At 73.3% G+C, this 55,823-nt stretch carries 53 protein-coding genes and 2 pseudogenes (1 of these 55 running past the window's edge); 28 read left to right on the top strand and 27 right to left on the bottom strand.

Annotated features, from left to right (window positions below; genetic code table 11):
* The 7 genes from AB0G16_RS27965 to AB0G16_RS27935 all read right to left on the bottom strand — a co-directional run.
* Positions 1-518, bottom strand: partial view of a hemerythrin domain-containing protein gene (locus AB0G16_RS27965; protein WP_362811146.1) — the 5' portion only. Its footprint begins 22 nt before the window's first position; 518 of the gene's 540 nt are visible here — the first part of the coding sequence; its start codon is at positions 516-518; its stop codon lies off the left edge, out of view.
* A gap of 75 nt (positions 519-593) precedes the next feature.
* The gene (locus AB0G16_RS27960) at positions 594-3,035 is read right to left on the bottom strand and encodes a PEP/pyruvate-binding domain-containing protein (RefSeq protein ID WP_362811144.1); all 2,442 of its coding nucleotides are present in this window, start codon (positions 3,033-3,035) and stop codon (positions 594-596) included.
* 231 nt (positions 3,036-3,266) lie between these two features.
* The gene (locus AB0G16_RS27955) at positions 3,267-3,683 is read right to left on the bottom strand and encodes a VOC family protein (RefSeq protein ID WP_362811141.1); all 417 of its coding nucleotides are present in this window, start codon (positions 3,681-3,683) and stop codon (positions 3,267-3,269) included.
* Between the two features lie 5 nt (positions 3,684-3,688).
* Entirely contained in the window at positions 3,689-4,069 is a 381-nt protein-coding gene (locus tag AB0G16_RS27950; RefSeq protein ID WP_362811155.1) for a helix-turn-helix transcriptional regulator, read from the bottom strand.
* A 187-nt stretch (positions 4,070-4,256) separates the two neighbouring features.
* On the bottom strand, positions 4,257-5,204 hold the full coding sequence (locus AB0G16_RS27945) for a zinc-binding dehydrogenase (protein WP_362811138.1): 948 nt from the start codon (positions 5,202-5,204) through the stop codon (positions 4,257-4,259).
* A gap of 64 nt (positions 5,205-5,268) precedes the next feature.
* Positions 5,269-6,618, bottom strand: coding sequence for an MFS transporter (locus tag AB0G16_RS27940; protein ID WP_362811135.1), 1,350 nt, complete (start codon positions 6,616-6,618; stop codon positions 5,269-5,271).
* A gap of 116 nt (positions 6,619-6,734) precedes the next feature.
* On the bottom strand, positions 6,735-6,911 hold the full coding sequence (locus AB0G16_RS27935) for a maltose acetyltransferase domain-containing protein (RefSeq protein ID WP_362811132.1): 177 nt from the start codon (positions 6,909-6,911) through the stop codon (positions 6,735-6,737).
* Between the two features lie 101 nt (positions 6,912-7,012).
* Between AB0G16_RS27935 and AB0G16_RS27930 the strand changes: the two genes are divergently transcribed.
* On the top strand, positions 7,013-7,780 hold the full coding sequence (locus AB0G16_RS27930) for a GNAT family N-acetyltransferase (RefSeq protein ID WP_362811129.1): 768 nt from the start codon (positions 7,013-7,015) through the stop codon (positions 7,778-7,780).
* 84 nt (positions 7,781-7,864) lie between these two features.
* Here AB0G16_RS27930 and AB0G16_RS27925 read toward each other — a convergent pair whose 3' ends face one another.
* Positions 7,865-8,464 (bottom strand): TetR/AcrR family transcriptional regulator, encoded by a 600-nt coding sequence (locus AB0G16_RS27925; RefSeq protein ID WP_362811126.1) that lies wholly within the window; start codon positions 8,462-8,464, stop codon positions 7,865-7,867.
* A 290-nt stretch (positions 8,465-8,754) separates the two neighbouring features.
* On the opposite strand from AB0G16_RS27925, the gene AB0G16_RS27920 reads away from it, so the two are divergent.
* The 3 genes from AB0G16_RS27920 to AB0G16_RS27910 all read left to right on the top strand — a co-directional run bounded on the left by AB0G16_RS27920 (position 8,755) and on the right by AB0G16_RS27910 (position 11,471).
* Complete coding sequence (locus AB0G16_RS27920) at positions 8,755-9,429, top strand: ATP-binding cassette domain-containing protein (RefSeq protein ID WP_362811123.1); 675 nt, start codon at positions 8,755-8,757, stop codon at positions 9,427-9,429.
* Positions 9,426-10,211, top strand: a complete 786-nt coding sequence (gene fetB, locus AB0G16_RS27915; RefSeq protein WP_362811120.1) for an iron export ABC transporter permease subunit FetB — start codon at positions 9,426-9,428, stop codon at positions 10,209-10,211. The genes AB0G16_RS27920 and fetB overlap by 4 nt, the downstream gene beginning before the upstream one ends.
* Before the next feature lie 252 nt (positions 10,212-10,463).
* Positions 10,464-11,471: an RNA polymerase subunit sigma-70 gene (locus AB0G16_RS27910; RefSeq protein ID WP_362811117.1), complete on the top strand. Its 1,008-nt coding sequence runs from the start codon at positions 10,464-10,466 to the stop codon at positions 11,469-11,471.
* A gap of 236 nt (positions 11,472-11,707) precedes the next feature.
* Here the strand turns inward: AB0G16_RS27910 and AB0G16_RS27905 are convergent, their stop codons facing one another.
* Positions 11,708-12,292 (bottom strand): dihydrofolate reductase family protein, encoded by a 585-nt coding sequence (locus AB0G16_RS27905; protein ID WP_362811114.1) that lies wholly within the window; start codon positions 12,290-12,292, stop codon positions 11,708-11,710.
* Between the two features lie 207 nt (positions 12,293-12,499).
* Complete coding sequence (locus tag AB0G16_RS27900) at positions 12,500-14,074, bottom strand: hypothetical protein (RefSeq protein WP_362811111.1); 1,575 nt, start codon at positions 14,072-14,074, stop codon at positions 12,500-12,502.
* Between the two features lie 151 nt (positions 14,075-14,225).
* On the opposite strand from AB0G16_RS27900, the gene AB0G16_RS27895 reads away from it, so the two are divergent.
* The 4 genes from AB0G16_RS27895 to AB0G16_RS27880 all read left to right on the top strand — a co-directional run bounded on the left by AB0G16_RS27895 (position 14,226) and on the right by AB0G16_RS27880 (position 18,629).
* Positions 14,226-14,888, top strand: a complete 663-nt coding sequence (locus tag AB0G16_RS27895) for a response regulator transcription factor (RefSeq protein ID WP_362811107.1) — start codon at positions 14,226-14,228, stop codon at positions 14,886-14,888.
* Complete coding sequence (locus tag AB0G16_RS27890) at positions 14,885-16,000, top strand: HAMP domain-containing sensor histidine kinase (protein WP_362811104.1); 1,116 nt, start codon at positions 14,885-14,887, stop codon at positions 15,998-16,000. The genes AB0G16_RS27895 and AB0G16_RS27890 overlap by 4 nt, the downstream gene beginning before the upstream one ends.
* A 473-nt stretch (positions 16,001-16,473) precedes the next feature.
* Positions 16,474-17,649: an erythromycin esterase family protein gene (locus tag AB0G16_RS27885; RefSeq protein WP_362811101.1), complete on the top strand. Its 1,176-nt coding sequence runs from the start codon at positions 16,474-16,476 to the stop codon at positions 17,647-17,649.
* Positions 17,650-17,900: 251 nt separating this feature from the next.
* Positions 17,901-18,629 (top strand): VOC family protein, encoded by a 729-nt coding sequence (locus tag AB0G16_RS27880; RefSeq protein WP_362811098.1) that lies wholly within the window; start codon positions 17,901-17,903, stop codon positions 18,627-18,629.
* 227 nt (positions 18,630-18,856) lie between these two features.
* Here AB0G16_RS27880 and AB0G16_RS27875 read toward each other — a convergent pair whose 3' ends face one another.
* Positions 18,857-18,991, bottom strand: a complete 135-nt coding sequence (locus AB0G16_RS27875; RefSeq protein WP_362811095.1) for a hypothetical protein — start codon at positions 18,989-18,991, stop codon at positions 18,857-18,859.
* Complete coding sequence (locus AB0G16_RS27870) at positions 18,988-20,022, bottom strand: zinc-dependent alcohol dehydrogenase family protein (protein ID WP_362811091.1); 1,035 nt, start codon at positions 20,020-20,022, stop codon at positions 18,988-18,990. Before AB0G16_RS27870 ends, AB0G16_RS27875 begins: the two co-directional genes overlap by 4 nt.
* Positions 20,023-20,228: 206 nt before the next feature.
* On the opposite strand from AB0G16_RS27870, the gene AB0G16_RS27865 reads away from it, so the two are divergent.
* Positions 20,229-21,071 carry a class I SAM-dependent methyltransferase gene (locus tag AB0G16_RS27865; protein ID WP_362811088.1) on the top strand — a complete coding sequence of 281 codons (843 nt, stop codon included), beginning with the start codon at positions 20,229-20,231 and terminating at the stop codon, positions 21,069-21,071.
* A gap of 72 nt (positions 21,072-21,143) precedes the next feature.
* Here AB0G16_RS27865 and AB0G16_RS27860 read toward each other — a convergent pair whose 3' ends face one another.
* Entirely contained in the window at positions 21,144-21,614 is a 471-nt protein-coding gene (locus AB0G16_RS27860) for an STAS domain-containing protein (protein ID WP_362811085.1), read from the bottom strand.
* 430 nt (positions 21,615-22,044) lie between these two features.
* Between AB0G16_RS27860 and AB0G16_RS27855 the strand changes: the two are divergent.
* Together AB0G16_RS27855 and AB0G16_RS27850 are read left to right on the top strand one after the other, a co-directional pair.
* Positions 22,045-22,155: pseudogene (locus AB0G16_RS27855) on the top strand (TetR family transcriptional regulator); the annotation flags it as partial.
* Positions 22,156-22,303: 148 nt separating this feature from the next.
* Positions 22,304-22,531, top strand: a pseudogene (locus tag AB0G16_RS27850) (TetR family transcriptional regulator); the annotation flags it as partial.
* A gap of 24 nt (positions 22,532-22,555) precedes the next feature.
* Here AB0G16_RS27850 and AB0G16_RS27845 read toward each other — a convergent pair.
* On the bottom strand, positions 22,556-23,488 hold the full coding sequence (locus tag AB0G16_RS27845; protein ID WP_362811082.1) for an AraC family transcriptional regulator: 933 nt from the start codon (positions 23,486-23,488) through the stop codon (positions 22,556-22,558).
* Positions 23,489-23,601: 113 nt separating this feature from the next.
* Between AB0G16_RS27845 and AB0G16_RS27840 the strand changes: the two genes are divergently transcribed.
* Complete coding sequence (locus AB0G16_RS27840) at positions 23,602-24,468, top strand: NAD(P)H-binding protein (protein WP_362811079.1); 867 nt, start codon at positions 23,602-23,604, stop codon at positions 24,466-24,468.
* A 157-nt stretch (positions 24,469-24,625) separates the two neighbouring features.
* Here the strand turns inward: AB0G16_RS27840 and AB0G16_RS27835 are convergent, their stop codons facing one another.
* The 3 genes from AB0G16_RS27835 to AB0G16_RS27825 are packed head-to-tail and all read right to left on the bottom strand — an operon-like array spanning position 24,626 to position 27,356.
* Positions 24,626-25,219, bottom strand: coding sequence for a GNAT family N-acetyltransferase (locus AB0G16_RS27835; protein WP_362811076.1), 594 nt, complete (start codon positions 25,217-25,219; stop codon positions 24,626-24,628).
* Positions 25,216-26,688: an APC family permease gene (locus AB0G16_RS27830; protein ID WP_362811073.1), complete on the bottom strand. Its 1,473-nt coding sequence runs from the start codon at positions 26,686-26,688 to the stop codon at positions 25,216-25,218. The genes AB0G16_RS27835 and AB0G16_RS27830 overlap by 4 nt, the downstream gene beginning before the upstream one ends.
* Before the next feature lie 32 nt (positions 26,689-26,720).
* Positions 26,721-27,356 (bottom strand): GPP34 family phosphoprotein, encoded by a 636-nt coding sequence (locus tag AB0G16_RS27825; protein WP_362811071.1) that lies wholly within the window; start codon positions 27,354-27,356, stop codon positions 26,721-26,723.
* Positions 27,357-28,232: 876 nt separating this feature from the next.
* On the opposite strand from AB0G16_RS27825, the gene AB0G16_RS27820 reads away from it, so the two are divergent.
* Positions 28,233-29,228 carry a helix-turn-helix domain-containing protein gene (locus tag AB0G16_RS27820; protein WP_362811068.1) on the top strand — a complete coding sequence of 332 codons (996 nt, stop codon included), beginning with the start codon at positions 28,233-28,235 and terminating at the stop codon, positions 29,226-29,228.
* A 225-nt stretch (positions 29,229-29,453) separates the two neighbouring features.
* On the opposite strand, the gene AB0G16_RS27815 is transcribed toward AB0G16_RS27820, so the two are convergent.
* Complete coding sequence (locus AB0G16_RS27815; RefSeq protein ID WP_362811065.1) at positions 29,454-30,245, bottom strand: MarR family transcriptional regulator; 792 nt, start codon at positions 30,243-30,245, stop codon at positions 29,454-29,456.
* A 373-nt stretch (positions 30,246-30,618) separates the two neighbouring features.
* Between AB0G16_RS27815 and AB0G16_RS27810 the strand changes: the two genes are divergently transcribed.
* Positions 30,619-31,848, top strand: coding sequence for a serine hydrolase domain-containing protein (locus AB0G16_RS27810; RefSeq protein WP_362811152.1), 1,230 nt, complete (start codon positions 30,619-30,621; stop codon positions 31,846-31,848).
* A gap of 22 nt (positions 31,849-31,870) precedes the next feature.
* Here the strand turns inward: AB0G16_RS27810 and AB0G16_RS27805 are convergent, their stop codons facing one another.
* Complete coding sequence (locus AB0G16_RS27805; protein ID WP_362811062.1) at positions 31,871-32,836, bottom strand: YafY family protein; 966 nt, start codon at positions 32,834-32,836, stop codon at positions 31,871-31,873.
* 63 nt (positions 32,837-32,899) lie between these two features.
* Between AB0G16_RS27805 and AB0G16_RS27800 the strand changes: the two genes are divergently transcribed.
* Positions 32,900-33,286 (top strand): VOC family protein, encoded by a 387-nt coding sequence (locus AB0G16_RS27800; protein WP_362811059.1) that lies wholly within the window; start codon positions 32,900-32,902, stop codon positions 33,284-33,286.
* Positions 33,287-33,371: 85 nt separating this feature from the next.
* Here AB0G16_RS27800 and AB0G16_RS27795 read toward each other — a convergent pair whose 3' ends face one another.
* Positions 33,372-33,893 (bottom strand): helix-turn-helix domain-containing protein, encoded by a 522-nt coding sequence (locus AB0G16_RS27795; RefSeq protein WP_362811057.1) that lies wholly within the window; start codon positions 33,891-33,893, stop codon positions 33,372-33,374.
* Between the two features lie 95 nt (positions 33,894-33,988).
* Between AB0G16_RS27795 and AB0G16_RS27790 the strand changes: the two genes are divergently transcribed.
* The 5 genes from AB0G16_RS27790 to AB0G16_RS27770 all read left to right on the top strand — a co-directional run bounded on the left by AB0G16_RS27790 (position 33,989) and on the right by AB0G16_RS27770 (position 39,323).
* A complete protein-coding gene (locus AB0G16_RS27790) occupies positions 33,989-34,564 on the top strand; it encodes a dihydrofolate reductase family protein (RefSeq protein WP_362811054.1) in 576 nt (191 codons plus the stop codon).
* Between the two features lie 327 nt (positions 34,565-34,891).
* A complete protein-coding gene (locus tag AB0G16_RS27785) occupies positions 34,892-35,659 on the top strand; it encodes an ABC transporter ATP-binding protein (protein WP_362811052.1) in 768 nt (255 codons plus the stop codon).
* Positions 35,644-37,461 carry a hypothetical protein gene (locus AB0G16_RS27780; protein WP_362811048.1) on the top strand — a complete coding sequence of 606 codons (1,818 nt, stop codon included), beginning with the start codon at positions 35,644-35,646 and terminating at the stop codon, positions 37,459-37,461. The genes AB0G16_RS27785 and AB0G16_RS27780 overlap by 16 nt, the downstream gene beginning before the upstream one ends.
* 36 nt (positions 37,462-37,497) lie before the next feature.
* Positions 37,498-38,706: a sensor histidine kinase gene (locus tag AB0G16_RS27775; protein WP_362811044.1), complete on the top strand. Its 1,209-nt coding sequence runs from the start codon at positions 37,498-37,500 to the stop codon at positions 38,704-38,706.
* Positions 38,703-39,323, top strand: coding sequence for a response regulator transcription factor (locus tag AB0G16_RS27770; protein WP_362811041.1), 621 nt, complete (start codon positions 38,703-38,705; stop codon positions 39,321-39,323). Before AB0G16_RS27775 ends, AB0G16_RS27770 begins: the two co-directional genes overlap by 4 nt.
* 78 nt (positions 39,324-39,401) lie before the next feature.
* Here AB0G16_RS27770 and AB0G16_RS27765 read toward each other — a convergent pair whose 3' ends face one another.
* Positions 39,402-39,884 carry a hypothetical protein gene (locus AB0G16_RS27765; RefSeq protein ID WP_362811038.1) on the bottom strand — a complete coding sequence of 161 codons (483 nt, stop codon included), beginning with the start codon at positions 39,882-39,884 and terminating at the stop codon, positions 39,402-39,404.
* Positions 39,885-40,052: 168 nt separating this feature from the next.
* On the opposite strand from AB0G16_RS27765, the gene AB0G16_RS27760 reads away from it, so the two are divergent.
* From AB0G16_RS27760 to AB0G16_RS27750, 3 genes are all read left to right on the top strand, one after another.
* Positions 40,053-43,316, top strand: a complete 3,264-nt coding sequence (locus tag AB0G16_RS27760; RefSeq protein ID WP_362811035.1) for a BTAD domain-containing putative transcriptional regulator — start codon at positions 40,053-40,055, stop codon at positions 43,314-43,316.
* 197 nt (positions 43,317-43,513) lie between these two features.
* Positions 43,514-44,104 (top strand): CGNR zinc finger domain-containing protein, encoded by a 591-nt coding sequence (locus AB0G16_RS27755; protein WP_362811032.1) that lies wholly within the window; start codon positions 43,514-43,516, stop codon positions 44,102-44,104.
* Positions 44,105-44,123: 19 nt separating this feature from the next.
* Positions 44,124-44,636, top strand: a complete 513-nt coding sequence (locus AB0G16_RS27750; RefSeq protein WP_362811029.1) for a protein-tyrosine phosphatase family protein — start codon at positions 44,124-44,126, stop codon at positions 44,634-44,636.
* Positions 44,637-45,006: 370 nt separating this feature from the next.
* Here AB0G16_RS27750 and AB0G16_RS27745 read toward each other — a convergent pair whose 3' ends face one another.
* Together AB0G16_RS27745 and AB0G16_RS27740 are read right to left on the bottom strand one after the other, a co-directional pair.
* Positions 45,007-45,453, bottom strand: a complete 447-nt coding sequence (locus tag AB0G16_RS27745) for a permease-like cell division protein FtsX (RefSeq protein WP_362811026.1) — start codon at positions 45,451-45,453, stop codon at positions 45,007-45,009.
* A gap of 185 nt (positions 45,454-45,638) precedes the next feature.
* Entirely contained in the window at positions 45,639-45,914 is a 276-nt protein-coding gene (locus AB0G16_RS27740; protein ID WP_362811023.1) for a sigma factor, read from the bottom strand.
* Between the two features lie 463 nt (positions 45,915-46,377).
* Here AB0G16_RS27740 and AB0G16_RS27735 point away from each other — a divergent pair, with 463 nt between their 5' ends.
* On the top strand, positions 46,378-47,808 hold the full coding sequence (locus AB0G16_RS27735) for a serine hydrolase (RefSeq protein WP_362811020.1): 1,431 nt from the start codon (positions 46,378-46,380) through the stop codon (positions 47,806-47,808).
* 102 nt (positions 47,809-47,910) lie between these two features.
* Here AB0G16_RS27735 and AB0G16_RS27730 read toward each other — a convergent pair whose 3' ends face one another.
* Positions 47,911-49,554 carry an ABC-F family ATP-binding cassette domain-containing protein gene (locus AB0G16_RS27730; RefSeq protein WP_362811149.1) on the bottom strand — a complete coding sequence of 548 codons (1,644 nt, stop codon included), beginning with the start codon at positions 49,552-49,554 and terminating at the stop codon, positions 47,911-47,913.
* Between the two features lie 310 nt (positions 49,555-49,864).
* On the opposite strand from AB0G16_RS27730, the gene AB0G16_RS27725 reads away from it, so the two are divergent.
* Positions 49,865-50,776, top strand: coding sequence for an aldo/keto reductase (locus AB0G16_RS27725; RefSeq protein ID WP_362811017.1), 912 nt, complete (start codon positions 49,865-49,867; stop codon positions 50,774-50,776).
* Positions 50,777-51,027: 251 nt separating this feature from the next.
* Entirely contained in the window at positions 51,028-51,396 is a 369-nt protein-coding gene (locus tag AB0G16_RS27720) for an STAS domain-containing protein (protein ID WP_362811014.1), read from the top strand.
* Between the two features lie 26 nt (positions 51,397-51,422).
* Here the strand turns inward: AB0G16_RS27720 and AB0G16_RS27715 are convergent, their stop codons facing one another.
* From AB0G16_RS27715 to AB0G16_RS27705, 3 genes are all read right to left on the bottom strand, one after another.
* Positions 51,423-52,151 (bottom strand): GAF and ANTAR domain-containing protein, encoded by a 729-nt coding sequence (locus tag AB0G16_RS27715; protein WP_362811011.1) that lies wholly within the window; start codon positions 52,149-52,151, stop codon positions 51,423-51,425.
* Positions 52,152-52,232: 81 nt separating this feature from the next.
* Positions 52,233-52,976 (bottom strand): GAF and ANTAR domain-containing protein, encoded by a 744-nt coding sequence (locus AB0G16_RS27710; RefSeq protein WP_362811009.1) that lies wholly within the window; start codon positions 52,974-52,976, stop codon positions 52,233-52,235.
* Positions 52,976-53,431, bottom strand: coding sequence for an STAS domain-containing protein (locus tag AB0G16_RS27705; RefSeq protein ID WP_362811006.1), 456 nt, complete (start codon positions 53,429-53,431; stop codon positions 52,976-52,978). Before AB0G16_RS27705 ends, AB0G16_RS27710 begins: the two co-directional genes overlap by 1 nt.
* A 364-nt stretch (positions 53,432-53,795) precedes the next feature.
* On the opposite strand from AB0G16_RS27705, the gene AB0G16_RS27700 reads away from it, so the two are divergent.
* Together AB0G16_RS27700 and AB0G16_RS27695 are read left to right on the top strand one after the other, a co-directional pair.
* A complete protein-coding gene (locus tag AB0G16_RS27700; protein WP_362811003.1) occupies positions 53,796-54,356 on the top strand; it encodes a hypothetical protein in 561 nt (186 codons plus the stop codon).
* Between the two features lie 526 nt (positions 54,357-54,882).
* A complete protein-coding gene (locus tag AB0G16_RS27695; RefSeq protein ID WP_362811000.1) occupies positions 54,883-55,737 on the top strand; it encodes a hypothetical protein in 855 nt (284 codons plus the stop codon).
* Positions 55,738-55,823: the final 86 nt, after the last annotated feature.

Here is a 55,823-nt window from a genome sequence, read left to right as displayed (position 1 = left end):
CCGTCCTCGTCGTCGTCGACCATCAGGAAGGCGGGCCGGTTCTCGCGCCACCCGGGCACGTCCATCGCGTTGAGCACGGAGATCAGCTTCTTCTCCTCGTAGATGAAGTGCGTCTGCATGATCGCCGACAGTGCCCCCACCTCCTCGCGCACCTTCGTGGCGGTGGCCGGGTCCGGCTCCTCCGGCAGGGAGTCGAGCAGTTTGCGCAGGTTCCCCATCAGCCAGTCCAGCTGGTTGTGGTCGGCGCGCAGGTCGGAGAGGACCTTGCGCAGCTCGGGGAACTCCTCGGCGATCGCCGGGAACGCGCCCCTGTCCTCGCCGGTGTGGTGGCGCGTCAGCGCCGTGCAGAAGGACAGGCAGTGGGCGCGCAGGTCACGCGGCGGGAGCCCTCTGCCGTCGAAGTAGTCGTCGATGCCGTCCTGGAGGTCCTCCAGCATCTCCCGAAGCCAGATGTGCACCTCGAGAAGCTGCGTGCCCAGGGCGGTGAGACGTTCGCCCGACGTGGAACGTGCGTTCATCCTTCTCCTTCGAACGGGTCGTCACACCCAGTTTCCCCGAACACCCGGCTCGTCCCGGGCCCGTCGGGCCGGAAGTCAGCCTTCCTCCTCCAGCCGTACGGTGCCCGCGGCCCCGTCGATCGTGATCAGTTGCCCGGTCCTGATCTCGTGGGTGGCGTCGCGGACGCAGATGACCGCCGGGATGCCGTACTCCCTGGCGACGGTGGGGCCGTGCGCGACCGGCGAGCCCGTCTCGGTCACCAGCCCGGCCGTGGTCAGGAACAACGGGGTCCAGCCGGGATCGGTGGTCGGGGCCACCAGGATCTCGCCGGGTTCGATGTGCGCGCCGACCGGATCACGGATCACCCGCGCCCTGCCGGTCGCCCGTCCCGCGGCTCCGGCCATCCCGGTCAGCACCCCCTCCTCCCGGGGCGCGGGAGGCACGAGGGTCTCCACGTCGGTCCCGTCCGACAGCAGGGCCCCGGGGACGGTGCGCCGCCGCAGTTCCCGCTCGTGGGCGGTGCGGCGGGCCGCGACCAGGTCCCGGTGGTCGGTCCCGTCGTGCACGGCGGCCCGGACCTCGGACAGGTCGAGGAACATCACGTCGTCGCCGCGCTCCAGCAGGCCGCGCCCGGCCAGGTCTGCCCCGATCAGCAGGAGCTGACGGCGCGCCGCCTGGATCGCGGGCAGCCAGGCGAACTTCCCGATCTCCCGGAGCCCGGTGAGCTTGCGCGAGCGGCGCATGAGGAACGCCGCGAGCCTGCCGCGTACCGGCCTGGTGCGCCGCGCCCGCCGCGACAGTGACGTCACCGTCCGCTCGGCCCGTGCCGCCGCCTGCTCGAAGCGCCGGTCGGGCGCCTGCGCGGGGTCGTCGACCCGCAGGTAGTTGGCGATCACGGCGAACAACGGCGCCGGATCCTCCGCCCAGCGTGGCATGCCCACGTCGATCTCCGCGGCGGCCCGCATGCCGTAGGTGTCGAGGAAGCCGGTCAGCCCGATGTCCGGCAGCTCTCCCGCGTGGTGCCGGGCGGCCAGTTCCGCCGGCGGCGTGGCGCGGAACAGCTCACCGTGCTCGCGCGCCCGCACCGCGATCCGCCAGAGCGCCAGGTCCATCTCGGTGGTGACGTTGTGCGGCATCCCGGCGAGGACGGCGTCCAGCTCCTCCTTCGAGGCGACCCCCTCGAGCAGCCCGGACGGCACCGTCCCGGCGAGCATCCCGGCCAGCAGCGGCCATACCAGCCCCATCATGTCGGCGCTCATGACCGACCGGTGGGAGTCCTCGATCACCCAGCGCAGCCGCTCGGCCGAGGTCGCCGGCCCCGGCGGCGGTACGATCCGGCGCCTCATCTCCGCCACCGCGCGGTAGGCCTTGACCCGGGCGGCGTCCGGGCGTGCCAGGCTCCAGGCGATGCCGGCGACCGCGGGCAGCGCCAGCCGGGCCGTCATCCGCGCGACGCTGCCGAGGCGGAAGGGCAGGCCGGGGCGCGGGGCGAAGCGAGGGTCGTCCAGCACGCGCTCGACGGCGCCCTGCACGCGCGGCCCGTACACCTCGAGCGACAGGTGCAGCCGCCTGCGCGTGACCGCGTTGCGCAGGAAGTCGGTCAGGTCGAAGTAGAGCCGCCCGCCGATGGGCACCAGCCGGGGCAGCGGATCACGGGGATCGACCGTGGCGCCCACGGCCTTGAACCACACGCCGGAGCCCATCTTGAGGATCGAGACGCCCATCGGGGTGGTCGGCCGCAGCATTCCCTGGATGTGGCCGAACTCCAGGTAGAGCCGCGCGTCACCGGTCTCGGGCGGGGCCGGGAACAGGGTGGTGATCGGCCGGGACTGCAGCAGCCACAGCGTGCCGCCGGCGTCGACGGCCCACTCGACGTCCTGGGGGGAGCCGAAGTGCGCCTGCAGCCGCCGGCCGGCCTCGCGCAGCTCCTCGAGCCGCTCCCGGTCCAGGCATCCGGCTGGTACGGCGGGTGCGGCCGGTGTCCGCGGGCCGAGGACGTAGTGGTCGGGGACGACGGTCCCCTCGACGACGGCGGTGCCCAGCCCGGGCGCGGCGTCGACGACCGTCTCGGTGCGGCAGCCGGTGATCGGGTTGGCGGTGAACATCACCCCGGCCGCCACCGGGTCGATCATCCGCTGGACCACGACGGCCATCGCGGCCTCGGTGACACCGGCCGCGGCGCGGTAGGCCACGGTGCGTTCGCTGTGCAGGGAGTCCCAGCAACGGCGGACCGCGTCGGCGAGCGGGCCGGCGCCTTCGACGTTGAGGTAGGTGTCCTGCTGGCCGGCGAAGCTCGCCTCCGGCAGGTCCTCGGCGGTGGCGCTGGAGCGCACGGCCACACGCCCGCCACCGAGCCGCCGGTAGGCGTCGATCAGCTCCCGCTCCGGCAGCTCCCGCCCGATGTAGGCGTCGACGGTCAGGCAGAAGCCGTCGGGGACGCGTTCACCGGCCCGGATCATCTCGCCCAGCCCGGCGGCCTTGCCTCCCACCACCTCGATCATGGAGGAGTCGATCTCAGACAACCGGATCAGATTCATCCCGTACCCTCCTCGCGGCCTTGGCGTAGATCTCCATCGACCGGAGAACGATCTTCTGCTCGTCCTCCGTCATGTGGTTCCACAGGGCCATCTGCCCGTCGACGCGAGGAAGACGCGGAAGGCGCTCCTGGCGGTGCCGACGCCGGCGATCAGGTCCTCAGGGAGGTCTCACGCGGCCCCCGGGTGGTGAACAGCCGGCGCCGTGGTGTCCCCGGTTCGCCGGAGCGGTGGTCAGTGCCCGGTGGGCCGGCTGAAGCGCACCATGTTGCCGGAGGGGTCGCGGAAGGCGCAGTCGCGCACGCCGTAGGGCTGGTCGACCGGCTCCTGCACCACCTCGCCCCCGGCGTCGCGGACGCGCTCGAAGACGGCGTCGCAGTCGTCGGTGTCGAAGATCACCCCGCGGAGCATGCCCCTGGACAGCAGCCCGGTGAGGGCCTCCCTGTCGGCCGGGGACGCCTCCGGATTCGCCAGGAGCGACTCCAGGACGATGCTCACCCCGGGCTGCGACGGCGACCCGACGGTCACCCAGCGCATGCCCTCGTAGCCCACGTCGCCCCGCACCTCCAACCCCAGGACGTCGCGGTAGAAGGGCACTGCCTTGTCGTGGTCGTCGACGGCGATGAAGCACTGCGAGAGGTTGATGTTCATGCGTTTCACGCTAGGGGTGAGGGGACCGGCCCGGCTTCTCCGTTCCTGACCGGCCTCGTGTAGATCTTGGCCATGCAGGCGGGGAGGGCCGCCCCCTCGTCGGGACGGCGGGCCCGGTAGGAGCTCGGGCTCTCACCCACCAGCTCGGTGAAGCGCGAGCTGAACGACCCCAGCGAGGTGCAGCCGACCGCGAGGCAGACCTCCGTCACCGTGAGATCCCCCCGCCGCAGCAACGCCTTGGCCCGCTCGATCCGCCGCGTCATCAGATAGCCGTACGGCGTCTCCCCGAAGGCGGCGCGGAAACTGCGGGAGAAGTGCCCCGGCGACATCAGCGCCGCCCGCGCCAGCGCCGCGACGTCGAGCGGCTCGGCGTACTCGCGGTCCATCAGGTCACGGACCCGGCGAAGCCGGACGAGATCCTCCAGGGTCACACGACCACCATCCCCCGACGCCGGGCACCACGGGCGCCGGCTCGGTGCGGGCGCCGCCGCTCGAATGGTCGCACGGATCCGCGGGAAGGGGACCGGCGGGGCAGCGGCGGGCCGGGGCCGGCCCCGATGCCGGACGCCCGGATCAGCCCACCTGGAGCAGGGTCTTGCCGACGCCCGCGCGCGACTCGATGACGGCGTGCGCGTCGGCGGCCCGATCGAGGGGGAAGCGCTGCCCGATCAGGGGCCGCAGCCGGCCGGCGGCGGCCTCGGCGAGGGCGCTCTCGGTGCACTCGCGCATCATCTGCGGGGTGGGCCTCACCGGGGCGAGGAGGGTGACGCCTCGCGCGTCGGCGGCCTGCTGCTCGATGCCGGCCCACTGCCCGCTCGCCATGCCGAAACTGATCATCCGCCCGCCCCGGCGGAGCAGCCCGAACGCGGTCCGGGCGATGTCGCCGCCGACCCCGTCGAGGACGACGTCGACCGGGGGGATCCCCTCGCCCCAGCCCGCGGCGGTGTAGTCGACCACCTCGTCGGCGCCCAGGTCGCGGGCCACCCCGAGCTTGCGGGAACCGCCGGCCGCCGCGACCACGGTGGCGCCCGCCGCCCTGGCGAGCTGCACCAGGAGCGATCCCACACCCCCGGCCGCCGCCTCGACCAGCACCCGCTCCCCGGGCCGGGGAGCGGTCGCCCGGATCATCATGGTCGCGGTACGCCCGTCGGCCAGGAGCGCGACCGCGTCGTCCAGGGCCAGGTCATCGGGAACGGCGAAGAGCGCTGAGGCGTCCACCGCGACCCGTTCGGCGTAGCCGCCGGAGCCGCCCGTGGAGGTCACCACCCGGAGACCGGCCAGGCCGGGGTCGGCGCCCTCGCCGACCGCCGCGACGACGCCCCCGACGCCGTTGCCGGGGATCGTCGGCAGCTCCGGCGTGAACGGCGACGGGCCGCCCGAGCGGACCTGGGTCTCCACGAAGGTGATGTTGGCGTAGGCCACGTCGACCAGCGCCTGTCCCGGTCCCGGGACCGGGTCGGGGGCGTCACCGGGGACGAGCACCTCGGGACCGCCGAACTCCTTCAACCACACCGCACGCACGTGTTCTCCCCTGTTCGGCCGACTGTGGCCCCAGCGTGCAACCTCAACCGGGCTCGAGGTCAAGTCACGGGGCGCGGGCACCGTCGCGAGGAGCCTCCCGCGGGCCGGCCGCGGCGTCCGGGGACGGGCCCGCGGGGGGTTCCCCGCCGCGGCGGAGCCACAGCAGGGCGCCCGCCAGCAGCACGGCGCCGCCCAGCAGCCAGGGCGGCGGCCCCGGCGGCAGGACGCCCACGACCAGGCCGGTGACGGCGCCCACCAGCTGCAGGGCGAGCGACTGGACGGAGAGAGCGGTGGCGCGGCCCGAACGGGTGACCCGGCGGTGCAGGAGGTCGCTCTCGATCGGCTGCGCCGCGCCCAGCCCGAGGTAGACCAGGCCGTAACCGGTGGCGGCGAGGACCGTGGTGGCCGTACCGGTCGAGGCCGCGGTGGCGCCGAGCAGGAGCAGGCCGCTCGCGCCGGCCCCCAGGCTCACCAGGACCGCCCGCTCGCCGCCGCCCGCGAGGCGGGCCAGGAGCGGGGCGGCGTGGCTGCCGACGGCCGAACAGACGAAGCCGGCGCAGGCGAGCGCGGCGAAGACCACCGCGCCCGACTCGGACGCGCCGGTGAGGGCCGCGGCCCGGCCCGGCGTGAGCAGCTCGACGGCGGCCAGGGCGCTGCCGGTGGCGCCCGCGCTGAGCAGGACCCGCCGGACCAGGGCGTCGCGCCCTCCCAGGCGCAGCCCGTCCGCGACGGTGGCCGGGACGCCGGCCAGGACGCCGCGCAGGGTGGTGGGCGGCCGGGGCGGCTCGCGCAGGGCGGCCAGGACGTACAGCACGAAGGCGACCTCGACGGCGGCGGCCAGCAGCAGCGGGACCGACAGGGGCGGCACCAGCCCGGAGGTCGCCTCGCTCAGCCGGGCGCCGGCGTCGGGGCCGAGCCCGAGCGCCCAGGGCACGGCCCCGCCCAGGAGGGTGCCGGCCGCGAGCGCGGCCGAGATCGCGGAGTTCCCGCGGGCCAGGCCGGTGCGCAACTCGGCGCCGGGACCGGAGTGCGCCTGGACGGTGTCGACGTACCAGGCCTCGGCCGGTCCGCTGGACAGGGCGCGGCCCGCGCCCATGAGGGCCATGCCGAGGGTGAGCGCCCAGGGGGCGGTGCCCAGGCCCTGGAACACGAACGCGGCCAGGTTCAGCAGGCCGGCGGCGGCCAGGACGAGGCGGCGCCCGAGGACGTCGGACAGGCCTCCGGTGGGCAGCTCCAGCACGGCCGCGGTGAGGGAGTGCGCGGCGACGAAGCCCGCGATGGCCACGAGGGACATGCCGCGCTCGGTGAAGAGCAGGACCGAGGGGGCGATGGTCAGGCCCAGGGGGAACCAGAAGAGCACACAGACCATGACGTAACGGCGGCGGGCGATGCGTGTGTCCGGCGGTTCGGTCACGACGGTTCCTCGTCATCGGTCTCGGGGATCTTCGTCGCGCGGGCGGCTCGCGGGGGCGCGGGCCGAAAGCGGCGGAGGGCGGGGAGGGGATCAGCGCGGGGCCGCGGCGGGCCCGCTCATGCCGTGCCGGGCTCGATCGTATTCTGCGGATCGCGGGCGGGCGTGGCGTTGAAGGCCTCCATCAGGTCCATGGCCCGCAGGTCGTCCTCGGCCGGCGCCGGGTCGTCGGCGATGTACAGGTCACCGGCGAGCATGCGCTCGCGCATCGAACGGCCGTCCGCGTCAGGGGTCATGCGTACCAACGTACACAGGCGTGTACGTCTGTACACGATCATGGCGGCGGGCCCGCGCCCGCCGCCGTCACCGCGCCCCGGCCTCGTGGGACGATGCGGGAATGATCCCCGCCGCCGGCCCGCACCTGGTGAGGGGCCTTCAGGAGAAGGCGGCCCGGGCCCTGCCCGCGGAGCACGTCGAGCGCCTGGACGACTGGTGGCTGCGCCTGGCACCCGCCTGCTCGTGGTGGGTGGGGACGGTGCTGCCGCACGGCGACGCCGGACCACGGGAACTGGCGCGCAGGGTGGCGGTGGCCGAGGACTTCTACGCCCGGCACGACCTGGTCGCGTGCTTCCAGGTCAGCCCGCGCGCCTGCCCGGTCGGCCTCGACGCGTTCCTGGCGGCCCGCCGCTACCGCCGCGGCGCCCGGATGTCGCTCCGGTCGGCCTCGACCGTACGGGTGCTCGAACGGGTACCGGCCGGACCGTCGCGGGTGCGGGTGGAGGAGCGCCCGACGGACGCCTGGTTCGAGGGGTGGCACGCCGTGCACGGTCACGACGGCGAACGGGACCTGCTCGGCCGGGTGGATCGGCCGAGCGCCTACGCCTCGGTGGTCGCCGGAGGCGACGTGATCGCGGTGGGCCGGGCGGTCGCCGACGACGGCTGGGCGGGGGTGTTCGGGATGGCGACACTGCCCCGGGCGCGGGGGAGGGGCGCGGCCCGCGAGGTGCTCGCCGCACTGGCCTCCTGGGCCCGCGCCCAGGAGGCCGGGCACATGTACCTGCAGGTGGAGAGTGTCAACGAGGCCGCCGTACGGCTGTACGCGCGGGCCGGCTTCGAGGAGGTGTGCGGCTACCACTACCGCACGGCGCCGCCGGTGCGGCCGTGAGACCGGCGGCGGTCCCGGCGGTCGTGGCGGCCTTGCCGGGGTCCTGCCGGTCGTGGTCGCGGGAGGCGCCCGGCGGGGGAGGGGTCAGGACGGCGGTCGTGGCGTGACGCCGGCCAGGACGGTGGTCACGATCCTGCGGACGGCCTCGGTCTCCGGCGGGGTGTCGTCCCGCCCGGCGAAGAGCAGGTGCGTGGTCCCGATCAGCATGGCCGCGAGCGTGTCGACGTCGGCGTCCGGCGCGATGCGGCCCAGGTCCCGTTCGGCGGCGAGGTAGGAGGCGATCACGATCGCGGAGTCCGTCAGCACCGGGACACCGGCCGGCAGGTCGCGGCGCAACCGGGCGCGCAGCCCGTCGCGCGCGGCGATGAGGCCGACGATCGCCAGGGCCACCGACTCGAACAGGGCCGTGAGCGCGCCGGTGAGGTTGCCGGCCACGGTGCCGATGCCGGCGGAATCGCGCAGGGCGGCGGTCCTCTCGTCGATGCGTCCGGCGCGGTCCAGCACGAGCTCGGCGAGAAAGGCGTCGAAGTCGGCGAAGTGACGGTGCAGGACGCCCTTGGCGCAGCCCGCCTCCGTGGTGACCGCCCGGCTGGTCAGCGCGCTCGCCCCGTCCCGGAGCAGGACACGCTCGGCGGCGTCGAACAGTTGCGCGCGCGCGTCGCGGATGTGTACCCCTGTCGGCACCGTGCGGTTCTCCTTGCTCGCCGGGCCGCGTCCGGGTCGGCGGACGGGCCGTGCCCGGTACGGTGGGCGCCCGTCCACCGTACCTCAGGCGGAGGCCCCGACCCGGCCGGCCCGCCCGCCACCGTCGGCCGGGCGGGCCCGGGGATCGTCGATCCACGCGGCGCTCCCGCCGTCGGTGGCCGCGGTCGTTTCGGCCGTGGTTACCATCGTGGAGAAGGGGACCCGGCGTCCGTCCGGTGGGCGGGAGCGGCGACGACCTGGCCACCGGGCACGGCGGAAAGGCGGCTCGCATGTCCCAGGCGGGATTCGTGCTGGAGGGGGTCGGCCTGCGCCGGGGTGGCGCGCAGGTCCTGACCGGCCTCTCCGCGCACCTGCCCAGGGGATGCTGCACGCTGGTGACCGGCCCCAGCGGGGCGGGCAAGTCCAGCCTGCTGCGGTTGCTCAACCGCCTCGCCGAACCCTGCGCCGGGCGGATCCTGCTGGACGGCCGCCCGCTGGACGGCTACGACCCGCTGTCGTTGCGCCGGCGGGTCGCCCTGGTGGCCCAGCAGACCGTGCTGCTGACCGGCTCGGTGGCCCGGGAACTGGCCGTGGGGTGCCCCACCCTGGACGCGGAGCGCGCCGCAGGCCTGCTGGAGCGGGTGGGGCTGGGCGCCTCCTTCCTGTCCCGCTCCACCGAGGGCCTGTCCGGCGGGCAGGCCCAGCGGCTGGGCCTGGCCCGCGCGCTGGCCACCGACCCGGAGATCCTGCTGCTGGACGAGCCCACCTCGGCGCTGGACGCCGCCGCGACGGGCCTCGTCGACGACCTGCTGACCGCCTTCGTCGCGGGCGGCGGCAGCGCGGTCCTGGTCAGCCACCGCACCGCGCACACGCGGCGGCTCGCCGGGCACGCGCTCGTGCTGCGCGCCGGGCGGCTGGCCGAGACCGGCGACCCGGCCGGCCTGCGCTACCTGGGGCCTTCGTGACCGCCCCGGCGATCCCCGGCTGGCCGGGAGTGGCCGCCTCGGCGGCGCTGGTCGCGCTGGCCGCCCTGCTGGCCGCCCGGGCCAGGCTCGGCCTGACCGCCGACATGCTCGTGGCCGCGGCACGAGCCCTCGGCCAGCTCGTCGCCGTCGCCGCGGTGCTGGCGGTGGTCTTCGCCCACGGCGGCGTGCCCGGCTCGCTCGCCTGGATCGCGGTGATGGTGCTCATCGCCGGCCACGTCGCCGCCCGCCGCGCCCGGGGCCTGCCACGCGCCCCTTCCGTGGCCACCCTCGCGGTCGCCGTGGCGACCGTCGTGACCGTGGCCACGCTGGTGGTCTCCGGGGTGATCGACACCCGTCCGCACGTGCTGATCCCGGTCGCGGGCATGGTGGTCTCCGGCGCCATGCAGGCCACCGCCCTGACCCTGACCCGCCTGCGCGAGGAGGTCGAGACCGCCCGCCCGCAGATCGAGGCCCGCCTCAGCCTCGGCCTGGACGCCGCCGCCGCGTTCGCCCCGCACGCCCGTACCGCCCTGCGGACCGCGATGCTGCCCGCCGTCGACGCCACCAAGGTCGTCGGGCTGATCAGCCTCCCCGGCGCCATGACCGGTCTCATCCTGGCCGGTGTCGAACCGCTGACCGCGATCCGCTACCAGATCGTGGTCATGTACATGCTGCTGGCCGCGGCCACCCTGGCCGCCGTCACCACCGCGCGCCTGGCCCGGACCGCCCTGTTCGACGAGGCCCACCGGCTCCACGAGCTGCCCGCCCCCCCGTCACGCTGACCGCCCGCGTCACGCCGTCCCCGTGTCACGCTTCCCGTCCCGTCACCGTCGACGGGCGCCACGGCTTCGCCTGCCCGACCTCGGCGGCGGCCACCGCCCGTTGCGTGACCCGGACGCCGAGGACGACGCACAGGGCCTGCCGCCGGCCGGCCGTGACGAACGGCCCGGTGTGAGCGGCTTCACCGCTCAGAAATCCTCCGCCACGTCGTCGGTTCTGGTAGCCCCTCACCACCTGCGGAAGGATCGACGACCATGACCGACACCAGACTGCCGGGCGACGACGAGGCCGCGTTCATCGCGGCGGCCCGCTCGAACGACTCGGCCCGGTTCGCGCTCATCACCGAGCCCTACCGGCGTGAGCTGCAGGTGCACTGCTACCGGATGCTCGCCAACTACGAGGACGCCCAGGACATGACGCAGGAGACGTTCCTGCGGGCGTGGAACAAGCGGGAGTCGTTCAAGGGCCACGCCGCCCCGCGGACCTGGCTGTACCGGATCGCGACGAACGCCTGCCTCGACTTCCTGGAGAAGCGCAACGACCGCACACCCGTGCCCGCCGAGCTGCCGGGCACGGGCTCGGAAGTGCACCACCTGCAGCCCTACCCGGACCGGATGCTCCCGGAGGACCCGCAGGAGGCGGTGGTGGCGCGGGAGACGATAGAGCTGGCGTTCATCGTCGCCGTCCAGCACCTGCCGCCGCGGCAGCGGGCGGTGTTCATCGTGCGCGACGTCCTCGGCTGGCCGGCGCCGAAGGCCGCCGACACCCTCGAGCTGACCGTCGCATCGGTGACCAGCGCGCTGCAGCGGGCGCGCGTGACGATGCGCGAGCGACTGCCCGGCCGCCGCCTCGACTGGCGGAGCCCCGCCACACACGAACTGTCGGACGACGAGCGCGGCGTGGTGAGGTCGTACATGGACGCCCATGAGCGCAACGACCTCGACGGGCTGACGGCCCTGCTGCGCGACGACCTGCGCTTCGCGATGCTGCCCGAGCCGGGCGCCTTGGTCGTCACGGCAAAGGACGCGGTGGACGGCTGGATCTCGAGCGGGCTCTTCCAGCGCGGCTACGACGACTGGCGCTGCGTCGCCACGACGGTCAACCGCATGCCCGCCGCCGCGCTGTACCGCCGCACCCCCGAGGACCCGGAACACCGTTTGTTCAACATCGCGGTCCTGCACATCGTCGACGGGAAGATCGCCGAGCTCACCGGGTTCGACGCCACCGGCAAACCATGGCTGGGCCTGCCCGCGACGCTGTGATCGGGCAGGTCCCCGTCGTCGGCGAGTCCGGCGCGCGGGCCGGCGTCACCGGCGTCACCGTCGTCGTCGTCACCGTCGCCGTCGTCGTCGTCGTCGGCGGGTCGGTCGACAGCTCACCCGGAACGCGAGGAGGGGCCGGGAGAAGGTCCCCTCGTCGCCGAGGGGAACGGCGGGCACGGCGGGCAGGCCAGGAGGGATACCGGCCCGGCCTCACGAGCCGGGCGTACGGCCCGTGCTCATCGCCTCGTCTCGTACCTGGTCAGCACCACGCCGCCGGGAAACGCCCGCGTCTCGACCAGGTTCAGGTTCACCCAGTTGTCCAGGGCCGTGAAGAACGGCGTGCCGCCGCCCACCAGGACCGGATGGGTGACGATCACGTACTCGTCGATCAGCCCGGCCCGCATGGCCGCCGCGGCGAGGGTGGCGCCTCCGATGTCCATGGGGCCGCCGTCGCCGGCCTTGAGCCTGGTGATCTCGGTGACCGCGTCGCCGGTGACCAGACGGGTGTTCCAGTCGACCGTGCCGGTCGTGGAGGAGAACACCACCTTCGGCATGTCCCGCCAGCGGCGGGCGAACTCGATCACCGCCGGTGTGGCCCCCGGCTGCTCGTCGGCGGTCGGCCAGTAGGGGATCATCGCCTCCCACAGCTTGCGCCCGTACAGCGCCAGGCCCGTCGCGTCCACCCGGTCGGACCACCACTGGAACAGCTCGTCGCTCGACGACGAGTCCGGTCCCTCCCCGCCGCTCCAGCCGAGGTCGTCGCCGGTCGCGGCGATGTAGCCGTCCAGGGACGCGTTCATGCCGAAGATCAGTTTCCGCATCGTGCCAGCCTCTCGTGAGTCGATCTCACACGTACAGACGGGCGCGGCGTGGAAACCTCATCGGTGCGCGATCCGCGCCCGCGGGCGGTCCTCGCGTTCCGGACTCGGCACGGCGTACCCGGCGGGTCGAGCACCACCGGCCGGGTCTCGATCTCCCCCTCGCGACGCCTGGTCACACGGTTGCGGCGCCGAGCGGGTTGCGCGCCTTCAGGGAGGCGGAACCCGGCGTGGCACCCTCGCGCGGTGTACGGCCGTCGCCGCCCCGAGGACGAGGGCGGCGTACCCGCAGGTCACGGCCAGGCCCGCCCAGGGCGGGAGCGGATGGTAGCCGCCGATCAGCGACCACCGCACGTCCACGTGCGCGAACGCGGGGACGCTCTGCGTGATCGCGAACCCGGCGGCAGGGGTGATCGTCGACAGCCACGGCACCAGGCCCGCGGTCCCCAGCAGGTGGGGTGCGACGACCAGCGCGACGACCAGCCCGACGGCGACGGCACCCCGCCTGACCAGCGCGCCGAGGCCCGATGCCAGCACGGCGGCGGCCGCGGTCAGCGCCGCGTACCCGACGACCACCCGCAGCCCGGTGCCCAGGGTGATCGGCTGGATCGGGTTCTGATTCGCGCGCAACACCGCCAGGCCGACGGGGACCACGATCCCGGAGGCCACCAGCCCCGTCGCGAACGCGGCCGCGCCGACCACCGCGGCCCTGGCCGCCGGTGGACGCGCCGGCTGCGGCCCGGCCGGCGGGCCGTTCCCACAGGACCCGACCGCCCCGTCGGGTCCGTCGGGTCCTTCGGTGTCCCGCCGACGTCCCGACGTGCGGAACAGGACCGCCACCACGAGCACCGGGATCAGCCCCACGACCCCGCCGGTCAGCATCAGGTCGGCGCGCAGGCCGCCCTCCACCGTGGCGGGCCCGATGTCACCGTTCCCGGTCAGCAGGAGCCTGCCGCCGGACTCGACGACCCCGCCCGGGTGGTGCGGGGTCCTGCCGTCGGGCCCCGGGGAGACGCCGACGTCGTCATGCCGCCACGAACCGCTCGCGCCCCGCAGGCTGATCCGGTCGAAGGCGGCGGTGACCTGGGCGAAGGCTTTCGCCATCTCCCACAGCACGCCCGGGGAAGTGGCGAACAGCCCGACCTCGACCGTCTCCGGCAGCCCGGGCAGCGTGACCGTGCCGACCTCGGTCCACCTCGTGCCGTCACGCGACTCGTGGCCGGTGAGGGTGTCGCCCGACCTGGTCAGCCGCAGCCACACGGGTCCCCGCACGGGGCCGCCGGCCACGTCGTGGACGAAGTTGTGCTGCATCCGCACGCCGTGGCCACCGGTGATCATGAGGGCGGCGTACGGTGTGCCCCGCGTGAGGCTCTGCCTGACGAGGAGGCCGGCCTTCGCCCACGGCACCACGCCCCGCGTGACGTTGCGCACCCCGGGCACGGCGTCCGGCAGCCGCATCTGCCCGGTCAGGTCCGACACACGGGCGGTGACGGCGCCGTCCCCCCTGAGCGGCTGGTGCACGAAGTAGTACCTGTCCTTCACCGCCGTGCCGTCGGGTCCCACCAGAGGCGCGGGGCAGGGGCCCTCGCCCTTCGAGGTCACGCAGGTGCTGTGGGCGCCCGCGGCGATCAGCAGCCCGAGCGACACGGTGATCAGTACGGAGGCCGCCAGGGTGAGCAGCCGGCCCCGCGCGGAGCGGAACGCGGCCCACTCCGCGCGCAGCGACCGGGAGAAACCGTCCCGTCCGGCCGCCCGGCCGCCTCGGTGAGGCGTGAATGAACTCATGCCGACGGTTGTACGCGGCACCCGGTCCCGGCCGGGTCGCGGCGGCCGCGACCCGGCTGGAACCGGGGATCTGACATCGTTGCCCCATGGCACCCCGACCCGGCGGCCGGCTCGGCCGCCCCGCCCGCAGGACGACCGGCGGTGAGCGGCGGTGAGGGTCCTCGTCGTCGAGGACTTCGAGATCCTCGCCCGCTCCGTCGGGACCGGGCTGCGCCGCGAGGGCATGGCCGTCGACGTCGTCCTGGACGGAACCGCCGCCCTCGACCGCCTGGCCGTCACCCGCTACGACGTGGTGATCCTCGACCGCGACCTGCCCGGCGTCCACGGGGACGAGATCTGCCGGCGGCTCGCCCACGGCCGTTGCGAGACCCGCGTACTGATGCTCACCGCCTCCGGCACGATCGAGGACCGCGTCGACGGGCTCGGTCTCGGCGCCGACGACTACCTGCCCAAGCCGTTCGCGTTCGCCGAACTGGTCGCCCGCGTCCGCGCCCTGGCCCGCCGCGCCACCCCGCCGCTGCCGCCCACCCTGACGTGCGGGGACGTCACCCTCGACCCGGCCCGCCGTACCGCGTTCCGGGCCGGTCGCCGCCTGGAGCTGAGCCCCAGGGAGTTCGCCCTGCTCGAATGCCTGCTCGCCGTACCGGGCCTGGTCATCTCCGCCGAGGAACTGCTCGAACGTGTCTGGGACGAGGCCGCCGACCCCTTCAGCAGCGCCGTCAAGCACACCGTGCACCGGTTGCGGGCCAAGCTCGGCGACCCGCCCGTGATCCAGACCGTCCGCGAGGGCGGTTACCGCATCGGATCGTCGTGACCCCCCGCAGGCTCGCCGGAAGGTCCCTGCAGACGCGGCTCGCGCTCGCCTACGCGGCGGGCGTCTACGCCGCCGGGGTCGTGGTGCTCGTGTTCGTCGCCGTCCCGCTCGCCGGCGTCCAGGCGACCGTCTCCCAAGGCCACCCTCCGCCGGACGTGACCACCGGAACCGGGTCCGGGATCGGCCTGCCCCAGCTCCTCACGGGGTCCGCCGTCGCGCTGACCCTCCTGATCCCCGTCAGCCTGGCCCTGGGCTGGTTCGTCGCGGGCCGGTTCCTGCGCCCGCTGCGCGCCATCACCGCCACCGCCCGGATCATCTCCGCGGGGAACCTTCATCGGCGTCTCGATCTCGGTGAGCCCACGGACGAGCTGACCGAGCTCGGCCACACCCTCGACGACCTGTTCGCCCGCCTGCACGCCTCCTTCGACGCGCAGCGTCACTTCGTCGCCAACGCCTCCCACGAGCTGCTCACCCCTCTCGCGGGCCTGCGCACCCTCCTCGAGGTCGCCCTCGCCGACCCCGGCGCCGATGTCGCCACCCTGCGCTCGGCCTGTGAGGAGGCCCTCGTCCTGGGAGAACACCAGGAGCGGCTCGTCCAGGCACTGCTCGCCCTGGCCACCGGCGAGCGCGGCGTGACCCGCTGGGACACCCTCGATCTGGCCCGCATCGTCGAAGGGGTGCTCGGCTCCCGCCGCGAGCGGGCGGCGGAGGCCGGCGTCGACCTCACGGGACACCTGGGGCCCGCGGCGACGAGGGGGGACCCGAGGCTGATCGAGAGCCTCGTCGCCAACCTCGTCGACAACGCCATCCGCCACAACCACGCGGACGGGCACGTGTCGGTCACCACTCGGACCTGCGGCGCGCGGGCGGCCCTGACGGTGACCAACAGCGGACCGGTCGTCTCCGCCGACCAGATCCAGCGCCTCTTCCAGCCCTTCCAGCGACTGGCGCCCGAACGTCACGGCCGCCACGACGGCCACGGTCTCGGACTCGCCATCGTCGACGCCGTCACGCGGGCCCACCACGCCACCGTCACCACCGGCGCACGCCCGGAAGGCGGCCTGTCGGTCACCGTCCGGTTCGCGCACGACCCCCGCCGGAGCCGCCCCTGACCTCCGGGGGGACGACCGGGTGACGAGCCGGCCGGGCCGGCCGTCAACACCGTTCGGTCCGGTCCGGCGAGAGGGACGGGAACCGCCCGGACGGCGGGCACGGCGCCCGGTCACGACGGGGGAGAGCGATCCTGGTTTCCGTCGGGGACGGATGAGACGATCGGCCGATGTCCGAGAACAGCGCTTCGATTGGTCGAGACCGCCCGCGTCGAGCCGCTGTCCGATCCCGCCCTGTGGGGACGGGCCGTCCACGACGAGCGGTACGCCGTCGTCGCGTTCGCGTAGCCGTTCGCCTCTTCGGGCCGGAGCCTTGTCGTCCCGGCCCCGCTTCCGGACACGTGCTCACCCCGGAGGAGGGCGCGGCCCCGGCGGCGCGAGCTCGTGGATGCACCGTCGATTGAAGGTTGACGGCGGCCGTGGTGCGGTTTTGGCGCCAAAGTTTACATCGAATGTTCAACGATACCGTTGAACGTATGGATATCAAGGACACAGCCCGGCCGCTTGACGGCACGGGTGTCTCGGCGTTCCTCCGATCGCTTCCCGCCATGCCCCTGCTGCTCGGCCTGGGGGAGGCCAGGCACTTCGTGGAGGAACTGGGCGAGCTGCGCAACGAGATCTTCCGGCACCTGGTCGAGCACGAGGGATACAGGTCGATCGCCGTCGAGAGCGACTGCCTCATGGGCCTCGTGGTCGACGACCACGTCACGACGGGCGCGGGCACGCTCGACGAGGTCATGGAACGCGGCTTCAGTCACGGTTTCGGCGCGATCCCGGCCAACCGCGAGCTCGTACGCTGGATGCGGTCGTACAACGAGGAGCACGAGGAAAAGCTCCGTTTCTTCGGGTTCGACGGTCCCCTGGAGTACTGGGCGGCGAGCCCGCGTCAGGCGCTCACCGGCCTGTACGCCCTCCTCGACGGTCCGCTGCCCTCCACCGTGGTGACCGGGGAGGTCCTCGACGCGCTGCTGGGGCCGGACGAGCGGTGGTCGAACGAGGCCGCGGCCATGGACCCGTCCCGTTCGATCGGCCGGTCCGACGACGCCCGGCGGCTGCGGCCGATCGCCGACGACCTGGTGGCGCTGCTGGAGACGCAGTTGCCGCACCTGGGCGCGGAGGACAGGGAGCGGGCGGCCCTGTACGCGCGCACCGCCACCGGCCTGCTGCGCTACCACCACTGGATGGCCGACGACTCCCCGGCGCGATGGACCCGGTTGTCGGCCCTGCGGGACGCGATGATGGCCGCCAACCTGCGTGCCGTCGCCGAGCACGGTCCGGCCATGGTCTTCGCCTCCAACCTCCACCTGCAGCGGAACAAGAGCCTCATGCCCTTCGGCGACCAGACGTTGGAGTGGTGGAGCGCGGGGGCGATCACCGCGACCCATCTGGGCGACCGGTACGCCTTCCTGGCCTCGGCCCTCGGCACGGTCGGCGACGACACCCCGCCCCCGGACACCGTCGAGGGCGTCCTGGCCACGCTCCCGTGGGACCGCTCTCTGGTCGACGCCCGCCGCCTGGCCGAGGCCGTCACGAAGCCCTCCCCGCGCGTCTCCCAGGATTTCGCCTATTTCCCGCTGGACCCGGCTCACCTCGACACGATCGACGGCATCGTCTTCCTCGAGCGGGCCGTCGGACTGGGCCGGCCGGGCTGACAGGCGCGCGTGCCGGGCGGGAGCCGGCACGCCTGGGCCGGCACGCCTGGGCCGGCACGCGGCGCCGGCGCACGCGCGTCGAACACGGTTCCCGGAACCGCGGGCGTCCCGTACCGGCGGGGCACCGCGGGCGTCGTCCCCCGTTCCAAAAGCGTTGGCGTCGCGCTCCCGGAGCGGGCTAGCGTTGGCCGCGTCATGCGCGACGGGACGTACCCCGCCCGCGTCCGTGAGTCGGTGGATTGGTGTGCGGGATGACTGCTCGGCTTGTCGCGCTCTGCTTCGACGCGAACGACCCACCCCGTCTGGCGCGCTTCTGGGCCGGGGTCCTGGGGTGGGAGACGGCCGACGACCCCCGCGGGGGCATCACGCTCCTGCCGGGCGACGACACCGGGTTCCGGATCCGATTCCTCCCGAGCCCGGAGGAGAAGACCGGCCCGAACCAGATGCACTTCGACCTGACGAGCACCTCCCTGGAGGACCAGCGGCGGACGGTGGCCAGAGCTCTCGAACTCGGCGGGCGGCACATCGACATCGGGCAGCTCCCCGAGGAGGGGCACGTGGTGCTCGCCGACCCGGAGGGCAACGAGTTCTGCGTCATCGCGCCGGGCAACGCCTTCCTCGCCGACTGCGGATTCATCGGAGCGCTCGCGAGTGACGGTTCACAGGAGGTCGGGTACTTCTGGAGCAAGGCGCTGGGCTGGCCGCTGGTGTGGGACCAGGACCAGGAGACCGCCATCCGCTCGCCGCGCGGCGGCCCGAAGATCACGTGGGGTGGTCCGCCGGTGGCGCCGAAGACCGGGAAGAACAGGCTGCGCTTCGATCTCGCCCCGCCCGCGCACGGTGATCTCCAGGCGGAGGCCGACCGTCTCGTCTCCCTCGGGGCGACGCGGATCGACATCGGCCTGCACGAGGCCGGTCAGGTGGTGATGGCCGACCCCGACGGCAACGAGTTCTGCCTGGTGACCCCCGGTGACCTGTGATCGATCCTCGGGGCGCGCCCAGTTCCGGGCGACGCTCCCGCGTTCCACCGGCGGCACGGGACGACGCCGGCGGCGCGCTGTGACGGTGTGACGCCGGTGGTCGGTCAGGGCGGGGGGCGAGCAGGCCGTCCGCCCGCCCGTCTCGGCGATCCGGCCGGGGCCGGAATGCGGCGAGCGCGCGACCTGACACGCGCCGCGCCTTTCCGTGCCGGTCCTGGAGGGCCCGGTCAGCCGGCGGGGGGACGGGCACGGTACTCCTCGTCGGTGACGTGCTCGCCCCACTCGGCCTCCGGCACGCCCTCCTCCTCGTCCGCGACGGGATCGCCGCAGGTCCGGACCGCCGTCGTTCTCCTCCCGGTCACGAGTGGATGAGGACCTTCAGCGCGGTGCGGTCGTTCATCGCACGGTAGCCGTCGGGCACCTGTTCCAGGGAGACCATCCGGTCGAAGACACGGCCGGGGCGCAGGGTGCCGTCCAGGATCTCGGGCAGCAGTTCCTCGATGTAGGCGCGGGCGGGGGCGACGCCGCCGGTCAGGGTGAGGTTGCGGAAGAACTCGCCGAAACCCATCGGCACCCGCTCGTACTGCGGCGCGCCGACCCGGCTGACGGTGCCGCCGTCGCGGGCCACGGCGAACGCCGTCGCGATGGCCTGCTCGGTGCCGACGCACTCCAGCACGGCCCGGGTGCCGTCCCCGCCGGTCAGTTCCCGGACGCGCTCGATGCCCTCCTGGCCGCGTTCGGCCACGACGTCCGTGGCGCCGAAGTCGCGGCCCAGGTCGGTGCGCTCCCTGTGACGGCCCATGAGGATGATCCGCTCGGCGCCGAGCCGCCGGGCCGACAGCACCGCCATCAGCCCGACCGCGCCGTCGCCGATCACGGTCACCGTCGTGCCCGGGCCGACCCCGGCGGTGACCGCGCAGTGGTGACCGGTCGGGAACACGTCCGACAGGGTCAGCAGTGACGGCAGCAGTTCGTCGTCCTCGCCGACGGGCAGTTTGACGAGGGTGCCGGCGGCCTGCGGGACGCGCACCGCCTCCCCTTGGCCGCCGTCCACGCCGTTCGCGGCCCACTGGCCCCCGTGCCGGCAGGAGGTCTGCAGGCCCTCCCGGCAGAAGTCGCAGGTGTTGTCCGACCAGACGAACGGGGTCACCACGACGTCGCCGCGCCGCAGCCCGCTCACGTCCGCGCCGACGTCCTCGACGACGCCGAGGAACTCGTGCCCGATACGGTCGCCCTGCTCGGAGGCGGGACGGGACTTGTAGGGCCACAGGTCACTGCCGCAGACGCACGAGCGCAGCACGCGTACGAGCGCGTCGGTGGGCTCGCGCAGCACCGGGTCGGGCACGGTCTCCACGCGCACGTCACCGGCGCCGTAGATCAGGGTTGCTCGCATGGGTCCTCCATCGTCGTCGGTCGTCGTCGGACCTACCCAGGGCCGGTCGGGGCCGGGTGTGCGAAACGCCCGCCGAGGGTCCGCTGTCGGTAAACCCGCCGCCGCGACGCGCCCCGGCCGGATCGCTCGCCCGTCGAGACCGTGCGGAGCCCGCGTGGCCCCCGAGATCGATTGACGAGTGGGCACGTGCCCACTAATGTGGGCGCATGCCCACTCAACCCGCCGGACAGGCACCCCCCTCCGATCCCGCGCCCCACCGCCACCGGCGGATGGCCGAGTCGTTCGGCGTCGACGCCGAACGCTACGACCGCACCCGGCCCAGCTACCCCGACGCCATGGTGGAGCGGATCGCCGCCACCGCCCCCGGACCCGGCGTCCTGGACGTCGGCTGCGGCACCGGCACGGCGGCCCGCCAGTTCCAGGCGGCCGGCTGCACGGTGCTCGGCGTCGAGCCCGACGCGCGCATGGCCGACTTCGCGCGGCGGAGCGGGGTCGAGGTCGAGGTGGCCGCGTTCGAGGCGTGGGACCCCGCCGGCCGGACGTTCGACGCGGTCGTCGCCGGTACGGCCTGGCACTGGGTCGACCCGGTCGAGGGGGCGGCCAAGGCCGCGCGGGTGCTGCGCCCCGGCGGGCGGCTGGCGCTCTTCTGGCACGTGTTCGACCTCCCGCCCGCCCTGGCCGGGGCCTTCACCGAGGCCTACCGGCAGGTGATGCCCGACTCGCCGTTCACGATCGACCCCCGGGCGCCGAGGTCGGCCATGGACGGCTACCGGCCGCTGTTCGACAAGGCCGCCGACGGGGTCCGGGAGGTGGGCGGCTTCGACGAGCCGGAGCGGTGGCGGTTCGACTGGGAACGCTCCTACACCCGCGACGAGTGGCTGGACCAGCTTCCCACCAGCGGCGCCCTCACCACCCTCCCGCCGGACGGGCTGGCGCGGGTGCTGGAGGGCGCCGGGGCCGCGGTCGACGCGATGGGCGGCGTCTTCACGATGTCCTACGCCACGGTGGTCGTCACCGCGGCCCGGACCGGCGAGGCCGGCCCCGCCTGACGGAGCCCGGCCGGAAAAGGGTCCTGAAGGGCCCGGCGAAAGAGGGCGGGCGCCGCCCGGGGGCAGGGACGATCAGGCGTGGTGACGGCGGACCCGCGGGCCCGTGGCCGCGGCCCGGCCCGCGCCCGGACCCCGGAAGGACGGCAGGTGCCGGGGCGCGGGCGGGGGACCGGTGAAGCCCTCGCCGCCGGGCCCGGCGCAGGCCCGCAGGGCCTCGGTGACATCGGCGTAGTGCGCCGGCGCACCGGCGGGATGCCCGGCGACCAGCGTCGTCAGCCGTCGCAGCGAGCCCGGCGCCCCGGCGATGACCAGGCCTCCACCGGTCTCGCTCAGGATCCGGTGGGTGGAGGTGAGCAGGCGGAGACCGGCCACGTCGCAGAAGCTCAGGCGGGCCGCGGCCAGCACGATGTGGCGGGGGCCGGGTCCCGGCGGCGGGGCCAGGAACGGCGACAGCGACGGCGCGCTGTACAGGTCCAGGTCACCGGCGACGGTGACCATGAAGGTCGCCGCGCGTACGCGGAAAAGACGCACCGACAGGTTCAAGGGCTCTCCGTTCCGCTTCGCTTCCGGGGCGGCCCCGAGGGGGCTGTGACCGGCGGACCGCCGGGCGGGGCGGCTCCCGCGGGCGGACGATTTTCCTGACCGGGTGCGGACCGGAGACCGGCCCTACCCCTTCCGTTCTACGGCATCGGATAGCCTTCGTGGGCTTCCGGCCGGAAACATCAGCCTTGCCATCTTTTGATTCGTTCGCCTGGCTCGTCCGGATGCAGCTAGGAAAAATCCAGGAACGCGCTGGCCTGGTACCGCTACATTGAGCCGCTGGCACGCACGCGCCATCGTGCCCGGCACCGGGCATTCGCTGCCCGTCGAGGCTCCCGACCTGGTCGCCGAACGGATCCTCGCCTTTCCCGGCCGGGTACGACCGTAGACTGCAACGCCGAGGCACGGCATGAACAACAGGTAGGAAACGGGCATGCCCCGACAGGTGGATCATGATGAGCGGCGGCGCCTGCTGACCGAGGCGTTGCTGCGCATCGCCGGCACCCGCGGCCTGGGAGCGGTGTCGATGAGTGAGATCGCCGCCGAGGCCGGGGGCTCGCTGCGCGTCGTCCAGTACTACTTCACCGACAAGCACGCCCTGCTCGACCCCGGTCTCACCGAGCTGACCACCCGCCTGGAACGCCTACTACACCGCCGCCCTCACCGACCCGGTACTCGGCGCGGCCGCCCTCACCCGGCCCGACGCCCTGGAGAACGTCCTCACCGCCCGGCTCACCACCGCGCAGCAGGCCGGGGAGCTCGCCTCCGATCGCGACCCGCGCACCGAGGTCGCCCTGCTCCTGGCGCTCGCCAACGGCCTGACCGCCGGCATCCTGGGCCGGCAGCGCGGCCACGAGGCCGCCGGCGCGATCATCGGCTACCACCTCGACCGTCTCTTCGCGCCGGCGGCCCCCCGATGATCGCCCCCGCGTCGCTCCGGGCGCCTACACCCTCGTCCGGTGGCGGCTCGGGGACACGCCGCGTACCCGTTTGAAGGCGACGCTCAGCGCGAAGGCGTTGGCGTAGCCGACGTAGCGGGCGACCGCGTCGATCGTGGTGTCGGAGGAGCGCAGCAGGTCGGCGGCCAGGGCCATCCGCCAGCCGGTGAGATACGCCATGGGGGGTTCCCCGACCAGGGTGGTGAACCGGCGCGCGAACGCCGCGCGCGAGGCGCCCACCTTCTCCGCCAGCAGGGCCACCGTCCACGAACGGGCCGGGTCGTCGTGGATCAGCCGCAACGCCGGGCCGATCAACGGGTCGCTCTGCGCCCGGTACCAGCCGGGCGCCTTGGCCTCGGGGCGGGCGAACCAGGCGCGCAGGGTCGCGAGCAGCGCCAGGTCCAGAAGCCGGTCGAGGAGGACCTGCTGGCCCGGCCCTTCGCCGTCGACCTCCTGGGCGAGCAGTTCCATGATCGGGGAGCGCGCGTCCGAGCGTGGCACGAGCACGATCTCCGGCAGGGCGTTCAGGAGCCGCTCGCTCACGTCCCCGCTGACCTGGTAGGTCCCGCTGGCCACGATCGCCGACCCGTCGGGGGTGCGCCCGCTCGTGCGCGGCCCGAGCCGCAACTCGTCGGTGACGTCGACGCCGTCCACGGTGGTCAGCCGGTTGCCCGCGTGGACGACGATCTCCGGCGCGGTCGCCGGGTCGTCGCCGATCGTGTACGGGTCCGGGCCCTTGACGATGGCCACGTCCCCGGTGCGCATCAGCACCGGCTCGCCCCTGCCGGGCACGATCCAGGCGTGCCCGCGCAGCGTGGTGGCCAGGGCGAGCGGGGCGCCGTCGGAGATCCGCAGCGACCACGGCGGTTCCAGGATCGCCTGGCAGAACGCCGCGCTTCGGGCACGGACGCCGTCGAGCAGGGCGGCGAGGGGGTCCACCGCCCCATTTTAGACGCACAGAAATGGAAACGAGCGTACGGAATATGGATCGTCTTTCCCGGCGCGTGTTCACTGGGGCATGACCCACTTCGACGACCCACCGGAGGTACCCGATGTACGCGATCACAGGAGTGACAGGCCACGTGGGCGGGGCGGCGGCCCGGGACCTCCTGGCCAGGGGGGAACGGGTGCGCGCCGTGGTCCGCGACGCGGCCAGGGGCGCGGACTGGACCACGGCGGGAGCCGAGGTCCTCGTCGCCGACTTCGGCGACGGGGCGGCGCTGGCGGAGGCGTTCCGCGGCTGCCGCGGGGCGTTCGTCATGCTGCCGACGGACCCGGCGGCGGCCGACGCCGACGCCTGTCATCGCGGGCTGGCCGACTCGATCGCCGGGGCGGTGCGGGACAGCGGTGTCCCGCACGTGGTGATGCTGTCCTCGATCGGGGCCGAGCTGGCCGAGGGCACCGGTCCCGTCCGCTGGCTCCACCACATGGAGAACCGGCTGCGCGAGACGGGCGCGCTCCTGACCGCGATCCGCTCGTCACACTTCCAGGAGAAGGTCGAGACGGTGCTCGACGCCGCTCGCGGGGCCGGCGTCTACCCGGTCTTCGGCGCGTCGGCCGACGTGCCCGTCCCGATGGTCGCGACGCGCGACATCGGCGGGGTGGTCGCCGAATCCCTCACGGCGCCTCCCACGGCCGGCGAGACCGTCGATCTGGACGGCCCCCTGTACTCGGAACGGCAGGTGGCCGAAGAGCTCGCGGCCGTTCTGGGCCGGCCGCTCACGGTGGTGACCGTCCCGCGGCCCGCATGGGTCGGCACGATGGTGGAGGCGGGCGTTCCGCCCCGGCTCGCCGAGGAGCTCGCCGGCCTGTACGACGCCGAGCAGCGGGGCATCCTCCGGTTCGGCGGCGACAGGCGGGTCACGTGCACGACCGAGCTCGGCGAGACACTGCGCCATCTCGTGAAGACCACCGCCTAGGGTGGGCCGGGGGTCTCCCGCCGGGCGGGCCCGCGCCGAACCGCCACCTCGGACCCGCGCCCCGGGCACGACCGGCCACGCGACCGTTCCCCGGTGATCGGGGAGCGTGGCCGTGGCCGGTCGTGCCCCGTCCGGCCTGTCGCGGCCGGCGCGGCGGTCAGGGGTTCGGCGGGCGCCACATCGGGAACATCGACGGACCGCCGGGCAGGATCAGCGGGTCGCCGAGATCCCGGTAGCCGTGGCGCAGGTAGAGCCTGCGGCTGTCGGTGCCGCTGGCCTCCAGATAGGCGGCCGTCCCGTTCTCGTCGAGCCCGCGGTGGCGCTCTTCGAGCAACAGGCTTCCCGCCCCCCGCCCCTGCCGTCCGGGGAGCACGGCGAGGAACGCCAGGTAGTGGTGCGGATCCGCGGGGTGGTGCTTGCGCATCTCCTCGTCCATCAGCCTGTAGCGCTCCGTGTGCGGCCCGGCGAACGCCTCCAGGCGCTCGTCGTAGCCGGGCACGTCGGGGGGCGCGCCCGTGTCGTGGTGGAGCCACACGGCCACCGCGGACATGTCGGCCGTGGCGTGGACCTCGCCGTACGTGAGGGCGTGCTCGGTGATCATGGAGAAGAAGCGGGGCATCACCCGGCGGCGGTCGTCGTCCGGCGGGATGAGCCAGGCCGACACGTCCTGGTCGTGGAAGGAGGTGGCGATGACGGCGCCGACCTTCTCGGCGGCCTCGGGGGTGTTCGGGACGCGGACGAGGGCGCTCACTCGGTCCCTCCCACGGCGGCCTGGGCGCCCAGGCCGATGTTGGCGTACACCTTCGGCCGCCTGGCCCGCAGGGAGAACCCCCAGGCGACGCCGAACCCGGCGGCGACGAAGTAGACGGCGGGCATGATCCAGCGGAGCGGGGAGTCGGGGGACACACCGAGCACGACGTCGAAGTTGAGCATGACGAGCACGATGACGACGAACAGCAGGAACGAGGCGATGCCCGGGGCGATCCGGGTCCGCCAGGCGTTCTCCGAGCCGGGGTTCTTGTCGAAGAAGACCAGGACGGAGACCGAGGTGGCCGCCAGCATCATGAGCAGTCCCAGGCCGCCGAACGATCCGACGGTGAAGAAGAGCTGGATGACCGGGTCCAGGCCGAAGGCCGCGAACACGACGATCGTGGCCAGGCCGATGACGCTCTGCGCCACCGACCCGTTGACCGGGGCGCCGGTCCTGGGGGAGGTGCGGCCGAAGACGGCGGGCAGGACCCGCTCCCTGCCCAGGGCGAAGACGTAGCGGGCGATCGTGTTGTGGAAGGCGATCAGCGCGGCGAACAGGCTCGTCACGAACAGCAGGGAGCCGATGGTGGCGACGGTCGACCCCAGGTGCTGGCCGGCCAGGTTGAACAGCAGGGCCGAGCCCTGCTCGCGCGAGACCGCGACGATCCTGTCCGAGCCGATCGGCACGGTCATCGCCCAGGACGACAGGGCGTAGAGGCCGGAGATGACGGCGAGCGCGATGTAGGTCGCGATCGGCACCGTGCGCCGGGGGTCCTTGGTCTCCTCGGAGAACACCACCGACGACTCGAAGCCCGCGAAGGACGCGATGCAGATCGCGATCACCGCGCCCAGCGCGGGGCCGAAGAGGTTGCCCGGGGCGAAGACGTCGAGACTGTAGCCCGAGGCCGCCGGGTGCAGCAGGTCCGCGATGTCGAACACGATGACGACGGCGATCTCCGTCAGCAGCAGGACCGACAGGACCTTGCCGTTCACGTCGACCCGCATGAGGCCGAGCACCCCGGTCAGCACCCAGGCGACCAGCCCGATGACCCACCAGGGCGGGGAGGCTCCGAACAGGTCGGTGATCAGCGCTTCACCGGCCGCGCCGATCATGCCGTAGAGACCGACCTGGAGCGCGTTGTAGGCCAGCAGCGCGACCCACGCGGTCGCCACCCCCGCCGGCCTTCCGAGCCCTTTCGCGGTGTACGCGTAGAACGCTCCGGCGTTGACGACGTAGCGGGCCATCGTCACGTAGCCGACGGCGAACAGGCCCAGGATGGCGCCGAGCAGGATGAAGGCCAGCGGCACGCCGGACACGCCGGTCGCGGCGTAGGCCGCGGTCACCGAGCCCCCGATGACGGTCAGCGGTGCCGCCGCCGAGATGACGAAGAACACCACCGAGGGGATGCCGAGGCGGTCCTGGGCCAGCGCGTCCGACACCGAGCCGGTTCTGTGCTCCGTTATGGACATTGAGGGGACTCCTTGGAATGAGGGGGGTGGGCTCACCGGCGGGTGATGACGGCGTCGCCGACGGCGGCCTCGGTCTGGGCGATCAGTTCCTGGAGCGGTGCCGGGAGGGCGGCGAACGAGCCGGAGAGGTAGGCGGCGTCCTGCTCCCACAGGACGAGCTGGTCGCCGCCGGTCGCGACGAGCAGCCCCAGCAGGACGCGGTCCTGGACGCCGAGCGGCTCACGGCGCTGGATCGCCAGGTTCACGCGTCCCGCGGGCCACGCCGCGACGTTCGCGTCGGCCGGTACCTGACCGCGCGACGGACGTCTGCCGGGCGGGCGCAGCAACCCCGCGGCGGTCATCCGGGCCGCCACGTCGGCGCGCGCCGTACGGGCGAGGAACTGCAGCCAGGTCCTGAGCCGGTGCGAGGGCTCGGCGACGATGTGGTTCAGGACCGCCCGGGGGAGCGCGTCGCCGGGCGGCGTCGCATCGACGACGACGAGCCGGGTCTGCCCCGCGGCCGAGCCCACGGTGACCTGACCGGCGAGCATCAGCTCCGCCAGGACGGCCGCCGCCAGTCCCAGCTCGGTCAGCCGGGCGTGCAGTCTCGTCCGGCCGGTTCTGTTGTCGTGCATGACAAAGAACAGGTCGTCGGCCAGCCGGGGGCCTGAAAGATCAACTCCAACCACGAACGGCGATCGTATAGGTAAAACATTAAATTTGTCATTTATGTGAAGGAAGTTCTGGATGCAGGACGAATGGCCGAGGACGGTAATCGAGGAAACGGACAGGGGGCGGCATTTCGGCTCGGTGCTCTCGAAGTTACGGCCGAGCGACAAGTGGTCCTCCACGCCGACGGCAGGGGGCCCGTTCGCGGATCGCGAGGTTCTGCGCGACCGGTCGCGGCTGCCGGAGAGCTCGTTCACCGGGCCGTCCCGCCTCGAGCCGGGCCGGGTCGTCGCGGTCCGGGACATCGGGCCCCGAGGGCGGGGCGTCGGCCGCGGGCCGGCCATGGGGGAGCGCGGGGGAGCGCGAAGAACCGCGGAGGAGCGCGGAGGCCACCCGTTACCGGGCCGTGGTTTCGGACGCGCCGGGCCGATTCACGGGATGAATGTTCCCGCACGTTCACCCCGACGAAAAAGGACAAAATCGTTCGATCGGGTCGGCCTTGAGTGTCGGAAATCGCATGGAGGATGGCAGCTCGACTGCTTTTGCGTACCCGTCGGCGGGGGACCGATGAACCGGACGCGGCGCCCGACGCGACGACCGCCCGTCCCGGCGACGTGGGGGCGGCGCCGGGACGGGGTGGCCCTCTGTCCGGGTGCGTCCGAAGGACGGGACGGCCGCAACGGTGACGGCAAGCGCCGGGGAGTCCTCTGCCGGCGCGACCTCCACCGGCGGGTTTCCGTTGCGGCGGCGGCCGCCTTAACTCCTGCATACACTACGAGCGCGCCCCGAGAGAAAAGGCTCATAGACGAAGTGTTCTTGTCTCGCGATCAAAGCTCTTTGACCGCGGGGAACAACTGGGGAGACAGGCAGGACCCCCTGAGATAGGAAGGCTTCCGTTGACGGATCTGATCTTCGACAGCAATTCCCTTCCCGCCTCCGAGCGGCTTGACAGCTGGCGCGAGCTGACCTGCGCGTCGCTTATCCCGACCATCATGGACTCCGAACTGGGAGAAAAATTTCAGGCGTCGATGCGACTGCAGGCGCACGGGCCGGTGCAGGTCAGTGTGGTTACCTGCTCGGCTCTGACCTCTGTACGATCCTCGGGCCTGGTCCGCCGCAGCGATCCCGAGGTGTACTTCATCGCGCTCATTCAACAAGGAAAGCTCGGACTGGCCCACGCCGGCAAGGAAGTGGACGTGAGCACCGGCGACCTGGTCCTCTACGATTCCTCGCGCCCCTTCAGCGCCCACATGATCCCCCCGACGCCCTGGTCCCGGAAGGTGCTGGTCTCGGTTCCGAAAACGCATCTTCCCCTTCCCCCGAAGAGGGTCGATCCACTGCTCGGGACCAACATCGGCGCCGGCAACGGCCTCGGTGACATCCTGTCCTATCTGATAACCCGGGCAGCTCTTCCTGCGCCCTCCGAGAGCCCGGGTCAGGGTAGGTTCAGCGATGCACTGCTCGATCTGCTGACCGTCCTGCTGGGTCACCTGGCAGGCGACATACCGGTTCCCCACGAGGCGCGTCACCACGGACTTCTGCTGCAGATCCGAGCGTTCGTCACCGCCAATCTCGGCGACCCGCGCCTGACACCGCAGGCGATCGCCGAAGCACACGGTATTTCCCTTCGCCAGCTGAACCGGCTCTTCCATGACGAGGAACTGCCGGTGGCCACCTGGATACGACAGCGCCGCCTCGCCCGTTGTCACCGCGACCTGGCCGACCCGACGCTGCGCTCCCAGGCCATCCACGTCATCGCGGGGCACTGGGGATTCACCGACGCCCCCTCCTTCACCCGCGCGTTCCGCGCCCGCTACGGGATGACACCGAGCGAACACCGACAGGTCGCACTCGGCGCCGGAGGGCACGCGAAGACAAGAAAATTCGACTGAAAGACAAACGGCTTCCTCCTCGGCTCGCCTCGGACCTGAGAACGCGTCCGTCTCCATTCGAAGACCTCGTTCCGGTGCCACGTCACCCACCCCAAGGCCCGCCGGTGGACGAATTGGCCGGCCGGTCGCTTCTGAGAACACCCGTTCATCGCGACTCGGAACGGTTTTCACAAACGGTTTCGGGCGGCGCGATCCGGTTCGACGGACACGCCAACGCTTTCGATCTCAGGCTTCGGGGCGGGAGGTGTCCTCACACCGGGACGGCTCCGAGGAGTCGTCACCGCCTCCGCCGCCGGGGGACCGGGCGCCCCGCGCGGCCAGGCTCCGCCGCCACTGCTCGATGACCTGCCGGAAGGCCTCGCTCACGAGGAGGAGAAGTTCGGCGGAGGACTCGAAGCGGGCGCCCGCCGGGGTCGCGGCCCCGAGGATCTCGGCCCCGCGCCGCGACGCGGCCGCGAGGTCCTCGTTCATCTGCAGGGACGCGAGGAGGGATCGGATCCAGATCTCGTCGTCGGCGACATAGCGTTCGCGCCGCACGCCGGGATCCCGTTCCCGGCGGAGCATGCCCTGCTGTTCGAGGTAGGCGACGGCGTGCGAGACCGACGCCGGGCTGACGCGGAGCCGCTGGACCAGGTCGGCGGCGGTGAGGGCACCGGAGTCGGTGGTGTACAGGCAGGCCAGCACCCTGGCCTCCATCCGGGGCAGCCCCTGCCGGACGAGGAGGGCGGTGAAGGACTCCGTGAAGTCCTGGACCGCCTGAGGGTCCCGCCCGTGGCCGCTGTCGGGGATCGGCGGCGCCGGAGGCCGGGCCTGCCTGCTCCGGCGCGCACGATGGCGTGCGGCCTCCTGCGCCCGGTCCGCCCTGTAGCCGTCGGGTCCGCCGTTGCGGGTGACCTCCCGCATGACGGTCGACGCGGGGCGCCCCAGGCGCCGGCCGATCTCCGCGTATCCGAGTCCCTCGGCCAGCCCCGCGGTGATGTGCCTCCGGTCCTCGTCGGTGAGTCTGCCTCCGGGCATCGGCGCTCGTCTCCTGTCTGCCGGCACGGCGGGGTTCTGTGCCCGCGCGTTCGCTGCACAGTATGCGTTCATGCGGACCTCATTGCAACGCGCGCCTGAACCGTCATTGCATTTAGCTTCACAGTCATTGCAAAAGCCGTCAGGTTTCCCAAGCGAGACGGAGGTATCGGCTCATCTTCTGCGTTGACGAATTCATAAACGCAATGTAGCGTCGCAGTCGTTCAGAGATACCCGAACGATGACGAACGCCGGTGGCGCCACGGGGGTCCCGTGACCGAGCTCAGCGCGCCCCCGTGCGCCGCTCGTCGAAACCATGAGCGTCAGGCCTGGGGCGGGTCCGGCGGATCGAACGCTGCACGCAAGGAGATTCATGATGAGACAGGACAACGGCGGCTTCTCCGAAGCGGGGCTGCGCAGACTGCGCGAGGTGCTGGCGCGGCATGTCGACTCCGGGAGGATCCCCGGGCTCGTCGCCCTGGTCGGCCGGGGTGAGGAGACGCACGTCGAGGCGATCGGGACGATGCGCCATGACGGCGGCGCGCCGATGCGCCGGGACACGATCTTCCGGATGGCCTCGACGTCCAAGCCGGTCGCGATGGCGGCGGCGATGGTCCTGCTGGACGAGTGCAGGCTGCGGCTGGACGACCCGGTGGATCCGTGGCTGCCCGAGCTGGCCGGCCGACAGGTGCTGAAGCGGATCGACGGCCCGCTGGACGACACCGTGCCGGCGCGGCGGCCGATCACCGTACGCGACCTGCTGACCTCCACGTTCGGGCTCGGCATGGACATGACGGCGCTGGGCGCCCCGATCATGGGCGCGATCTTCGAGCAGGGGCTCACGCCCGACCTGCCGGAGCCGATGCCCGAGCCGGACGAGTGGATGCGCCGCCTGGGCACACTGCCCTTGATGTACCAGCCCGGAGAGCGCTGGCAGTACCAGATCAGCCACGACGTGCTCAGCGTGCTGGTGGCCAGGGTCGCCGGCCGGTCGTTCGAGACGTTCCTGCGCGAACGCGTCCTCGACCCGCTGGGCATGAAGGACACCGCCTTCCACGTGCCCGCCGACAGGATCGACCGGCTGCCGGCCCTGTACGCCCCGGATCCGCGGACCGGCGAGTTCCACGTGTGGGACGAGGCCGAGGGCGGACGCTGGAGCAGCCCTCCGGCGTTCCACGGCAGCGGCGGCGGGCTGGTCTCCACCGTCGACGACTACCACGCCTACTTCCGGATGCTGCTGAACCACGGGATGCACGGGAGCGAACGGATCCTGTCCCGGCCCGCCGTCCGGCTGATGACCACCAACCGCCTCACACCCGAGCAGCAAGCCGCCCGGCACGCCATGGCCGTCGAGAACGTCCACCTGTCGTTCGGCCAGGGCCAGCACGGCGGCTGGGGCTTCGGGATGGCGGTGCGCACCCACCGCGGTGACTACGCGCCCACCGGCCAGTTCGGCTGGGACGGCGGAAGCGGCACCTCGGCCTACGCCGACCCGGAGAACCGGCTCACCGGGATCCTGCTCACCCAGGTCGGGATGTCCGTCCCGGATTCGGCTCGGGTCATCCACGACTTCTGGACCACGCTCTACCAGGCGATCGACGACTGACACGGGGCTTGGGCAACGCCCGCTACCGGGGCTGACCACCCCCGTTGTCCTCGAACAGGTCTCGGGTACGGCGCAGCAACACCTCCCGTACGTGGTCCGGTGACAGGATCCGCAGCCTGGCGCCCAGGCCGAGGAGGTATGTGGCGAGCTGGTCGGCGTCGTTGCCGCCGATCTCGACGATGGTGGCATCGGGGCCGTCCGGGAGATGAGTGCCGATCGTGGGCGGGACCAGCCGTAGCGCCTGGTCCATGGGGTGCGCCAGCCGGACTGTGACGTAGAGCGGGTACACGACGCCCGCGATGGATCGTGAGACGAGGAGCGCCGGGTCGGGCGGGTCGACGAGTTCGACGGTACGTCCGGTCGGCTGTACCTGTACCACCCGGTCGGCCCGGAATGTCCGCCACTGGTCCCGTGCCACGTCCCGGGCGACGAAGTACCAGCGGCGGCCTGTGTGTACCAGGCGGTAGGGGTCGATGTCCCTGACGGTGACCTTCCCCGCACGGTCGCGGTACGAAAGACGGGTGCGCTCGCCACGGCGGCAGGCGGCGGCCAGTTCCAGCAGCACGCCGGGCGAGATCTGACGTTCCTCGGGCCTGGGGGTGTGGACGAAGGTCGCATCCATCTCCCCCAGCCGGTCCGCGATTCGGGGCGGCAGGACCTGCCGTAGTTTCAGCAGCGCCGACAGCGCGGCCTGGTCGCCGCCCAGGACGCCGCTGAGCGCGGCCTCCCGCAGTGCGACGGCCACGGCGAGCGCCTCCTCGTCGTCGAGGATCAGCGGTGGCACCCGGGTGCCACCGCCGAGGCGGTAGCCGCCCCAGGGCCCGGGGCCGGACTCGATGCCGTAGCCGAGTTCCCTCAGCCGGGCGATGTCCCGCCGGACCGTGCGGTCGGTGACCGCCATTCGCCCGGCCAGTTCGCGGCAGGTCCACGTCGGCCGGGTGGACAGCAGCGAGACCAGTCGCAGCAGGCGGGCGGAGGTGCTGATCACATCCCGAAGTGTTCCCCATGACCAGGACCGGAACTGTCCTGGTCGCGTCGTAGCGTCCTCCCCATGAGTACCGAACCCACATCCGGACCCGCGATCCGCTTGCTGTCCGTCGACTTCGACTGCCCGGACCCCGCCGAGCTGGCCCGCTTCTACGGCGACGCGCTCGGCTTGCCCGTCGTCCACTCCAGCGACGACTTCATCCTGCTCGGCCGGGAGGGTTCACCTGGACTGGGCTTCATCCGGGTGGCCGACCACCGGCCTCCGACCTGGCCGGACCCCTCCCAGGGCAAGCAGGCTCACATGGAACTGGGCGTCGACGACCTGGACGCCGCCCACGCGCGGATGCTGGCACTGGGCGCCACGGAACCCGCTGTCCAACCGCACCCCGATGAGCGGAGGGTCCTGCTGGACCCCGCGGGCCACCCCTTCTGCATCTCCACGCAGGACTGAGCACCGGCGGTACGGCGGGACAGGTCCTGCGGGCACTGGGCGCCGAAGCCGGACCGGCCCGCCGGGGGGCCGGGGGGCCGTTCCGTCACCGCCGATCGGCGCGTTCCCGCTCGGCGGCCTCGGCGGCCGCGGCGGCCTCGGCGTGGGCGGCGTCGAGGCGCTCGAACGGGCCTGGACCGTCGTGCGGCTTCGGCGGGGCGCCGAGGTGGCGGACGCGAAGCTCGTCCATGAGCTCCTCGATGAACGCCGGCCCCTCGTCGCGCATGAACCGCTGCCGGCTCCGGAGCTCGTCGCTGCCCGCGCACCAGTCGAGGCCCCAGTTGCCGGCGGCGTAGATGATCGGAAGAGTCTGGATACCGGCCTCGGTGAGGCTGTAGCGGGCGCGCTGTCCCCGCGCCGCGGTGCCGCGGGTGAGGATGCCCGCCTCGACGAGCCGCACGAGGCGGTCGGCGAGGATGTTCGAGGCGATGCCCTCGATCGACCCGGTCAGCAACATCCGGAAGTAGCGGCGGTCGCCGAAGATGACGTCGCGAAGCACGAGCAACGACCAGCGATCTCCGAGCACCTCGACGGCGGCGTTGATCGGGCACCCGGACCGTGGTTCCACGCTTCCTCCTTGACAGGTGTTTCGCCCTCACTATAGTAGTTGCAGAGCGCAACCACTATAGGGGAAGAGGGACGATGGGCCGCTTCGTGTATTGGATGAACGTGTCCCTCGACCTGCGGATCGAGCAAGTTCCGGGGGACAACGGCGCCGGCGAGTGGTTGCGCATCGGCGAGGAGCTGCACCGCGAGTTCAACGCCCGGGCACGGGCGCTCGCCGTGATGGTCCAGGGCCGGGTCATGTACGAGACGATGGAGGAGTACTGGCCGCGGGCGCGCGAGGACGCGTCGCTGCCGGATGTCCTGCGTGAGTACGGCGAGATCTGGACCACCAAGCCCAAGGTGCTCGTCTCCCGCACCCGCCACAGCGCCGATCACGGCACCCGGATCATCGGCGGAGACGACGCGATCGAGCGGCTCGCCGCGCTCCGGGCCGAGACCGACGGCACCCTCGGGGTCGGCGGCGCGACGGTCGCGACACAGCTTCTCCGGGCCGGGCTGCTCGACGAGCTGCTGCTCTTCACCCACCCGGAGATCCTCGGCTTCGGCAGGCCGCTGTTCGACGACTACGACCTGCCTGTCGAGCTCGACCTGCTCGAGCAGCGATCGTTCGAGCACGGCGTCACGATGCATCACTACACCGTCCGGGACGCGAAGAAGGCGAGCCCGCGCTGAGGGACGAACCACGCCCTTCGATGTGACTTCTCCTCTCCTCGCGGGCCCGCGCCCGGCTCGTGATCGCCCATGACCGCCCCCGGCCGCTCGTGACCACCGCGCTCGCCCCGGCCGGAGGTCTGGCGGCACCGACGGCACCGACGGCACCGGTCGCGGCCCCGGTAGCCGCCGCGGCACTCCCCGTGGAGGTCGCGCTCCGGCTCCAGCGCCACCGCCGAGGACCCGCCGTCCCCTCCCGGCGTCAACCGATCGGTTGACGCGGGAATCCACCGTCCCGCTCCCCGCCCGGGCGATCCGCCGCCCCCGTCCCCGCGCGACCCTCGAGGCATGCCCGCACACCAGGAGCCTGCCCTCCGTACCACCGGACTCCGCAAGGCCTTCGGCGACCACCTGGCCGTCGACGACGTCCACCTCACCGTCCCCGCCGGATCCTTCTACGGCCTGGTCGGCCCCAACGGCGCCGGCAAGACCACCACCCTGGCCATGGCCGTCGGCCTGCTCCGCCCCGACGCCGGCAGCGCCGAGATCTTCGGCGTGGACGTATGGCACGACACCGTGCGGGCCAAGGCGCTGATCGGCGTGCTGCCCGACGGCAACGCCATGCCGGAACGGCTCACCGGCCGCGAGGTCCTCACCTACCTCGGCCTGCTGCGCGGCCTGCCGCCCGCCGTCGTCGCCGAGCGCACCGACGAGCTCCTGCGGGTCCTCGAACTCGACTCCGCCGAGCGGACCCTGGTCATCGAGTACTCCACCGGCATGCGCAAGAAGATCGGCCTGGCCGTCGCCCTCCTGCACGCGCCCCGCCTGCTCGTCCTGGACGAGCCCTTCGAGGCCGTCGACCCCGTCTCCTCCGCCACGATCAGGGCCATCCTTCGCAGGTTCACGGGCAACGGCGGCTCCGTGATCATCTCCAGCCACGTCATGGCCCTCGTCGAGCAGCTCTGCGACCAGGTGGGCGTCATCTCCGACGGCCGCGTCGTGGCCGCCGGGCCGCTGGCCGACGTACGCGGCGCCGCGACCCTGGAGGACGCCTTCGTCGATCTCGTCGGCGCCCGCACCGGAGGAACGGAGGGGCTGGCATGGCTCACCCCCTGACCCCCGGCCCGCTCGCGCCGGCACGGCACATGATCCGCATGCGGCTGGCCCTCATGCGCAACTCCCTGCGCGGCGACGACGCCTCCAACCTCTACACCGGCTTCTCGGTCGGGCTGATCCTGGCCTTCGGGACGATCGCCGTCGCCGTCCTGTGGCCCGCCCACCTGCCCCTCGCCCTGGCCGCGTGGCTCTGCGGCTGGGTCTTCGGCCCCATCCTCGTCGGGGGCGGCAGCGAGGCCCTCCGCCCCGAGTACTTCTCCATGCTCCCGATCCCGCCGGGCCGGATCGCGGCGGCACTGCTCGCCGGAGCCTTCGCCGGCCCCGCGCCCGCGGTCAATCTCATCGCCCTGCTGTCCCTGCCCGTGTACGGCTGGCGCTTCGGGCCGGCCGGGGTGCTCATCGGCCTGGTGGCGGCCGTCACCACGCTCGTCACCATGGTGATGATCTCCCGCGTCATCGTGGCGCTCATCGGCCTGTTCGTCAGATCCCGCGCCACCGCGGCCACCGTCGGCATCGTGACCGGCACCGCCATCGCCCTGTGCGGCAACGGCTGGGCACCCGCCGTGGCTCTGGGCGGCGCCGACGCCGCCTCCTGGTCCCATGTCCTCGTCCGCGTCCTGCCCTCCGGATGGGGCGTGGCCGCCGTCGAAGCCTCCTGGCCCCTCGCCCTCGCCGTCCTCGTCGCCGGCGCCTGCGTGATCGTCCTCCTCCTGGCCGTCTGGGCGAGCCTGCTGTCGCGGCGCGTCGTCTCGGCCGCACGCGGCGGTGTGCCGCCCCGCCGTGGCACGCCCCGTCCCCTCCCCACGACCGGCGGCGCCCGCATCGTCGCCGCCAAGGAGCTGCGCGCCTGGTGGCGCGACCTCGTCCGCATCCAGCTCCTCGCCACCGCCCTCTCCTACTCCGTGGTCACCCCCCTCCTGCTCGTCACCATCGACGTCTGGGTCGTGCTCCCCTTCACCGGACTCATCGCGATCGTGATGGCCGCCGCGTCCTCGGCGAACCTCTACGGCGCCGACGGGACCGCCCTGTGGCTCACCCTCATGACCCCCGGCGCGGAACGCGCCGACGTACGCGGCCGCCAGCTGGCCTGGCTCCTCGTCGTCGGCCCGGCAGCCGTCGTTCTCTCCCTGGCCGGCACCCTCGTCAGCGGCCAGACCTGGGCCTGGCCGTGGACACTCGGCCTGCTCCCCGCCCTCCTCGGCGGCGGCGCCGGGATCGTCGTCCTGCTCGCCGTCACCTCGCTCGTCCCCGGCACCGACCCCCACAAGCGCGGCGGCAACCCGCTCAGCACCGGCGCCGACGAAACCGCCGAGACCGGCCTCGCCTGGCTCGTGCTCCTCGCGGTCCCCGCCGCCGCCCTCCCCGCGGCCGGCGCCGTTCTCCTCAACCCCTGGGCCGGCATCGCCACCGGTGCGGTGACCGGCGCCCTCGGCGCCTGGGGATTCGGCAGGATCGCCTACCGCAGGCTCGAGCGGCACGGGATCGATCTGCTCAACCTCATGAAGCACGGCTCGCCCCCCAAGGCCGACAGACCCACCACCGCGGACCTCCCCCTCCGGCACCGCATCGGCGTCACGATCTGTTACACCATCGCCTGGCTGCCGTTGTTCCCCCAGGGACTCGTGCCCATGGTCATGAAGATCTTCGGCGTCGAGGAGCGCGTATGGTTCCTCGCCCTCCACCTGCCGCCGATCTGGCAGTGGCCCACCATCATCTTCATGATCGCTACAGGGCTGCTCATGTACGGTTACGCCATCCTGATCCCCATGCGCCTAGGCTCGTCCTCGTCGGCCACCAGATGAAACCCATCCGTACCCGGCAGGAGGGCCGCGCCCCGGATGAACGATCCCTTCCCGCTCTCCGTCTGGGAACGACGCTTCGACCGCACCGTCGAGATCGTCCCCTACGTCACCCTCGCGGCCTCCCTCGTCATCGGGCTGTTCTCACCCCAACAGCCCGAAGGCGGGATTCCCCGCACCCTCGCGTTCACCGCCCTGGCCCTCGCCTGGATCCTCGGCGCCCGCGCCCTCCTGCCGGCGGCCGTGCGCCGGCGGAGGGCCGCCGTCACGGTCCACTTCGCCGGCGTCCTGGCCACCGCCGCGCTGCTGATCCTCCACGACCCCATTTTCATCATCTACTGCATCTCGGGCTTCTTCCTCGCCGCCAACTTCGCCCCCTCCAGGTGGACCTTCGCCGCCGTCGCCGCCACCTCCTTCGTCCTGTACGGATCGATGCTCGACTGGGCTCAGGCCACCGTCCAGCTCGTCGCCTTCTACCTGGTGATCATCGCCGTGCAGACCCTCACCATCGGCGGTGGCCACATCGCCGGCACCAGGCTCGAGGATCGGCAGCGCAAATACCGCAAGGCGGTCAGTGACCTGCAGACCGCCCTGGAGGAGAACGCCGACCTCCACGCCCAGCTCCTCGCCCAAGCCCACCAGGCCGGCATCCTCGACGAACGCCGGCGCATGGCACGCGAGATCCACGACACCCTCGCCCAGGGCCTCACCGGCATCATCACCCAGCTACGCGCCGCCCAGCGTGTCGAGGACCCCGACACCCACGTCGAGCTCGCGCTCGGCCTCGCCCAGGACAGCCTCACCGAAGCCCGACGCTCCGTCGCCGCCCTCCAGCCCCACCAGCTCGAGAACGCCCATCTCCCCGAAGCCATGACCACCCTGGCCCGCAACTGGACCCAGACCACCGGCGTCGGCCTCCACGTCGAGGTGACCGGCGACCGCGTCCCCCTCAGCCCCGCCATCGAGGTCACCCTCTTCCGTGTCGCCCAGGAGGCCCTCGCCAACGTCGCCAAACACGCGGGCGCCACTCGCGTGGGCCTCACCCTCTCCTACACCGGCGACGTCGTCCTGCTCGACATCCGCGACGACGGCGCCGGCATCCGCGACCCCGACGGCAAAGGGTTCGGCCTCAGCAGCATGAGACAACGCCTGCGCGGCGTGGGCGGGTCCCTGGAGATCGAGAGCACGCCCGGCGAGGGCACCGCCGTCAGCGCCACCGTCCCCGCGCTTCAAGGAACCCCCCGATGATCCGCCTCCTCATCGTCGACGACCACCCCATCGTCCGCGACGGCCTGCGCGCCGCCTTCGAGGCCGAACCCGACATCCACGTCGCCGGCGAAGCCGCCAACGGCCGCGAGGGAGTCGACCGCGCCGCCGCACTCGGGGTCGACATCGTCCTCATGGACCTGCGCATGCCCGTGATGGACGGCGTCAACGCCATCGCCGCCCTGCGCCGCTCCCACCCTCACATCAAGACCCTCGTCCTGACCACCTTCGACGGCGACTCCGACGTCCTGCCCGCCATCGAGGCGGGCGCCACCGGCTACCTCCTCAAGGACGCCCCCACCGACGAGCTCCTGCGTGCCGTCCGCGCCGCGGCCGCCGGCGAGCCGGTCCTGTCCCCCTCCGTCGCCGGCCGTCTGATGGGCCAGGTACGCAGACCGGTCAAGGCCGCCCTCACCGACCGCGAGCTCCAGGTCCTCACCCTCGTCGCCGACGGCGCCTCCAACCGCCAGGCGGCCGCCAAGCTCTTCATCAGCGAGGCCAGCATCAAGACCCACCTGCTGCACATCTACGACAAACTCGGCGTCCGCGACCGTGCCGCCGCCGTCGGCGAGGGTTACCGAAGAGGTCTGCTCCGTTAGCCGGCCGACGGCCCGCCCTCACGGGGGCCGCCCTCGCCGCGCCGCCACGAGGCGGTGCGGCGAGGGCGCCGGGGGCGGTTACAGAGCGGTCATCTTGAGCCTGACCACGTACGAGTACGCCGTCTGCTCGGTCCCGGTGAGGGTCCTCGTGACGATCGTGTCGGCGCCGGGGGCGAGCCCGTCACACGTGCTGCCGGTGGCGGTGACCGTGCCGAGCCGGTCGCCCTGCCCCCAGGCCGGGCCGTCGGTCTCGCGCAGGTCGAAGACCACGTCCTCGGTTCTCTGGATGATCGAGGTCGGGTCCTCGAAGTGGCCGGGGTCGCCGTCGTCGCCGGCGTTCATGCCGAAGTAGTTGGCGTTGAGCGTGGGGAAGAGGTTCCCGCCGACCAGGAACCGGAGCTCGTCCCGGCCGTCCCGGTCGGCCACGTTGCCGGCGTCGATGTCGTGCAGTTCCACCCTGCACGAGCCGGCCATGGCGGCCGCCGGGGTCGCGGCCAGCGCCGTCGGCGCCACCAGGCCTCCGGCCAGGGCCAGTGCGGCGATCACCTTACGAGAATGCATGCTGCTCCTCCTGGAGACGCTGACGTCTCGCGACCGTCGCGAAACGTGGCATCAGGGTCGCGGACGCGGCGTGAGCACATCGTGAGACCACAGGTCAACGGCATAGAGCACGCGATCTCCGTGCCTTTCGACACAGCCGGGCGGCGGGTGCGCGCCTACCGTCCTGGCATGGAAGACTCCTTCAGCCTGCTGCTGCTCGGCCCGCCCGAGCTGGTCGTCGGGGGAAGGCCGGTTCGGATCCGTTCCGCCAAGACGCGGGCACTTCTGTGCTACCTCGCCGCCACGCCGGGGGCGCGCTCGCGGGCCGAGCTCGCGGGGCTGCTGTGGGGCGAGCGTCCCGACGCCAACGCCAGGGGAAGCCTGCGGCTGGCGCTGTCGGAGCTGCGCGGGGACGTGGGCGGCTGGCTCGACATCACCCGTGACCACGTCGGCCTCCGCGCCGGCGACGGCTGCTTCGTCGACTACCGGCAGCTCACCGGGGACCCGACGGTGGCGGGGGCGCTGCGGTTGTGGCGCGGGGAGTTCCTCGACGGTCTCTCCTTCGGGGACGCGCCCGCGTTCGCCGGGTGGCTGGAGTGCGAGCGGCGCCGCGCCCGGCTGGTGCTGCGCGAGCTGCTCGTACGCGCCGGGCCCGCCGCCTGCGACCACGTCGTGCGGCTGGCCGGGATCGTGACGGAGCTGGACCCCTACGACGAGGAGGCCCACCGGGTGCTGATCGCCTCCCTGGCCGGGACCGGGAGGCGGGCCGCGGCCCTGGCCCGCTACGAGGAGCTGCGCCTGCGGCTGGCGCGCGAGCTGGGCGTCGACCCCGCGCCCGAGACCCTCGCGCTCCGCCGGGACCTCGCCCCCCGGCCCGCGACCGCCCGCCGGGCCGTCCTGCCGGTTCCCGAGGCGGAGCTGATCGGCCGCGAGTCCGACCTCCGCGACCTGCGTGCCCTGCTGCCTAGGGAACGCCTGGTCACCCTGTCGGGTCCGGGCGGCGTCGGCAAGACCCGCCTGGCCATCGCCGCGGCGGAGGGCGGGGACCGGTCCTGCCCGAGGACCGGGAGACACGACGCCGCCTTCCTCTCCTCCGCGAGGCCCGGTGAACACGGCGCCGCGCCCCCCTCCCCGGCGGATGTCGCGTTCGTGTCTTTCGCCGGGGTGCGGGCGGAGGCGGCCGTGACGACGCTCGCGCGCCGGCTCGGCGTGGACCTCTCGCCGCCGCGGCCCGCCGCGGAGCTGCTGCTCGCCGCCCTCGCCGGTCGCTCGACGCTGCTGGTGCTCGACAACCTCGAACATCTGCCGTCCTTCGACGGGATGATCGCGGAGATCCTGCGGGTGGCGCCGGGCCTGCGGGTGCTGGCGACCAGCCGGCGGCGGCTGGAGGTGCCCGGGCAGGTGGTCGTCCCGGTGGAGGGGCTCGCCGAGCCGGCCGCCGAGGCGTTGTTCGTCGCGCGGGCGCTCAGGGCCCGGCCGAACTTCGACCCCGAGCGCGAGGCCCCGCTGGTGGCCGCGATCTGCGCCGCGACCGGCGGGCTGCCGCTGGCGATCGAGCTGGCGGCCGGCCTGCTGCGCGCCGTGCCCTGCGCCGACCTGGCCGAACGCCTCGGCGTGGACACGGGACTGCTCGGTGTGGCCGGACCCGCCGCACGGTCCAGGCACGCGAGCATGCCCGCGGTCTTCGAGACCTCCTGGCGGCTGCTCGACCCGGCGAGCCGGGCGGCGCTGGCGGCGCTGTCGGTGTTCGGCGGCGGCTGCACCCTGAGCGCGGCCCTGGAGGTCGCCGGAACCGGGCCCGAGGCGCTGGTCCGCCTGGTCGACCACAGCATGCTGCGGCTCACCCCGTCCGGCCGGTACATCCTCCACCCCGTCGTCCAGCGGCTCGCCGCCGCCCGCCTGGAGGACCCGGGGGTAGGCCAGCGGCACGCCCGCCACTACGCCCGTCTGCTCGACCGCCACGCCACCGCGCTCCAGGACGGCTCGGACACCGAGGTCGTCCGCGTGCTCGGCGCCGAGATGGACAACATCCGCCTGGCCTGGCGGGTGTCGGGGCAGGTGCGCTTCCTGGACCACTACTGGACGCTGTGCCTGCGACTGCGCCTGTACGAGGAGTCGGCGGCGATCGTCCGCGAGCGTCTCGACCGCCCCGCGGGGGACCCGCGCCTGCGCGCCCGCCTGCTCCGGATGGCCGCTGTGAGCTCCCACCAGCTCGCCGGGGAACGCGCCGCCACCCGCCTGGCCCGCGCCGCCCTCGACACGCTCGGCGAGCCCCTCCCCACCTCCTCCACCGGCGTCGCGACCGCTCTCCTGGTCGCCGCCGCCCGCCAGGTCACCCGGCAGGCCGCCCACCGCCTCCTGCCGGTCACGGCCGCCCGCCGTCTCCTGCCCGCGCCCCGCGCGGACGGGGCCGACGCCGAGGCCGCGCGGGCGCTGACCTTGCTCGCCCGGCTCGCCTACCACCGCCAGGACCTTCCCGTGATGCTGGTGACCGCGCTGCGCCAGCTCGACGCGGCCGACCGCGGCGGCGATCCGGCCCTGCGCGCCGAGTCCTACGCCAACGTCGCCACCATCGCCCGCCTCGCCGGTCTCCACCGGATCGCCGGCCGCTACGGCGGCCTCGCCGACCGGGCGCTCTCCGGCGTCGGCCGCCCGGACGAGGCCGTGCACCGGGCCCGGCTGGCCCGCGGGATCGACCTGCTCCACGCGGGCCGTTTCGAGGACGCAAGGTGGTCGTTCGCGGAGGGACGGTCGCGGACGATCGATCCGCGGGTGGCCGAGAACTGCGCCGGCATGCTCGCCGAGACCGCGCTGTGGCGGGGCGAGTTCGCCGCGGCGGCCACCGGGTACGCGGAGACGGAGGAGCTGGCGGTCGCGCGGGTGGGCGGGGACGACATCGGCCGCCACTGGTGCCTGACCGGCCGGGCGGAAGCGCTGTTGCGCCTGGACGGGGTGCCGCGGGAGCGGATCGGGGAGCTGCTGGCGGCCGCCCGCGCCTCGCACGAGCGGCGGCGTACGCACGCCGAGGAGATCGGCCTGCGCGAGAGCCCGGCGAGCCGCGCGATCCAGGAGCTGCGCCTGCTCACCGTCGCGGCCCGCCTGGACCCGGCGCGGGCGCCCGCGGCGCTGACCGAGGCGCTGAGGCTGGCCCGGCGGCTGCCGACGGTGCAGCCCGGCATGCTGGAGTGCTGGACCGGCCTGGCCGAGCTGCTGGGGGAGGCGGGGCGGGACCGGGCCGCGGCCCGGCTCCTGCTCGGGCACCTGTCGCGGTACGCCGCCCGCAATCCCGGCGCCGCCGCCCGGATCGGCTGGGCCCTCGCGCTGGTCCTGGCCGCCCAGGGCCGGCGAAGGCGGGCCCGGCGGGTGGCCGAGCGGGCGATGGCGAGCGCCGAACGCCTGGCCGCGCCCTACGACCGTCGCAGAGCCGAGACCCTGGCCCACGCCCTTGGATGAGTGGCGCCGTCGTCGAGGACGGACGGCGCGCACGCGGTCGTCGTCCTCGACGACGGCGGGTGCCGGCGCCCGCGCGCACGGGCCGCCCCCGGTTCCCGGCCGGGCCCGCGCCGCCTCGGGTGCGTTCCGGGGACCCGCCCACGATTCATGTAAGTGTTATAGTTCGATTTATTCGGTTACCGAGGCGAGGTGGAAGCGTGCGGATCCCCATCACCGGCTACGCGGCCGGGGCGGTGCTGGCCGGCGACCTGGTCAACACCTCGCCCACCGTGCGGGCGGCGGCGGGCGAGGCCCTGCCGTCCCCGGCGGCGTTGACGGAGTTCCTCGCGGGGCACGGGGTGCGGCTCGACGCCGTGGCCGGCGGGCGGGTGCCCTCCGACGACGACGTCCGCGAGGTTCACCTGCTGCGCCGGGAGGTACGCGGCGTCGTGGAGACCGAGACCGAGGACCAGGCCGTCGCGGGTGGCGCCGTGCTGGCCGGGCGGGCGGGGCTCAGGCCGGTGCTGGAGCGTGACCCCGACGGGCGCTGGCAGTGGTGCGTCCCGACCAGACCGGGCGCCCCGTTGGCCGAGGAGCTGGCCACGCTCGTCGGCGTCGGCCTGCTCGGCGCCGTCCGGGCACTCGGGCACGGCCGGTTCCGCGCCTGCGCCGCCCCGGGCTGTCGCGGGGTGTTCGTCGACGTCAGCCGCGGCGGGCGTCGCGTCTACTGCAGGCCGGACGTGTGCGGTAACCGGATCAATGTTGCGAATCACCGCGAAAGACGGCGGCTTGACAGCGCCGCCCACTGAGGGACACCGGGAGGGCCCCGTGAACGACCCCGTGAACGACCGCGTGAACGGTACGACGGCCCGCCCGCCGGGCGGCTCGCCGCTCGTCGGCGCCTTCCGCCTCCCCGACGGCACCTGGATCCGAGGCCGCGGCCTTCGCCGTCCGCCGCCGCAGGGGCCCGTGCCCGATTTCGGCCTCTACCTGGGCTCCGACGGGCTCCGCCGCCGCCACGAGGGCGGGCTGCCGTGGCCGCACGCGTGGATCCGGTGGCCCGACTTCCTGCTGCCGCGCGACCACGACGTGGCCGTACGGCAGATCCACGCGCTGTACGAGCGGGCGCGGGCGGGCGCCGCGGTGGAGGTCGCCTGCGGGGGCGGCGTCGGCCGCACCGGCACGGTCGTCGCCTGCCTGGCCGTCCTGGCCGGTCTCGACCCGGCCGGTGCCGTCGCCTGGACCCGTGAGCACCATCACTGCCGGGCCGTCGAGACCCCGTGGCAGCGCCGCTGGGTGCTGCGCTTCCCGCCGCACCCGCGCCCGGATCCACGCGACTAGCGCCGCGAGGACGGGGGCGGCGGGAGGCCGGCAGCCGGGCGGAGACGACCAGGTTGGCGGCGGGCAGGCCGGGCGGGTAGTTGTCGAAGGCCTCGCAGGGGGTGAGGACGAGGTCGACGGCTTTGGTTCGGGAGGCGGCACCGTTCCAGGTGCTGGTGATGCCGCGGCGGTCTGCGCGGGCGTCAGCGCTGTGAGCGGGCTTTGCTCGCCGAGTGCGCGCTGGAGCCGCTGCAGGGTCTGGCGGTAGGGGCGGATGGTGTCGGCGTCCCGGTCACGCCGGCACAAGAACTCCTGTGCCGCCGCGACCGGGGTGGGGCCGACGGCCGGCGGGATGATCGTCGCCATGCGGCATCGCCTCAGCCGGTGCGGATCACCGCCCCTTGCCCGGGATGGAGCACCGCTCGCGCTCGCCCACCCCCAGGAAATGCTTGACCAACCCCCACGGGGACATCCCGTCGAGCAGGCAGGCCTGGTTGACGCTGTTGGACACGCCGGGTAGTTCGCTCGCGGCCCGGGCCACGGCCGAGAAGTCCGCGCCCGCCCTGATCCGGGCGCGAAAGGACTCGGGCATGTCTTCGGGGGCCACTGCCCGCAGGAGCTTGTGGTCGTCCTTGTTCGCCCGCCGGAAGTTCTCCCAAGCCTGCTGACGGTCCTGAAAGACGACGCTCCCTGTTTCGGGCCGGGCCTCCAGAGCCCGCCGGAGGTTTTCCCGTTCGGTCCTGGTGATCGCCCCGCCCTCGCAGCCTGGAAAGGGATCGCCGTCCTTGCAGAGGAAGACCGCGACCTCGGGTGTCCCGGATGGCGCCATGTCGCTCATGGACATGGCGACGGTGCTCTCTCCCCGCGGCCCGGAGGGGGCGACGAGCCGTATCACTCCGAAGGTCGTCACGGCGACGGCCAGGGCGACGGCGGCGATCTTGATTGGGCTGCTCCTGAAGGCGCGGCGGGACTGCGGCGCGGGCAGGGGGCGGTGATCATCTTCTACGATGTCCGCACGGGCCCTCATGGCGTCACGGAGCCGGTCCTCGATATCGACCGGGAGCCGTTGAGTACGCAGGTCCTGACGTAGGCGAGCGTCGTGACTCCCGGCCGCCACGTGCCGTGCAGCCGGGCGAACACGTCTTGCACCACGTCCTCGGCCGTCTCCAGATCTCCGACGAGTAGCACCGCGAGCCGGACCAGGCTGAGCCGGTGGTCGCGGTAGAAGGCGACCAACTCGGCGCCGGGGTGGGAGGCTGAAGGAGCCGGCACCTCCAGCCTCAAAATTTCACCGTCCATGACCTATGAACGCCCACCCCCGCCGATCCGCTGCTTCTCCACTCGGACAACTCGTAGATGGAACGTCGTCCCCTCGTCCGTTCGCCGATCGAGCCGGGAACTCACCTTGTGCCCAGGCATTGCCAAGGGCGGTGGAGCGGCGCCGCCATCGAGGGAAGCGTCCATGCTGGGTGCAGTACCTCGGCAAGAGCACGAAGGCCAATCGCGTGGCACCGCGTTTCCCTGCGATGAGGTCACGTTCTTCGTCCAGCGCGGTCCAGTGCTCGACGAGCTCGTCGGTATTCAGCGAGGGCGTGTCATGTCCCCTCCTCGCCCCAGATCGTTTCGCGTTACCTCGGCGCAGATCATCTAAGATCATCGGGGTTTGCGGCTCCTGGCACGACTCTTAATGGCACCCCTGGTGGCCGGCGGTGCCCCCCGTAATTCGATCGAGGGGACCCGGCGGCTTTGTTAGGGTGCCCGGGTGCCTTCTCAGCGTCCCCTGCTGCCGCGCTCGACACCGGCCGCCTCGGGGATGTCGTCCCGTTCGATCACCGCGCTGCTGGACCGGCTCGAAGCGCGCTCCGTCGAGTGTCACTCCCTCATGGTCGTCCGCCGCGGTCACGTCGTCGCCGAAGGCTGGTGGGCGCCCTACTCGGCCGAACGCCCCAACCTTCTGTACTCGCTGACCAAGTCCTTCACCTCGATCGCCGTCGGCCTCGCGGTCACCGACGGGCTGCTGTCGCTCGACGATCGGGTGGTGGACGTGCTGCCCGACCACGTCCCGGCCGACGTCTCGCCCCGGGGACGCCGCCTGACCGTTCACCACCTGCTGTCCATGACCACCGGGCACCGCGCCGACAGCCTCGCCGAGGCCTGGGAACGGGAACCGGGCGACCTGGTGAAGGGCTTCCTGCGCGTGCCGTTCCCCGACGCCGAGGGAACCCGGCACGCCTACGACAACGCGACCACCTTCGTCCTGGCCCGGATGGTGGAACGGGTCACCGGCCGCGGCCTGCCCGAACTGCTCGACGAGCGCCTCTTCACCCCGATGGGCGTCGACCACGCCGAATGGGACCGCGTGGCCGACGGCGCCGCCTTCGGGTTCCACGGACTGCACCTCACCACCGAGGCCGTGGCCGCCTTCGGCGAGCTGCTGCTGCGCGAAGGCCTGTGGGGCGAGCGGCGACTCGTCCCGCGCGAATGGGTGCGGCTGGCCACCGGGCGGCACATCGGCACCCGGCAGCTCGAGGGCTGGTCGTACAACCCCGACGCGCTGTGCGGGTACGGCTACCAGTTCTGGATGTCGCGTCACGGCTACCGCGGCGACGGCGCCTTCGGCCAGCTGTGCCTGGTCGTCCCCGAGCACGATCTCGTGATCGCCGTGACCGGCGCCGTCCAGCAGGGCGAGGCGATCCTCACCCCCGTGTGGGAGTGCCTGCTGCCAGGGGTGGGGGAGGCGGACAGCACCCGCGACGACGCGGTCCTCGCCGAACGGCTGCGGCGGCTGTCGCTCGCGCCGGTGCCCGGTTCGGCCGACCCCGGGCGTTCGGCCACGGCCGGGCTCGACGCCTCCGCCGAGGATTCGGCCCTGCCCGGCGGGACCGCGGTGACCGTCGATCCGGTGGACGGCGGATGGGTCCTGCGGTTCGGGTCGTTCCTCGACGTCGAGGCCGGTCACGGAGAGTGGCGGGAGAGCTCACCGCTCGGCCGCCCCGTCGTCGCGACCGGCGCCTGGCAGGGCGACACGTTCGTCGCCGACCTCTACGTCATCACCACCCCGCACCGGGTCCGGCTGGTGGTCGACGCCGGCGCGGGAACGGCGACGGCCACGTGGAGCACCGTGCCCCTGACCGGCCCCGACCTGACGTTGCACCTGCGGTCGCCGCTGATGACACGGCCCGACGTCGCGTAGGCGCGGCGATCGGGCCGTGTCCTCGGGGCCGTGGTCCGCAACCGGACGGCGGGGGCGCGGACGACGTGGCGACCGCTCACCCGGCCGGCGGGCCGCGCCGGATCAGGCACCCGGCGCGGCGGACGCGCCCAGTTCCAGACGCGGCCAGTCGGCGAGGTCGCGCAGCAACTGCCGGTCGTGGGTGGCGACGACGACGGCGGCGCTCGTGTCGCGGATCGCGACGGTCAGCTCGTCGACCAGCGCCGGCGACAGGTGATTGGTCGGCTCGTCGAGCAGGATCAGCCCGGGCCGCCCGGACAGCGCCAGCGCCAGGTCGAGGCGCCGCCGCTGCCCCTGCGACATCCGCCCGACCGGCGTGCGCATCGCGTCGGGGTCCAGCAGCCCGAGCGACCCGAGCGGGACGGCGTCGGCGTCGTTCAGCGTGCCGCCGGCCACCAGCCGTCCCACGTGGCGGGTGTACACCTCCCGGGCGGTGAGCGCGGGGTCCTGGGCGGCGGTCTCCTGGGTGACCCGGGCGATCCGTGCCCCCTGCGCCGCCCGGACGTGCCCGCCGGCGGGTTCGAGCGAACCGTCCAGGACCGCCAGCAGCGTGGACTTGCCCGCGCCGTTGGGGCCGGTGACCAGCAGCCGGTCGCCGCCGTCGAGGGCGAGGCCGACCGGCCCGGCCAGCCGCCCGCCGACGGCGACGTCGTACGCGCGCAGCAGCGGCGCACCCGCCCGGACGTCCGGGTCCGGCCACCGCAACGCCGGCGGCGGTGGCGGCACGTCGACCCGGTGCGCCCGCAGGGCGTCGCGCTGCCGGTTCAGCGCCTGCACGACGCCCGGCGCGCGGGACTGGCGCTGGTGCTTGCCGGTCCCCTTGTCCGGCCGCCAGCCGGTGGAGAGCCGGTCGCGGGCCCTCGACACCGCCTCCTGCAGCCGGCGGTGCTCGGCCTGCTGCTGCTCGTGGTCCTGCTCCCAGTGCTCGCGCTCGCGACGGCGGGCCTCCTGCCAGGCGTCGTAGCCGCCGGCGTACAGCCGGGGCCTCCCGTCGCGGGCCGGGTCGAGGTCGAGGAAGCGGTCGGCGACGTCGCGCAGCAGTGCCCGGTCGTGGCTGACGACGGCGAGACCGCCGTCGTGCTCGCGCAGCCTGCGGGTCAGGAAGTCCAGCCCGCCGGCGTCGAGGTGGTTGGTCGGCTCGTCGAGCAGCAGCACGTCGTGCCGCGCGCCGAGCAGGCACGCCAGCCGCACCCGGTAGCGCTGCCCGACCGACAGCGTCGCCAGCGGGCGGTCGCGGTCGGTGCAGGCGCCGAGGGCTTCGAGGGCGACGTCGACACGGCGTTCGGCGTCCCAGGCGTCCAGCCGGGTGGCGGCATCGAGCGCGGCGGAGTAGCGGTCGCCGGAGGTGGGATCGCCCTCGGTCATGGCGAGGGTCGCCTCCTCCAGCGCGCCGAGGGCCGCGAGCGACGCGGCCAGCGCCTGGGACGTCAGGGTGCCGACGGTCTCACCGTCCCGCGCGGAGAGCTCCTGGCGGGCCAGGCCGATCGTGCCGGCCCGGTGCACGGTGCCCGCGTCCGGCGTGACGAGCCCGGCCAGGAGGTGCAGCAGGGTCGTCTTGCCGCGGCCGTTCTCGCCGACCACGGCGATCCGCGACCGGGCGGAGACGGTGATCGAGACGTCGTTCAGGACGCGCCGGGACCCGCGGGTGACGGTGACGTTCGTGGCGCGGACGTGTGCGCTGTCGCCCGCCTCGACGGGCAGGGACATGGTCTCGGGGTTCGGGGTGAGGTTCAACGGTGCTCCGCAGCTCGCAGTGGAGCCGGGCAGCGGTGATCGGCCGCCCGGCGGGAACCGGGACGGCGAGCGCGGACTCAGCAGAAGAAGGCGCCGCCGTCAGCGGGCGGAGCGGGTCTTCTGCGACCAGATACCTCGTGCCATGACGGTCACGTTAGCAGCCTCGACGCCTTCGGATCATCTGGATTTCGCCCGCTCCCGGCGACCCGGGAAGCGGCATGAAGGCGCACCACGGCCTCCCCGCACCCGGGCCGTGACCGTCGACGCGTGGCAGACTCCGATCATGACCTCAGAGACGATCACCGCGGCGGCCGCGGGCACCTGGAAGCTCGGCGACCTGACGGTCAACCGGCTCGGGTTCGGCGCGATGCGCCTGACCCAGAGCGGCGGGGCGTTCGGCGACGGCACCCCCGGTGATCGCGGCCGGGCGGTCACCGTGCTGCGCCGCGCGATCGAACTGGGCGTCGACCACATCGACACGGCCGCGTTCTACTTCTCCCCGTTGCGCTCGGCCAACGAGCTGATCAACCGGGCGCTGGCGCCCTACCCCGACGACCTGGTCATCGCCACCAAGGTCTGGCCGGGGCGGGACCCGTCGGGAAAGTGGTGGTGGGCCACGCCGGAGCAACTGCGCGGGCAGGTCGAGGAGAACCTGCGCCAGCTCGGCCGCGACCACCTCGACGTGGTGAACCTGCGCATCCCCCCCGGGCGGGCGGCCGGCTCGATCGCCGAGCACTTCGGCGCGCTGGCCGAACTGCGCCAGGCCGGGCTCGTCCGCCACCTGGGCCTGTCCAACGCCACGCCCGCCCACCTGGCCGAGGCCCGCTCCATCGCCCCGGTGGTGTGCGTGCAGAACCCCTACGGCATCGGCCTTCGGCCCGGCGAGCTCGTCGGGCCGCTTGCCTGCGCGGAGCAGGGCATCGCGTTCGTCCCGTTCTTCGCGATCGCCGGCACCGGGAGGGAGGCGGGCGCGGGCGGCGCCGACAGCGAGGAGGTCCTGGCCGTCGCCCGCGCGCACCGGGCGACGGCCGCGCGGGTCCGGCTTGCCTGGACCCTGGGGCAGGGGCCGAACGTGCTGGCCATCCCCGGCACCGGCGACCCGGATCACCTGGCCGACAACGTCGCCGCCGGCGCGCTGCGGCTCTCGCGGGAGGAACTGGCCCGCCTCGACGCCGCCCACCGGTCGGGAACATGACGGGCCGGGGTGTCTCGAGGCGAGACGGCAACCGGTCGCCGCGGCGTGGCCGCCGGTCTGCTCCCGCGGTTCTCGTCCGGCGGCCGGTTCCGGGAAGGGCTGGCCTCACGGGAGGCCACGTCCTACACTACGGAGTGTATTTGAAAATCTACGCAGAGTCGCTTTAATCGTATTTGGCATGTTTCACACATCGCCATCTCCCTGGGCCGTCTTGACCCCGCGTCCTCTCGGTGATGCAACAGGGAGACACCATGGGTCCGTTTCATCTGGCCGTCCGTCCCGTGCACGACTATCCCGGCGACCACACCGTGGTCGAGGTCGGCGGCGAGGTGGACCTGGCCACCGCGTCCCGCCTGCACGCCTACCTCGTCCCGCTCATCGACGGCGCCACCGGCCCGCTGGTCCTCGACCTCGGTGCCGTGACCTTCATGGACGCCCGCGGTCTGACCGCCCTCGTCGCGATCAGAACCCGCGCGGACGCCGCCATGATCCCTTTCAGGCTCGCCGCCCTTCCCCCTCTGGTGCGGAGGCTTCTGTGCCTGACCCGCCTGGAGGCCTCCTTCACCGTCGTGGCCGGCCCCGACCACCGGCCGACCATGCCCTACGCCCCCATGGCGTGAGCGACCGGCTCTTCGGTCGCCACCGACTACGCCGGGGCGGAGTCGAGCAGTTCGGCCACGATCGGGTCCTGGTCGATCACCTGGCGGGCCACCGCCGACAGCCGCTCGTTGTGGTTGCGGGCGTAGGCGCGCAGCAGCGCGAACGCCTCGGCCACGGGGATCTGGCCGCGTTCGGCGAGCATGCCGCTGGCCTGTTCGATGACGATGCGGCTGTTGAGCGCGTGCTGCAGTTGCTCGGTGACGAGCTGATGCCGGCGCAGGGTGCGCTCATGGGTGATGCCGATGGTGGCCACGTCCGCCAGCGCCTGGGTCAGGGCGGCGCGGTCGGGGGAGACGGCCCCGGTGCCGGCGCTGAACAGGTTCATCGCCCCCAGTACCTGGTCGCGCAGCCGCAGCGGGAAGGCCTGGACCGCGGCGAAGCCCCCCTGGTGGGCCGCCGCGGCGAAACGCGGCCACTGCTGCGGGGAGGCGGCCAGGTCCGGGCAGATCACCGCCTGCCCGCTGTGGTAACAGTCCAGGCAGGGGCCTTCCTCGTCCTGAAGCTGGAACAGTTCCAGCAGGCGGGCCTGTTCGGTGGAGGCCGCCACCAGGGTCAGGGACCCGCGCGGGTCGGCCAGCAGGATGCCGGCGGCGTCGACGTCGAGGAGGTCCACGCAGCGCTCGGCCAGCGTCTGCAGGAAATCGATGACGTCGAAGCCCACCACCAGCGTGTCGGCCAGTTCCACGAATGTCTGTGCTGTCCGTCGGTCGAGCACTGTCTTCACCTTCGTCCCATGATTCATGACCGTGTCCGGGGGGCGTCGTCCGTGGTCGCCCACGGCGACTCCGGTCCGGTGTCAGTCCGGTTCGAACCGCAACCGTCGCGCCACCACGTCGCGGGCCACCTCCAGCAGGCTGCGCTCCTCGGCGAAGGCGCGGGCGCGCAACCGGACGAACGCGGCGCTCAGGTCGGTGCCGGACTGGATCGCCACCATGCCGGTGGCCTGGTGCACCGGGGCCCAGCGCCCGTCGCTCTCCCAGCGCAGTTCCCTCGCCTCCTCACCGGCACTGATGCCGTCGGCGCCGTCGGCGTCGGCGGGGGATGCCAGGTGTTGCACCTGCACCAGCAGCGCCGCGTCGGCGAACACCAGCGCATCGGCCACCTGACGCGGCGTCAGCCATCCCTGCTCGGCGCGGCTGACCTCCAGCACGCCGACCGAGATCGCCCCCAGCAGCAACGGGAACACGAAGATCGCCCGGACGCCCGCCCGCACGGCGGCCGGGGCGAACATCGGCCAGCGCCGCCGCGCCTCGTGCTCGGCCAGGTCGTCGACCAGCACGGGCCGGTCCCCGGCCAGCGCGTCATGCCCCGGGCCCTCGCCCAGCGTGACGTGCAGGTCCATCGACCGATGGGCGACCGCACCACTGCCGCACACCGGTTCGTACCCGGTGAGCGGGCCGTTGAGAGCCACGCTCACCCCTTGGGCGTGTAGCGTCCGCGCGCAGACCAGGCACACCGCCTCCAGGGAGACCGCCGCGCCCTCTGCGCGGGCATGATCGTTGATCGCCGTCCACACCGCCGCCGAGCGTTGCCCGTCCATCAACCTCCGCCGTCTGCGGCACCGGCGTTCGTGGCGGCCGCGGGCGGGCGATGTCCGCCGGCGCCGGACCGCGCCCGGACCGCGACGGGCGCCTGGTCCCAGCCGGGTAGCGTCCCCCAGCCGGTCAGCCTCAACAGGCGATCCACCGCCGCCGAGATCGCCACCACCCGCATCACATCCGCGCCACCGGGACCGGGACCGGCGTCGACCAGCAGCCGCAGGCCGCCCACGTCGACGAAGTCCAGTCCGCTCAGATCCACGTGGAAGGAGCCGTCGCCGCGAGCCGCCCGACGAACCACCGCGGCCAGCGCCACCGTCACCGCGGGCACACCGCCATGATCCAGCTCTCCTTCCAGCCGCATCCCCGGCGGATGGATCGTCGGGGTGATGCGCAGCACCCCACATGTTCCACCGTTGCGGGCCGGCGTGCGGCCGATACCGCCGATACCGTCCATGCCGCATCCTCCAGGGGGCTCACCGAAACGACAAGCCGCGAGGTCAGGACGGCACGACACCGGTGCGAGCACGACACCGCGGGCCCCCGGCCCGTCGGCGAAGGACACCGTGCCCTCACACTACTCGCCGCCAGGACGCGTGACCATGGTCACACCGGCGCGTGACCTCCGGCCGGAGCGCGGTCACCGCCCGCTCGTCACGAACCCGCCGGCCGGCGTGGCGCCGGTGGCCGGACCGGTGTGGCGGGTTCGACCGGCCGCCCGGACGGGTCGATCCGGGCTTACACCTCGCTAACCTCCGTCTCCGTAGACAGGGTGCACCTCCGGAAGGCGTCCGACCTTCCGGAGACGGAGGTGCATCCACATGACTTTCCGGCGTGCGGCACTGCTCGTCGGGGTGCTCGCGGTCCTGGCCCCGGCCAGCTGCGGCGAGGCACCCGCAGGGGGCGGCGTCGCCTCGGTGGCCGACACCGGCGAGCCCCCGCCCGGGGTCTCGCCCTCGGCGTCGCCCACGGCATCGCCCGACCCCCTCGCATTCGCCCGGTGCATGCGCGAGAACGGGATCGACATGGCCGACCCCGAACCCGGCGGCCCGGCCAGGATCAACGTCCGGAGCAAGGACAAGGGCGCCCTGGAGAAGGCGCACAAGGCCTGCTCCAGGTACATGGGTGGAGGGGAGGGCAGGGGGCGGGTCGACCCCGAGGCCCACGACCGGCTGCTGGCGTTCGCCAGGTGCATGCGCGAGAACGGCGTCGACATGGCCGACCCCGAGCCCGGCGACGGCAGGGTGATGATCCGGCGTCCCGAGGGAGGTGAGGAGGCTTCGGAGAAGGCGCACAAGGCCTGCGAGCGTCACCTGCCGGGACGGCCGGGCGGCTCGGGCGACCCGGGCGGCCCGGAGGGCTCCGGCGGTGACGCCGGATGAGCGGCGGCTGAGCGCCCCGGCCGCGGCGACCGCGGCGGCGCGGTGAGGCCTGGCCGGCGGGGGGCGGGCCGGCGGGGGGCGGGGTCAGGGCGGTCGTGATGTCGTCTAGGACGTGTTTCGACGTTCGGTGTGTCGTGTTCGCTAGTAAGTGAGGTCTCCGGTAGATCGGTTCATCGACCGAGAAGAACCAGCCGTGCGGGGTGCTCGCCGTCGTGGGGGCTGAGGTTGTCTGTAGCGCGCCGCGGGCCGGGAGACCGGTGGCGGCGGGGAGGAGCACGTCGGGCCGGGGCCGCGCCGACCCGGTGTCCCAGGATCTGGACCCCGAGCCTCGTGACGGTCTGCTCGGCGTGCCGGGCAGCCGGCAGCAGCGCGCCGGCGATCTTCTTGAGCCGGGCCCGGCTGGGGGCCGTTCTGGAGCGGAGGGCCCATCTAGTCGCATTTCGCCCCTGAACGGGCGTCGGCGGTGCCAGTATCTGCTTCCATGACAGCAGAGAACGATCCACTTCCCCGGGCTCGGGGCGGACGGTTGGCCGTCGGTCTCGTGCTGCTGGGCGTCGCCTGGCTGCTCGGCGGTCGGGGCCTCCAGGACATTGCATCCGACGACGGGCGGGGTCCGGGCCTCCCGCTGGCCTTCGGCGCGCTCAGTCTCGCGTTGGGGGCCTTGCTGTGCGTCGCGGCCTGGCGGCAGAGGGCCGGCGTGCCGCTCATCAGCCGCCGGGTCGGCGGACAGCATCCGCCGGACGGCACCGAGTTCGCCGTCGTCCGGTCCCGAGCCGTGCCGACGGGCGCGCTCGTCGCGCTGTCGGCCACCGTCGCGGGCTTGCTGGCGTCGGTCATCTGGGGCATGGACTGGGGCCAGTACGCAGTGCCGTCGCTCGGCTGGGTCTTCGCCGTGGCCGTGCTCGCGGTGGGCCTGGCTGGCGCCTTCGCCCAATGCCTGCGCGCCCGGCGGGAACCGCCCCGGCTCTGGCTCACCGCCGACGCGCTGGTGTTCCGCGACCCCACCCTGATCGCTGACGACCTGAGAATCGCACGCGAGGACGTCGCTCGGATCTCGACCGCCCCGGTCGATTCCGAGCGAGAGCCCGAGCACACCGCTGTGCTCAGCCCGTTCCTGGAGAAGTCCGACGGCCTGCTGCGGATCGTGGTCGGCCGCGAGAACGGACTCGGCCTGCCGGTCACCTTCCGCAGGGGCTGGAACGGCACCTGGTTCTGGTTCTTCACGACCACGGGCGACAAGGGCGAGCTCGCCAAGACCGCCCCGGGCCTGCTCTCCCGGCCGCCGGGCTGGAACGGGCGCCTGCGCACCCTGCTGATCAACGCGGCGGACCGTGACGCGACCGCCGCCGCCCTGACTGCCTGGCGGGACCGCCAGTCCTAGTACTACAACGACACAATCTGTCGTTGTAGTACTAGTACTACAACAGCACTTTGTTGTTGAGTGGATGTCGTCGCTGGTAGTGGCTG

It is taken from the genome of Streptosporangium sp. NPDC023615 (genome assembly GCF_040640155.1).
Taxonomy (GTDB): Bacteria; Actinomycetota; Actinomycetes; order Streptosporangiales; family Streptosporangiaceae; genus Streptosporangium.
This window is presented reverse-complemented; position numbering and strand designations above follow the sequence as displayed.

What these genes read in the sequence shown, in the direction of transcription:
- AB0G16_RS27960 (WP_362811144.1), bottom strand. Translation starts at nt 3,035, where the DNA reads ATGAATCTGATCCGGTTGTCTGAGATCGACTCCTCCATGATCGAGGTG.
- AB0G16_RS27955 (WP_362811141.1), bottom strand. Translation starts at nt 3,683, where the DNA reads ATGAACATCAACCTCTCGCAGTGCTTCATCGCCGTCGACGACCACGAC.
- AB0G16_RS27950 (WP_362811155.1), bottom strand. Translation starts at nt 4,069, where the DNA reads ATGGACCGCGAGTACGCCGAGCCGCTCGACGTCGCGGCGCTGGCGCGG.
- AB0G16_RS27935 (WP_362811132.1), bottom strand. Translation starts at nt 6,911, where the DNA reads ATGACCCCTGACGCGGACGGCCGTTCGATGCGCGAGCGCATGCTCGCC.
- AB0G16_RS27930 (WP_362811129.1), top strand. Translation starts at nt 7,013, where the DNA reads ATGATCCCCGCCGCCGGCCCGCACCTGGTGAGGGGCCTTCAGGAGAAG.
- AB0G16_RS27920 (WP_362811123.1), top strand. Translation starts at nt 8,755, where the DNA reads ATGTCCCAGGCGGGATTCGTGCTGGAGGGGGTCGGCCTGCGCCGGGGT.
- AB0G16_RS27910 (WP_362811117.1), top strand. Translation starts at nt 10,464, where the DNA reads ATGACCGACACCAGACTGCCGGGCGACGACGAGGCCGCGTTCATCGCG.
- AB0G16_RS27905 (WP_362811114.1), bottom strand. Translation starts at nt 12,292, where the DNA reads ATGCGGAAACTGATCTTCGGCATGAACGCGTCCCTGGACGGCTACATC.
- AB0G16_RS27900 (WP_362811111.1), bottom strand. Translation starts at nt 14,074, where the DNA reads ATGAGTTCATTCACGCCTCACCGAGGCGGCCGGGCGGCCGGACGGGAC.
- AB0G16_RS27885 (WP_362811101.1), top strand. Translation starts at nt 16,474, where the DNA reads ATGGATATCAAGGACACAGCCCGGCCGCTTGACGGCACGGGTGTCTCG.
- AB0G16_RS27880 (WP_362811098.1), top strand. Translation starts at nt 17,901, where the DNA reads ATGACTGCTCGGCTTGTCGCGCTCTGCTTCGACGCGAACGACCCACCC.
- AB0G16_RS27870 (WP_362811091.1), bottom strand. Translation starts at nt 20,022, where the DNA reads ATGCGAGCAACCCTGATCTACGGCGCCGGTGACGTGCGCGTGGAGACC.
- AB0G16_RS27865 (WP_362811088.1), top strand. Translation starts at nt 20,229, where the DNA reads ATGCCCACTCAACCCGCCGGACAGGCACCCCCCTCCGATCCCGCGCCC.
- AB0G16_RS27840 (WP_362811079.1), top strand. Translation starts at nt 23,602, where the DNA reads ATGTACGCGATCACAGGAGTGACAGGCCACGTGGGCGGGGCGGCGGCC.
- AB0G16_RS27830 (WP_362811073.1), bottom strand. Translation starts at nt 26,688, where the DNA reads ATGTCCATAACGGAGCACAGAACCGGCTCGGTGTCGGACGCGCTGGCC.
- AB0G16_RS27815 (WP_362811065.1), bottom strand. Translation starts at nt 30,245, where the DNA reads ATGCCCGGAGGCAGACTCACCGACGAGGACCGGAGGCACATCACCGCG.
- AB0G16_RS27810 (WP_362811152.1), top strand. Translation starts at nt 30,619, where the DNA reads ATGAGACAGGACAACGGCGGCTTCTCCGAAGCGGGGCTGCGCAGACTG.
- AB0G16_RS27800 (WP_362811059.1), top strand. Translation starts at nt 32,900, where the DNA reads ATGAGTACCGAACCCACATCCGGACCCGCGATCCGCTTGCTGTCCGTC.
- AB0G16_RS27790 (WP_362811054.1), top strand. Translation starts at nt 33,989, where the DNA reads ATGAACGTGTCCCTCGACCTGCGGATCGAGCAAGTTCCGGGGGACAAC.
- AB0G16_RS27785 (WP_362811052.1), top strand. Translation starts at nt 34,892, where the DNA reads ATGCCCGCACACCAGGAGCCTGCCCTCCGTACCACCGGACTCCGCAAG.
- AB0G16_RS27780 (WP_362811048.1), top strand. Translation starts at nt 35,644, where the DNA reads ATGGCTCACCCCCTGACCCCCGGCCCGCTCGCGCCGGCACGGCACATG.
- AB0G16_RS27775 (WP_362811044.1), top strand. Translation starts at nt 37,498, where the DNA reads ATGAACGATCCCTTCCCGCTCTCCGTCTGGGAACGACGCTTCGACCGC.
- AB0G16_RS27770 (WP_362811041.1), top strand. Translation starts at nt 38,703, where the DNA reads ATGATCCGCCTCCTCATCGTCGACGACCACCCCATCGTCCGCGACGGC.
- AB0G16_RS27765 (WP_362811038.1), bottom strand. Translation starts at nt 39,884, where the DNA reads ATGCATTCTCGTAAGGTGATCGCCGCACTGGCCCTGGCCGGAGGCCTG.
- AB0G16_RS27760 (WP_362811035.1), top strand. Translation starts at nt 40,053, where the DNA reads ATGGAAGACTCCTTCAGCCTGCTGCTGCTCGGCCCGCCCGAGCTGGTC.
- AB0G16_RS27745 (WP_362811026.1), bottom strand. Translation starts at nt 45,453, where the DNA reads ATGAGCGACATGGCGCCATCCGGGACACCCGAGGTCGCGGTCTTCCTC.
- AB0G16_RS27740 (WP_362811023.1), bottom strand. Translation starts at nt 45,914, where the DNA reads ATGGACGGTGAAATTTTGAGGCTGGAGGTGCCGGCTCCTTCAGCCTCC.
- AB0G16_RS27730 (WP_362811149.1), bottom strand. Translation starts at nt 49,554, where the DNA reads ATGTCCCTGCCCGTCGAGGCGGGCGACAGCGCACACGTCCGCGCCACG.
- AB0G16_RS27725 (WP_362811017.1), top strand. Translation starts at nt 49,865, where the DNA reads ATGACCTCAGAGACGATCACCGCGGCGGCCGCGGGCACCTGGAAGCTC.
- AB0G16_RS27720 (WP_362811014.1), top strand. Translation starts at nt 51,028, where the DNA reads ATGGGTCCGTTTCATCTGGCCGTCCGTCCCGTGCACGACTATCCCGGC.
- AB0G16_RS27710 (WP_362811009.1), bottom strand. Translation starts at nt 52,976, where the DNA reads ATGGACGGGCAACGCTCGGCGGCGGTGTGGACGGCGATCAACGATCAT.
- AB0G16_RS27705 (WP_362811006.1), bottom strand. Translation starts at nt 53,431, where the DNA reads ATGGACGGTATCGGCGGTATCGGCCGCACGCCGGCCCGCAACGGTGGA.
- AB0G16_RS27700 (WP_362811003.1), top strand. Translation starts at nt 53,796, where the DNA reads ATGACTTTCCGGCGTGCGGCACTGCTCGTCGGGGTGCTCGCGGTCCTG.